The sequence below is a fragment of the Barrientosiimonas endolithica genome (assembly GCF_030296655.1).
GTDB lineage: Bacteria > Actinomycetota > Actinomycetes > Actinomycetales > Dermatophilaceae > Barrientosiimonas > Barrientosiimonas humi.
Window position 1 is genome coordinate 1185135 of record NZ_AP027735.1, and the last position, 56765, is coordinate 1241899.

Annotated in this window: 51 protein-coding genes and 9 pseudogenes (2 of these 60 cut by a window edge); 45 read left to right on the plus strand and 15 right to left on the minus strand. The window is 71.6% G+C overall.

Annotated elements, in window-relative coordinates; translation table 11 throughout:
• Positions 1 to 991, plus strand: partial view of an RNA polymerase sigma factor gene (locus QUE40_RS06030; protein ID WP_289232592.1) — the 3' portion only. The gene continues 380 nt to the left of window position 1, outside the view; 991 of the gene's 1371 nt are visible here — the last part of the coding sequence; its start codon lies beyond the left edge, outside the window; the stop codon is at positions 989 to 991.
• 315 nt (positions 992 to 1306) lie between these two features.
• Here the strand turns inward: QUE40_RS06030 and QUE40_RS06035 are convergent, their stop codons facing one another.
• The 5 genes and pseudogenes from QUE40_RS06035 to QUE40_RS06050 all read right to left on the minus strand — a co-directional run bounded on the left by QUE40_RS06035 (position 1307) and on the right by QUE40_RS06050 (position 5936).
• Positions 1307 to 2740: a transglutaminase-like domain-containing protein gene (locus tag QUE40_RS06035; protein ID WP_289232593.1), complete on the minus strand. Its 1434-nt coding sequence runs from the start codon at positions 2738 to 2740 to the stop codon at positions 1307 to 1309.
• Positions 2737 to 3677 (minus strand): annotated as a pseudogene (locus QUE40_RS18940) (TgpA N-terminal domain-containing protein). Before QUE40_RS18940 ends, QUE40_RS06035 begins: the two are co-directional and overlap by 4 nt.
• Before the next feature lie 505 nt (positions 3678 to 4182).
• Positions 4183 to 4470 (minus strand): annotated as a pseudogene (locus tag QUE40_RS18945) (DUF58 domain-containing protein); the annotation flags it as partial.
• A 95-nt stretch (positions 4471 to 4565) separates the two neighbouring features.
• Positions 4566 to 4937, minus strand: coding sequence for a hypothetical protein (locus tag QUE40_RS06045; protein ID WP_289232595.1), 372 nt, complete (start codon positions 4935 to 4937; stop codon positions 4566 to 4568).
• 3 nt (positions 4938 to 4940) lie between these two features.
• Entirely contained in the window at positions 4941 to 5936 is a 996-nt protein-coding gene (locus QUE40_RS06050) for an AAA family ATPase (protein WP_142004852.1), read from the minus strand.
• A 422-nt stretch (positions 5937 to 6358) separates the two neighbouring features.
• Between QUE40_RS06050 and mraZ the strand changes: the two genes are divergently transcribed.
• Positions 6359 to 6790, plus strand: coding sequence for a division/cell wall cluster transcriptional repressor MraZ (gene mraZ / locus QUE40_RS06055; RefSeq protein ID WP_142004854.1), 432 nt, complete (start codon positions 6359 to 6361; stop codon positions 6788 to 6790).
• 183 nt (positions 6791 to 6973) lie between these two features.
• Here mraZ and QUE40_RS06060 read toward each other — a convergent pair whose 3' ends face one another.
• Complete coding sequence (locus QUE40_RS06060) at positions 6974 to 7147, minus strand: hypothetical protein (protein ID WP_289233143.1); 174 nt, start codon at positions 7145 to 7147, stop codon at positions 6974 to 6976.
• Here QUE40_RS06060 and rsmH point away from each other — a divergent pair.
• The 9 genes and pseudogenes from rsmH to QUE40_RS18955 form a co-directional block, all read left to right on the plus strand.
• Positions 7070 to 7995: pseudogene (gene rsmH / locus QUE40_RS06065) on the plus strand (16S rRNA (cytosine(1402)-N(4))-methyltransferase RsmH). The gene QUE40_RS06060 and the pseudogene rsmH sit on opposite strands and share 78 nt — an antisense overlap.
• On the plus strand, positions 7992 to 8672 hold the full coding sequence (ftsL, locus tag QUE40_RS06070) for a cell division protein FtsL (protein ID WP_289232596.1): 681 nt from the start codon (positions 7992 to 7994) through the stop codon (positions 8670 to 8672). The pseudogene rsmH and the gene ftsL overlap by 4 nt, the downstream one beginning before the upstream one ends.
• 450 nt (positions 8673 to 9122) lie before the next feature.
• Positions 9123 to 10871 carry a peptidoglycan D,D-transpeptidase FtsI family protein gene (locus tag QUE40_RS06075; protein WP_289232597.1) on the plus strand — a complete coding sequence of 583 codons (1749 nt, stop codon included), beginning with the start codon at positions 9123 to 9125 and terminating at the stop codon, positions 10869 to 10871.
• A gap of 73 nt (positions 10872 to 10944) precedes the next feature.
• A pseudogene (locus tag QUE40_RS06080) lies at positions 10945 to 12341 on the plus strand (UDP-N-acetylmuramoyl-tripeptide--D-alanyl-D-alanine ligase).
• Positions 12338 to 13447 (plus strand): phospho-N-acetylmuramoyl-pentapeptide-transferase, encoded by a 1110-nt coding sequence (mraY, locus tag QUE40_RS06085; protein WP_289232598.1) that lies wholly within the window; start codon positions 12338 to 12340, stop codon positions 13445 to 13447. Before QUE40_RS06080 ends, mraY begins: the two are co-directional and overlap by 4 nt.
• Before the next feature lie 5 nt (positions 13448 to 13452).
• Positions 13453 to 14943, plus strand: coding sequence for a UDP-N-acetylmuramoyl-L-alanine--D-glutamate ligase (gene murD, locus QUE40_RS06090; protein ID WP_289233029.1), 1491 nt, complete (start codon positions 13453 to 13455; stop codon positions 14941 to 14943).
• Complete coding sequence (ftsW, locus tag QUE40_RS06095; RefSeq protein WP_142004863.1) at positions 14940 to 16211, plus strand: putative lipid II flippase FtsW; 1272 nt, start codon at positions 14940 to 14942, stop codon at positions 16209 to 16211. The genes murD and ftsW overlap by 4 nt, the downstream gene beginning before the upstream one ends.
• Positions 16212 to 16287: 76 nt before the next feature.
• Positions 16288 to 17274 carry a UDP-N-acetylglucosamine--N-acetylmuramyl-(pentapeptide) pyrophosphoryl-undecaprenol N-acetylglucosamine transferase gene (locus QUE40_RS06100; protein WP_350227135.1) on the plus strand — a complete coding sequence of 329 codons (987 nt, stop codon included), beginning with the start codon at positions 16288 to 16290 and terminating at the stop codon, positions 17272 to 17274.
• A 135-nt stretch (positions 17275 to 17409) separates the two neighbouring features.
• A pseudogene (locus QUE40_RS18955) lies at positions 17410 to 17619 on the plus strand (Mur ligase domain-containing protein); the annotation flags it as partial.
• Here the strand turns inward: QUE40_RS18955 and QUE40_RS18960 are convergent.
• Positions 17526 to 17792 carry a hypothetical protein gene (locus QUE40_RS18960; RefSeq protein ID WP_350227087.1) on the minus strand — a complete coding sequence of 89 codons (267 nt, stop codon included), beginning with the start codon at positions 17790 to 17792 and terminating at the stop codon, positions 17526 to 17528. The pseudogene QUE40_RS18955 and the gene QUE40_RS18960 overlap by 94 nt on opposite strands.
• Between QUE40_RS18960 and QUE40_RS18965 the strand changes: the two genes are divergently transcribed.
• The 16 genes and pseudogenes from QUE40_RS18965 to QUE40_RS06175 all read left to right on the plus strand — a co-directional run bounded on the left by QUE40_RS18965 (position 17754) and on the right by QUE40_RS06175 (position 33397).
• On the plus strand, positions 17754 to 18185 hold the full coding sequence (locus QUE40_RS18965) for a Mur ligase family protein (protein WP_350227136.1): 432 nt from the start codon (positions 17754 to 17756) through the stop codon (positions 18183 to 18185). The two genes, QUE40_RS18960 and QUE40_RS18965, sit on opposite strands and share 39 nt — an antisense overlap.
• Before the next feature lie 156 nt (positions 18186 to 18341).
• Entirely contained in the window at positions 18342 to 18752 is a 411-nt protein-coding gene (locus QUE40_RS18970; protein ID WP_350227088.1) for a glutamate ligase domain-containing protein, read from the plus strand.
• Entirely contained in the window at positions 18749 to 19474 is a 726-nt protein-coding gene (locus QUE40_RS06110; protein WP_289232599.1) for a cell division protein FtsQ/DivIB, read from the plus strand. Before QUE40_RS18970 ends, QUE40_RS06110 begins: the two co-directional genes overlap by 4 nt.
• A 246-nt stretch (positions 19475 to 19720) precedes the next feature.
• Positions 19721 to 20410, plus strand: coding sequence for a hypothetical protein (locus tag QUE40_RS06115; RefSeq protein WP_142004869.1), 690 nt, complete (start codon positions 19721 to 19723; stop codon positions 20408 to 20410).
• Positions 20411 to 20634: 224 nt separating this feature from the next.
• Positions 20635 to 22002, plus strand: coding sequence for a cell division protein FtsZ (ftsZ, locus tag QUE40_RS06120; protein WP_142004871.1), 1368 nt, complete (start codon positions 20635 to 20637; stop codon positions 22000 to 22002).
• A 4-nt stretch (positions 22003 to 22006) separates the two neighbouring features.
• Entirely contained in the window at positions 22007 to 22750 is a 744-nt protein-coding gene (gene pgeF, locus QUE40_RS06125) for a peptidoglycan editing factor PgeF (protein WP_289232600.1), read from the plus strand.
• A pseudogene (locus QUE40_RS06130) lies at positions 22747 to 23453 on the plus strand (YggS family pyridoxal phosphate-dependent enzyme). Before pgeF ends, QUE40_RS06130 begins: the two are co-directional and overlap by 4 nt.
• A 71-nt stretch (positions 23454 to 23524) precedes the next feature.
• Positions 23525 to 24079, plus strand: a complete 555-nt coding sequence (locus QUE40_RS06135; RefSeq protein ID WP_142004877.1) for a cell division protein SepF — start codon at positions 23525 to 23527, stop codon at positions 24077 to 24079.
• Between the two features lie 54 nt (positions 24080 to 24133).
• Positions 24134 to 24412, plus strand: coding sequence for a YggT family protein (locus tag QUE40_RS06140; protein ID WP_142004878.1), 279 nt, complete (start codon positions 24134 to 24136; stop codon positions 24410 to 24412).
• Between the two features lie 87 nt (positions 24413 to 24499).
• Positions 24500 to 25684 (plus strand): DivIVA domain-containing protein, encoded by a 1185-nt coding sequence (locus QUE40_RS06145; RefSeq protein WP_142004880.1) that lies wholly within the window; start codon positions 24500 to 24502, stop codon positions 25682 to 25684.
• A 207-nt stretch (positions 25685 to 25891) separates the two neighbouring features.
• Positions 25892 to 26878 (plus strand): TraR/DksA family transcriptional regulator, encoded by a 987-nt coding sequence (locus tag QUE40_RS06150; protein WP_289232601.1) that lies wholly within the window; start codon positions 25892 to 25894, stop codon positions 26876 to 26878.
• A 119-nt stretch (positions 26879 to 26997) separates the two neighbouring features.
• Positions 26998 to 27543: a signal peptidase II gene (gene lspA / locus QUE40_RS06155; protein WP_289232602.1), complete on the plus strand. Its 546-nt coding sequence runs from the start codon at positions 26998 to 27000 to the stop codon at positions 27541 to 27543.
• Between the two features lies 1 nt (position 27544).
• Complete coding sequence (locus QUE40_RS06160) at positions 27545 to 28480, plus strand: RluA family pseudouridine synthase (RefSeq protein ID WP_289232603.1); 936 nt, start codon at positions 27545 to 27547, stop codon at positions 28478 to 28480.
• 126 nt (positions 28481 to 28606) lie between these two features.
• Entirely contained in the window at positions 28607 to 29254 is a 648-nt protein-coding gene (locus tag QUE40_RS06165; protein WP_142004885.1) for a DUF8548 family protein, read from the plus strand.
• A gap of 175 nt (positions 29255 to 29429) precedes the next feature.
• The gene (gene dnaE, locus QUE40_RS06170; protein WP_289232604.1) at positions 29430 to 32993 is read left to right on the plus strand and encodes a DNA polymerase III subunit alpha; all 3564 of its coding nucleotides are present in this window, start codon (positions 29430 to 29432) and stop codon (positions 32991 to 32993) included.
• Positions 32994 to 33202: 209 nt separating this feature from the next.
• Positions 33203 to 33397: a hypothetical protein gene (locus QUE40_RS06175; RefSeq protein ID WP_289232605.1), complete on the plus strand. Its 195-nt coding sequence runs from the start codon at positions 33203 to 33205 to the stop codon at positions 33395 to 33397.
• Positions 33398 to 33401: 4 nt separating this feature from the next.
• Here QUE40_RS06175 and QUE40_RS06180 read toward each other — a convergent pair whose 3' ends face one another.
• A complete protein-coding gene (locus tag QUE40_RS06180; protein WP_289232606.1) occupies positions 33402 to 34355 on the minus strand; it encodes a hypothetical protein in 954 nt (317 codons plus the stop codon).
• 228 nt (positions 34356 to 34583) lie between these two features.
• Here QUE40_RS06180 and QUE40_RS06185 point away from each other — a divergent pair, with 228 nt between their 5' ends.
• From QUE40_RS06185 to QUE40_RS18980, 6 genes and pseudogenes are all read left to right on the plus strand, one after another.
• Positions 34584 to 35126, plus strand: coding sequence for a peptidoglycan-binding domain-containing protein (locus QUE40_RS06185; RefSeq protein ID WP_142004891.1), 543 nt, complete (start codon positions 34584 to 34586; stop codon positions 35124 to 35126).
• A 52-nt stretch (positions 35127 to 35178) separates the two neighbouring features.
• Positions 35179 to 36462, plus strand: a complete 1284-nt coding sequence (locus tag QUE40_RS06190) for an ABC transporter substrate-binding protein (protein ID WP_289232607.1) — start codon at positions 35179 to 35181, stop codon at positions 36460 to 36462.
• A gap of 37 nt (positions 36463 to 36499) precedes the next feature.
• The gene (locus tag QUE40_RS06195) at positions 36500 to 37429 is read left to right on the plus strand and encodes a carbohydrate ABC transporter permease (protein ID WP_289232608.1); all 930 of its coding nucleotides are present in this window, start codon (positions 36500 to 36502) and stop codon (positions 37427 to 37429) included.
• A 1-nt stretch (position 37430) separates the two neighbouring features.
• Positions 37431 to 38288, plus strand: coding sequence for a carbohydrate ABC transporter permease (locus QUE40_RS06200; RefSeq protein ID WP_289232609.1), 858 nt, complete (start codon positions 37431 to 37433; stop codon positions 38286 to 38288).
• Between the two features lie 97 nt (positions 38289 to 38385).
• Positions 38386 to 39515, plus strand: a pseudogene (locus QUE40_RS18975) (S9 family peptidase); the annotation flags it as partial.
• Between the two features lie 39 nt (positions 39516 to 39554).
• Positions 39555 to 40418, plus strand: coding sequence for a prolyl oligopeptidase family serine peptidase (locus QUE40_RS18980; protein ID WP_350227137.1), 864 nt, complete (start codon positions 39555 to 39557; stop codon positions 40416 to 40418).
• A 3-nt stretch (positions 40419 to 40421) separates the two neighbouring features.
• On the opposite strand, the gene QUE40_RS06210 is transcribed toward QUE40_RS18980, so the two are convergent.
• From QUE40_RS06210 to QUE40_RS06225, 4 genes are all read right to left on the minus strand, one after another.
• The gene (locus QUE40_RS06210) at positions 40422 to 41261 is read right to left on the minus strand and encodes a universal stress protein (RefSeq protein ID WP_289232610.1); all 840 of its coding nucleotides are present in this window, start codon (positions 41259 to 41261) and stop codon (positions 40422 to 40424) included.
• Between the two features lie 154 nt (positions 41262 to 41415).
• On the minus strand, positions 41416 to 41832 hold the full coding sequence (locus QUE40_RS06215) for an SRPBCC family protein (protein WP_289232611.1): 417 nt from the start codon (positions 41830 to 41832) through the stop codon (positions 41416 to 41418).
• Positions 41833 to 42037: 205 nt separating this feature from the next.
• Complete coding sequence (locus tag QUE40_RS06220; RefSeq protein ID WP_142004900.1) at positions 42038 to 42292, minus strand: DUF4031 domain-containing protein; 255 nt, start codon at positions 42290 to 42292, stop codon at positions 42038 to 42040.
• The gene (locus QUE40_RS06225) at positions 42289 to 43131 is read right to left on the minus strand and encodes a TetR-type transcription factor C-terminal domain-containing protein (protein ID WP_289232612.1); all 843 of its coding nucleotides are present in this window, start codon (positions 43129 to 43131) and stop codon (positions 42289 to 42291) included. Before QUE40_RS06225 ends, QUE40_RS06220 begins: the two co-directional genes overlap by 4 nt.
• 161 nt (positions 43132 to 43292) lie before the next feature.
• On the opposite strand from QUE40_RS06225, the gene QUE40_RS06230 reads away from it, so the two are divergent.
• The 6 genes and pseudogenes from QUE40_RS06230 (at position 43293) to QUE40_RS06255 (ending at position 49517) form a co-directional block, all read left to right on the plus strand.
• Positions 43293 to 44321 carry a phosphotransferase family protein gene (locus QUE40_RS06230; RefSeq protein ID WP_289232613.1) on the plus strand — a complete coding sequence of 343 codons (1029 nt, stop codon included), beginning with the start codon at positions 43293 to 43295 and terminating at the stop codon, positions 44319 to 44321.
• A gap of 20 nt (positions 44322 to 44341) precedes the next feature.
• Positions 44342 to 45579 (plus strand): annotated as a pseudogene (locus QUE40_RS06235) (acyl-CoA dehydrogenase family protein).
• Between the two features lie 129 nt (positions 45580 to 45708).
• A complete protein-coding gene (locus tag QUE40_RS06240) occupies positions 45709 to 46689 on the plus strand; it encodes an NYN domain-containing protein (RefSeq protein ID WP_289232614.1) in 981 nt (326 codons plus the stop codon).
• Positions 46690 to 46834: 145 nt separating this feature from the next.
• Entirely contained in the window at positions 46835 to 47419 is a 585-nt protein-coding gene (locus QUE40_RS06245; RefSeq protein WP_433997045.1) for a lysoplasmalogenase family protein, read from the plus strand.
• 166 nt (positions 47420 to 47585) lie between these two features.
• The gene (locus QUE40_RS06250; protein WP_289232616.1) at positions 47586 to 48962 is read left to right on the plus strand and encodes a M28 family peptidase; all 1377 of its coding nucleotides are present in this window, start codon (positions 47586 to 47588) and stop codon (positions 48960 to 48962) included.
• A 207-nt stretch (positions 48963 to 49169) separates the two neighbouring features.
• Entirely contained in the window at positions 49170 to 49517 is a 348-nt protein-coding gene (locus QUE40_RS06255; protein ID WP_142004918.1) for a YciI family protein, read from the plus strand.
• 23 nt (positions 49518 to 49540) lie between these two features.
• On the opposite strand, the gene QUE40_RS06260 is transcribed toward QUE40_RS06255, so the two are convergent.
• Complete coding sequence (locus QUE40_RS06260; protein WP_289232617.1) at positions 49541 to 51301, minus strand: GmrSD restriction endonuclease domain-containing protein; 1761 nt, start codon at positions 51299 to 51301, stop codon at positions 49541 to 49543.
• A 301-nt stretch (positions 51302 to 51602) separates the two neighbouring features.
• Here QUE40_RS06260 and QUE40_RS06265 point away from each other — a divergent pair, with 301 nt between their 5' ends.
• From QUE40_RS06265 to QUE40_RS06280, 4 genes are read left to right on the plus strand one after another with little or no spacing between them, the layout of a single operon-like run.
• Entirely contained in the window at positions 51603 to 52058 is a 456-nt protein-coding gene (locus tag QUE40_RS06265) for an alpha/beta fold hydrolase (protein WP_433997046.1), read from the plus strand.
• The gene (locus QUE40_RS06270; RefSeq protein ID WP_289232618.1) at positions 52055 to 52279 is read left to right on the plus strand and encodes an alpha/beta fold hydrolase; all 225 of its coding nucleotides are present in this window, start codon (positions 52055 to 52057) and stop codon (positions 52277 to 52279) included. The genes QUE40_RS06265 and QUE40_RS06270 overlap by 4 nt, the downstream gene beginning before the upstream one ends.
• 20 nt (positions 52280 to 52299) lie before the next feature.
• Positions 52300 to 52788 (plus strand): nucleoside deaminase, encoded by a 489-nt coding sequence (locus QUE40_RS06275; RefSeq protein WP_289232619.1) that lies wholly within the window; start codon positions 52300 to 52302, stop codon positions 52786 to 52788.
• Positions 52778 to 53458 (plus strand): uracil-DNA glycosylase, encoded by a 681-nt coding sequence (locus QUE40_RS06280; RefSeq protein WP_289232620.1) that lies wholly within the window; start codon positions 52778 to 52780, stop codon positions 53456 to 53458. The genes QUE40_RS06275 and QUE40_RS06280 overlap by 11 nt, the downstream gene beginning before the upstream one ends.
• Before the next feature lie 9 nt (positions 53459 to 53467).
• Here QUE40_RS06280 and QUE40_RS06285 read toward each other — a convergent pair whose 3' ends face one another.
• Together QUE40_RS06285 and QUE40_RS06290 are read right to left on the minus strand one after the other, a co-directional pair.
• Positions 53468 to 53719 (minus strand): MazG-like family protein, encoded by a 252-nt coding sequence (locus tag QUE40_RS06285; RefSeq protein WP_289232621.1) that lies wholly within the window; start codon positions 53717 to 53719, stop codon positions 53468 to 53470.
• Positions 53720 to 53811: 92 nt separating this feature from the next.
• Entirely contained in the window at positions 53812 to 55620 is a 1809-nt protein-coding gene (locus tag QUE40_RS06290) for a DUF2075 domain-containing protein (RefSeq protein ID WP_289232622.1), read from the minus strand.
• A gap of 293 nt (positions 55621 to 55913) precedes the next feature.
• On the opposite strand from QUE40_RS06290, the gene QUE40_RS06295 reads away from it, so the two are divergent.
• Both QUE40_RS06295 and QUE40_RS06300 read left to right on the plus strand, forming a co-directional pair.
• The gene (locus QUE40_RS06295) at positions 55914 to 56378 is read left to right on the plus strand and encodes a DUF8453 domain-containing protein (RefSeq protein ID WP_289232623.1); all 465 of its coding nucleotides are present in this window, start codon (positions 55914 to 55916) and stop codon (positions 56376 to 56378) included.
• A 75-nt stretch (positions 56379 to 56453) separates the two neighbouring features.
• A pseudogene (locus tag QUE40_RS06300) lies at positions 56454 to 56765 on the plus strand (phosphocholine-specific phospholipase C) (its annotated part continues 1503 nt past the right edge of the window); the annotation flags it as partial.

The following is a 56765-nucleotide window of genomic DNA, read 5'->3' on the forward strand; positions in this document are numbered from 1 at the left end:
CAGCACCGACGAGGCTGGCGGCTTCGTCATCCGCCAGGACGACGACGACGACGCCCCCGCCCAGCAGGTCGTCACCGCCGGTGCCACCACCGACCCGGTCAAGGACTACCTCAAGCAGATCGGCAAGGTCGCCCTGCTCAACGCCGAGCAGGAGGTCGACCTCGCCAAGCGCATCGAGGCCGGTCTGTTCGCCGAGGAGAAGCTCAACTCCGGCGAGAAGATCGAGATGAAGCTCAAGCGCGAGCTGTGGTGGATCGCCCAGGACGGCAAGAAGGCCAAGAACCACCTGCTCGAGGCCAACCTGCGTCTGGTCGTCTCGCTGGCCAAGCGCTACACCGGCCGCGGCATGCTCTTCCTCGACCTGATCCAGGAGGGCAACCTCGGTCTGATCCGCGCGGTCGAGAAGTTCGACTACACCAAGGGCTACAAGTTCTCGACCTACGCCACCTGGTGGATCCGGCAGGCGATCACCCGCGCGATGGCCGACCAGGCCCGGACCATCCGCATCCCGGTGCACATGGTCGAGGTCATCAACAAGCTCGCCCGCGTGCAGCGGCAGATGCTGCAGGACCTCGGCCGCGAGCCCACGCCCGAGGAGCTCGCCAAGGAGCTGGACATGACGCCCGAGAAGGTCGTCGAGGTCCAGAAGTACGGCCGCGAGCCCATCTCCCTGCACACCCCGCTCGGCGAGGACGGCGACAGCGAGTTCGGTGACCTCATCGAGGACTCCGAGGCCGTCGTCCCGGCCGACGCCGTGAGCTTCACGCTGCTGCAGGAGCAGCTGCACTCGGTGCTGGACACCCTGTCCGAGCGCGAGGCCGGCGTCGTCTCGATGCGGTTCGGCCTCACCGACGGCCAGCCGAAGACGCTCGACGAGATCGGCAAGGTCTACGGCGTGACCCGCGAGCGGATCCGCCAGATCGAGTCCAAGACGATGAGCAAGCTGCGCCACCCGAGCCGCTCCCAGGTGCTGCGCGACTACCTCGACTGAGCGCTCCCGCGGCGTCTCGCCGCCCGAGCCCGAGCCCGGCCCGGACCCGTGATGGGTCCGGGCCGGGCTCGTCTCGTCTCGGCTGGTCCGCGCGGGCGTACGGGCGTGCGGGGCCGGTCACGCTTCGGCGGTGGACCGCGAGGGCGTGCGGTGGGGCGCACGGTTCGGCGGTGGACCGCGAGGGCGTGCGGGTGGCTCACGTCTTGGCGGTGGACCGCTGGAGGGTGCGGTGGGGCGCACGGTTCGGCGGTGGACCGCGAGGGCGTGCGGGCGGTTCACGTCTTGGCGGTGGACCGCGAGGGCGTACGGGCGGCGCTACCCCTGCGGCGCTACCTCCTGCGGCGCTACCTCCTGCGGCGCTGGGCGAGCCGGTCGTAGCCGCGGCGGGCCGCGCGGCCGGGGGCACCCGCCACCCGACGTACGCCCTCGGCCAGGGCCCGCCGGCCCGTCGCCGGGAACGCCACGGCCGAGACCCGGGTGGGCAGCGAGGACTGCTCGCGCACCTCGCGCACGATCCGGTCGGCGTCCTGCTGCAGGGTCGGCGGCTCGCCGGCGGGGGGCATAACGGGCGCGCTCGAGCGTCTGCACCGCGCGGTGCAGCGCCTCCTTGCCCTCGGCCTCCAGCGGCGCGCGCTGACGGTAGTGCTTCTCCAGCTGGCGCGGGCTGCGCTCGCCGGGGGAGTCGATGCCGAGGTCGTGCAGCCGCGACTCCAGCGCGCTCCACTCGGCCTCGACGTGGTCGCGCGGCTCGGCCGCGGCGCGCAGGTCCTGGTCGCGCCGCCAGCGCGCGGCGAGCGGCAGCACCATCGCGCCGGCGCCGCCGAGGATGACGGCGAGCAGCAGCCAGCGCAGCCACACCGGGAACCAGTCGCGGCCCTCGCCGGCGGCCTGCGGCGCGGCCGACGGCGACGCGGTGGGCGCGGCGCTGGTCTGCGGGGCGGCGCTGCTCTCGCTCGGCTGGGCGGTGGTGCGGGTCGCGCGGGTGGCGGCCTCGTCGGCCTGCGGCAGCGTGTACGCCGGCACCTCGCCCGAGCGCACGCCGGGGGTCGGCTCGAACCGGGTCCAGCCCATGCCGGGGAAGTACAGCTCGGGCCAGGAGTGCGCGTCGGCCGCGCGCACCTGCAGGTTGCCGTTCTCGGCCGGGGAGCCCGGCAGGAAGCCGACCGCCATCCGCGCCGGGATCCCCTCGGCGCGGGCCATCATGATCATCGCGGTGGAGAACTGGGTGCAGTACCCGCGGCGGGTGACCAGGAAGTTGCTCAGCGGGTCGTAGGGCTGACCGTCGGGGCCGTTCTGCGTGGGCGCCAGCTGCAGCGAGTAGGTGAACCGGGACGGGTCGCGCAGCCAGTCCTGCATCGCGACGGCCTTGCCGAACGTGTCGTTGTCGTCGACGCCCTCGAGCGCCGCGGCGTTGGCCGCGGTGATCTGAGCCGTCGCCCGCGGGTCGGTGCGCAGGGTGAGCGGGTCGACCTGGGAGATCACCGGACCGTCGCCGGGGCGGGCGTCGTCGGCGAGCACCTTGTAGGTGGTGCTGTACGCCGACGTGCGCTCGCGCACCCGCGGCTGGACCCCGGCGGGGTCGTAGTACCACGGGCTGCCCTGCATGTTGGCCTGCTCGACCGGCCACGGGGAGGCGATGTAGGGCTGCGTCAGGCCGTTGCCGACCACGTTGATCCGCTCGAGCCGGCGCGGGGTCTCGGAGTCCATGCCGATCGGGTCGGGCATCCGGGCGTTGTCCCGCCCGGTCACCGTGCGCGGGGGTCCTCGCGCACCCACTGGCCACCGGCGTACGACGAGAGCGTGAGCACCTTCAGCGGCGGCGGGTTGGAGTCGGTGGTGGCGTAGGTGAGGATCGGCGTCTGGTTGTCGCTGTTGAGGTCGGTCGACAGGTCCAGGGTGTCGGTGAAGCCGACCGAGGCGACGTCGCTGGACCCGGTGCGCTGGGCCAGCCCGTCGGCGAGGTAGCGCGGCGGAAGGTGCGGGATCACGGCCGGCAGGGCGAGGGCGATGACGAGCGTCACCAGGCCCATCCAGCGCGCGGTGGCCGAGAAGGCGCCGAGGCCGAGCCGGTCCTCCTGCCGCTCGGGGGTGCGCGCGAACGCCTCGGTGGAGGACCAGGTGCTCACCTGGTTCATGCCCTGCTGCAGCAGCAGCACGAGCCAGACGACCGCGAGCGCCAGGAAGTAGACCGGGTTGAGCGCCTCGCCGGAGTTGGACGTGGAGAACAGGAAGATGCCGAGCAGCGGCAGCCCGCGGCCGCGGGCATGCGTAGCCCGGCGGCGAGCACGTCGACGACGACGCCGACCAGAGGCAGGGTCAGGCTCAGCACGAACAGCACGCCCGGCGACAGCGGCGCGGGCGCGGAGTACGTCGTGAGCGTCTCGCGCGCGTCGAGCAGCAGGTCGTTGACCGCGAACGGCAGCTCGTCCCAGGCGGTCGGGACGAGCGTGTCGCCGACGTGGAGGGCCAGCACCGCGAGCACGACGGTGACGACCTGCACGGTCGCGGTGGCCCAGGTGCGCCAGCCGGCGTAGCGCCCGGCCATGCCGATCGCGGCCTGCAGGAGCAGCAGCAGCAGGACCGGCCGCACCCAGCTGCCGTCGTCGAGCAGGGTGGTGAGCGGCCAGCTGGCCACGAGCGTGCCGAGCGCGGCGAGGAGTCCGGGCACGACCCGGGCGCGGGTCATCACGTGAGCACCCCGGCCGGCCGGAGGCGGTGAGCAGCTGCCACGCCTCGGGGATGCTGGTCTGCCCGCCGACCGGCACCGCCCGCCAGCCGGCGCGGTGCAGCAGCGCCTGGTGACCGAGGGTGACCTCGCCGACCTCGGCCGCGCCCTGCTGGAACGCGTCGGGGTCGATGACCATCGCCTGCGCGCCGGTGCCGGGGCGGCGCAGCGCCGCGAGGGTCGGCATCGACAGGTCGTCGACCGAGGTCACGACGGCGACGAGCCCGCCGGTGCGCTCGGTCAGGTCCTGCGCGGCCTGCACGAGGCGCTCGTGCTCCTCGTCGCTGCCGCGCTCGGCGACGGCGAGCTGCTCGAGGACGCTGGCGGGGTCGAGGTCGGTGTCGAGCTCCCCGGCGGCGAGCGTCTCGCGGGTCGCGAGGTGCAGTGTGTAGCCGAACCGGCCCAGGTGAGTGGCCACGGAAGCAACAGCGCTCACGGCCCACTCGAAGGTTCCCGAGTAGCTGCCGGGGGAGTGCCCGCTCTCGCGCGAGTCCAGCAGCAGCACCGCCGAGCGGCGGGCCGGGCGGTCCTCCTGGCGCACCATCAGCTCGCCGCGGTGCGCGGTCGCCGGCCAGTGCACCTTGCGCAGGTCGTCGCCGTCGCGGTAGGCGCGGATGCTGACGTCGTCCTCGCCGTGCAGGGCGACCATCTGCGGCGTCTCGCCCTCGATGCCCATGCCCGACCCGGCCGGCTGCCCGGCGCCCAGCGGCACCACGCGCGGCAGCACGACCACCTCGCTCTCGGAGCGGACCATCAGGTCGACGTGGGTCAGGCCGAACGGGTCCTGCTGCTGCAGCGCGATCGGCCCGAGGCGGTGCCGCCCGCGCACCTGGCTGCGGATGGCGTACGTCAGGCGCCGGCGGGCGCCCGGCTCGAGCCGGGGAGCAGGAAGCGGGGTCGGTCGCCGAGGACGAAGTCGACCTGCTCCTCGGCGGTGTAGAGGGTGGTGCTGCGCGACCCGAGGTTGACGAAGTCGACGGCCACGTCGGCGCGCTCGTCGGGCTGCAGCCGGGTCGGCACCACGTGCCGCTCGACCGACAGCTGCGGTGGGCGGCGACGGGCGATCAGGCGGGCGACCAGCGGCAGCGCCATGAGCAGCACGCCGATGCGGGTGAGGTCAGGGAAGCCCAGCAGCACACCGGCGAGGACCAGCACGACGCCGCAGGCGAGCAGTGCGCGCCCGCGCCCGGTGAGGGTGCGGAATCTCTTGGCTCCGGCCACGGCTCACCGCGCCGCGGAGGGGACCGGGACCCGGCGCATCAGGTCGTGCAGCACGTCGGTGGTCGTGCGGTGCGCGACCTGGGTCTCGGCGCTGGGCAGCAACCGGTGCGCCAGCACCGCCGGCACCAGCGCCACGACGTCCTCGGGGATGACGTGGTCGCGGCCCTCGAGGGCGGCGTGCGCCCGGGAGGCCCGCAGCAGCTGCAGCGCCGCGCGCGGCGAGGCGCCGAGCCGCAGCATCGAGGTGGTGCGGGTGGCCGCGGCGATGTCGACGATGTACTGCCGCAACCCCGGGCTCGCGTGCAGCGACTGCACGTGGTCGGCGAGCCGCTGCACGGTGGCGCCGTCGGTGACCGGGCGCAGCGTGTCCAGCGGCGAGGTGGCGCCGTGGGTGTCGAGCATCGCCAGCTCGGCCGGGCCGGTGGGGTAGCCCATGGAGATGCGGGCCATGAACCGGTCGCGCTGCGCCTCGGGCAGCGGGAAGGTGCCTTCCATCTCGATGGGGTTCTGGGTGGCCATCACCATGAACGGCCGGCGCAGCGTGTAGGTCGTGCCGTCGACGGTGACCTGGCCCTCCTCCATGCACTCCAGCAGCGCCGACTGGGTCTTGGGCGAGGCGCGGTTGATCTCGTCGCCGACCACGATGTTGGCGAAGATCGCGCCGGGCCGGAACTCGAAGGTGCGGGTGTCCTGGTTGAACACGCTCACGCCGGTGATGTCGCTCGGCAGCAGGTCGGGCGTGAACTGGATGCGGCGCATGGGGCTGTCGATCGAGCGGGCCAGCGCCTTGGCGAGCATGGTCTTGCCGACGCCCGGGATGTCCTCGATGAGCAGGTGCCCCTCGGCGAGCAGCACGGTCACGGCGGTGCGCACGACGTCGCTCTTGCCCTCGATGACCGAGGACACCGCCTGGTGGATGTCGCCCGCGACCTTGCGCAGCTCCCCGAGGGCGGATTCGGACGGAGGGGTGGCCACGTTCGTCGGGGCGCCTTGATGCATGAGCACGATCCTGCCCGATGCGCCTGTGTGCTGCATCAACAAGGCCTCTTCTCGTGGCGCGCGCGGGGTGATGCTCGTCTCGGGCGGGGGCCGGAGCCGGTGCGGCACGCCCCTTCGCCCCACCCTGCGCCACCCGGTTCCCCACTTCCCTCCACCGAGCCGGTGGTGACGGGCTCTGGCGGGGTCGGCGAGGGCGTACGGCGGGGTCGGGGGCGGCCTGGCCGGCGCTACGGCGAAGGATCCTCCCCACTGCGCTCCACCGCGCACCCACAGGCCGCTGACCTGCACAGACGCCGCGGATCGGCAGCGAAAAAGTCCGCCGAAACCGCCCCGCGGAGGCGTGTCGTGGGGTGAAGTGGAGTATGGTGGGGGACATCGGTTGGTGGTGGTGCTGACCCTGGTCTCCCGGGAGGTGGTCGTCGATGTTCCTCGGCACCCACCACCCGCGGCTGGACGACAAGGGGCGCCTCTTCCTCCCGGCGAAGTTCCGCAAGGACCTGGCCGGCGGCCTGGTCGTCACCCGTGGTCAGGAGCGCTGCCTCTACGTGTTCTCCATGGCCGAGTTCGAGCGGATCACCGGCGAGATGAACAAGTCCCCGGTCACCGCCCGCGGGGTGCGCGACTTCCAGCGCGTGTTCCTCTCGGCCGCCTCCGACGAGATCCCCGACAAGCAGGGCCGGGTCACCATCCCCGCCGTCCTGCGGGAGTACGCCGGGCTCGACCGCGAGTGCACGGTCATCGGCGCCGGGTCCCGCGTCGAGGTCTGGGCGACCGCCGCGTGGGAGGCCTACCTGGCCGACACCGAGGAGGCCTTCTCCGAGCAGTCCGAGGAAGTGATCCCCGGGCTGCTGTGAGCCGCTGACCGATCCCGACCAGCCGACCCACCGACCACCACCCGACCGACCCGAGCACCCCGCTCGACCGTGAGGTCTCCACCCGCTCCACCCGCGACCGGCGTCACTTCCCCGGCGCCGGAGGGGCCGGAGCGGAGGGAGACCTGACGGCCGAGCCGGCCGACCACCACCGGCCACCACCCATCACCAGGCACCACCGACGTACGACCGAGGAGAGGAGGAGCGCATGTCCGACGCGGAGCGCACGGCAGCACGGCACACCCCGTGCTGCGCGAGCGCATCGTCGAGCTGCTGGCTCCCGCCCTCGAGGCGCCGGGCGCGGTGCTGGTCGACGCCACGCTCGGGATGGGCGGGCACGCCGAGGCGCTGCTCGCCGCCTGCCCGGCGGCCCGGGTCATCGGCATCGACCGCGACCCGCAGGCGCTGAGCCTCGCGGGGAGCGGCTGGCGCCGTTCGGCGACCGGTTCACCGGCGTGCGGGCCGTCTACGACGAGATCGGTGAGGTGCTCGCCGACGAGGGCGTGTCCACCGTGGCGGCCGTGCTGTTCGACCTCGGGGTGTCCTCGCTGCAGCTGGACGAGGCCGACCGCGGCTTCGCCTACGCCCAGGACGCCCCGCTCGACATGCGGATGAGCCAGGACGCCGGCCGCACCGCCGCCGACGTGCTCAACACCTACGACGAGCGCGAGCTGGAGCGGGTGCTGCGGGAGTACGGCGAGGAGCGGTTCGCCCGCCGCATCGCCCGCGAGGTCGTGGCTCGCCGCGAGCAGCTGCCGTTCGAGCGTTCCGCCGACCTGGTCGAGCTGCTGCGCCGGGCGATCCCCGCCGCGTCGCAGCGCACCGGCGGCCACCCCGGCAAGCGCACCTTCCAGGCGCTGCGCATCGAGGTCAACGGCGAGCTCGACGCCTGGCGCGCGGCGCTGCCCGCGGCGATCGCGGCGCTCGGGGTCGGTGGCCGGATCGCGGTGCTGTCCTACCACTCGCTCGAGGACCGCATCACCAAGCAGGCGCTCGCCGCCGGGGCGCGCTCGACCACGCCGCCCGACCTGCCGGTCGAGCTGCCCGAGCACGCGCCCTACCTGCGGCTGCTGACCCGCGGCGCCGAGACCGCAGACCCGACCGAGACCGAGACCAACCCGCGCGCGACGCCTGCCCGGCTGCGCGCGGCCGAACGCATCCGAGCCACGGAGGAGCCCCGGCCATGAGCAACGCCACTGCCACCGCTCGCACCGCCCCCGTCCGTCTGCCGCAGCAGCGCACGACCCAGCCGCGGCTGCGCGTGGTCACCGGCGAGGAGGTGCGCCGCAGCAGCACCGGGTTCTCCATCCTGTGCGCGATGCTGCTCGGCGCCGGTCTGCTCGCGCTGCTGCTGCTGAACACCGCGCGCGCCGAGCAATCGTTCGCGCTCGGGGCCCTGCAGCAGAGCTCGACGACCCTCACCGACAACGAGGAGCAGCTGCGCAGCGACATCTCCAGCGTGAGCGCGCCGCAGCAGGTCGCCCTCAAGGCGCAGGAGATGGGCATGGTGCCCGCGGGGCAGGTCGCCTACGTCCGCGCGTCCGACCGCAAGGTGCTCGGCGTGGCGAGCCCGGCGGCGGCCGGGACCCCGTTTACGGTGGGCACGCTGCCGGACACTCCCGCGAGCGGGGTGGCCGACCGGGCTGTCGCAGCGGCGACCTCGGGGGTGCTGGTCTACACGCCGCCGAAGCCGAAGCCGAGCGATTCCGCGGCCCCGTCGAGCACGTCCGCTCCGTCAGCGTCCGACAACGACGACAAGGCCGCCCCGAGCAAGGACGACGCGCGATCCGACCAGTCGAAGCCCCGCACCGAGCCGAAGGCGAAGCCGTCGTCGGCGGCACCCTCGGCCACCCCGCGCGACTGACCCGCGGCGAGGCCAGCTCGTGACCCAGCGACGCGGCACCCCGCCCGGAGACCGCGGCCGCCAGGCCCGCCTCGCGCGGGCGCACCCCGTTCCGCGACGGGTCGTCCCGCCGCGGGCGCCGGCCGGCCCACCCGCCAGCCGCGCCCGTCCGGCAGCGCCCCCTCCGGCCGTACGTCCGCAGCGGCTCGCCCGGCCGGTGGCCGGGGCGCGAGCGGCGGCTCGGCGACCGGCAGGCCGGCGACGAGCAAGGGCTCGGCCGGCCGCGCACGTACGACCCGCGACCCGCGCGGCGCCACCCAGGGCCGGCCGCCGCGCCAGGCCGGCCGACCGGCCGGCCCCGGCACGGCGAGCTCGGCTCCGTCGCGCCCCGCGAAGGCCCGCCCCGCGAAGGCTCGCAAGGGCGGCTCCGGCGGCGGCAAGCCGCCGCGCAGCAAGCCGCTCTCGCTCGGCGTGGGTCACCCGCGCCGGCGCGCGCGGTTCCTGATGATCGCGATCTGCTGCGTGTTCAGCCTGTTCGCGGTGCAGCTGCTGCGCATCCAGGGCGTGGAGTCCAGCGCGGTCTCGGCCGCGGCGCTCGGCAGCCGCACCCAGAAGGTCACCATCCCGGCGCAGCGCGGCGACATCGTCGACACCGACGGCGTCGTGCTGGCCGACTCGGTCGACCGCCGCAACGTCACCGGCGACCCGCTCGCGATGGCGGAGTACCACAAGACCGTCAACGGCAAGCGCACCCAGGTCGGGCTGTCCGGTGCGGCCGCCGACCTCGCGCCGCTGCTCGGGGTCAAGGCCGCCGACCTGCTCGACGTGCTCAACAAGGCCGCGGCCAAGGACTCCCGCTTCACCTACCTCGCCAAGGACATCGCGCCCACGCAGTGGCGCTCCATCGAGAGCCTCGGCATCCCGGGCGTCTTCAGCGAGCGCACCGTGCGGCGGGAGTACCCCCAGGGCACCAGCACCGCGCCGCTCGTCGGCTGGGTCAACAGCGACGGCAAGCCGGGCGGCGGCATCGAGCAGCTGTTCAACTCCGCCCTCGACGGCAAGCCCGGGCTGCACGTCTACGAGCGGGCCCGCGACGGCAGCCCCATCGCCTCGGGCGAGGGCACCGACGAGCCGGCGGTGCCGGGGCAGTCGGTGAAGCTGACGATCGACAACGACCTGCAGTGGTACGCCCAGAACATCCTGGCCCAGCGCGTCCAGGAGACCGACGGACTCTCCGGCGACGTCGTCGTGCTCGACGTCAAGACCGGCAAGGTGCGCGCGGCCGCGTCCTACCCCAGCTTCGACCCGAGCAACATGCGCAGCGCCGACGGCTACCTGCAGCTGCGCCCGTTCACCGAGGTCTACGAGCCGGGCTCGACCAGCAAGGTCATCACCATGGCCGCCGCGCTCGAGCAGGGCGTGGTCACGCCGACGACGCCGGTCACCGTGCCGCCGACGCTGGAGCGCGCCGGTCGTCCGTTCCGCGACTCCTCGCCGCACGGCACCCTCAACCTGACCACCGCCGGCGTGCTGGCGCAGTCGTCCAACATCGGCACCGTGCTGATCGGCGAGAAGTTCTCGCCCGAGGTCTTCCGGCAGTACGCCAGCAAGTTCGGCCTCGGCCAGACCACCGGCGTCGGCTTCCCCGGCGAGTCGCGCGGCATCATGGCGCCGGCCTCGCAGTGGAAGGGCGACCAGCGCTACACCGTCCTGTTCGGTCAGGGCCTCGCCGGTACCGCCATCCAGCAGGCCTCGGTGTTCCAGACGATCGCCAACGGCGGCGTCCGCCAGCCGGTCCAGCTGCTCGAGGGCATCGACGACGGTGACGGCGGCTGGGAGAAGCCGGCCGACGACCGCACGCCGCAGCGGGTCATCCAGACCGACACCGCGAGCCAGCTGACCCGGATGATGCAGAGCGTGGTCGGCGAGGGCGGCACCGCCACGCAGGCCGCGGTCCCGGGCTACCAGGTGGCCGGCAAGACCAGCACCGCGCAGCGCTACGACTCCGAGCTCGGCCGCTACGACGGCACCACCGCCTCGTTCATCGGGTACGCCCCCGCCAACGACCCGCGGTACGTCGTGGCCGTCACCGTCCAGCGCCCGCGCAAGGGCACCTACGGTGGGGCGGTGGCCGGACCGGTGTTCTCCAAGGTGATGTCGTTCGCGCTGCAGCAGGCCCGCATCCCCCGACCACCGGCGGCCCCGGGCCCTACCCGATGACCGCGCCCACCGCGCCGTCGTCGTCGCCCTCGTCCTCGCCGTCCCCGTCGTCCAGCGCCTCGCGGGAGAAGCAGTGATCCCCCTCCAGCTCTCCGAGGTCGCTCGGATCACCGGCGGGGAGCTGCGCGGCCCCGACGTGCTGGTCGACGGCCCGGTGGTCACCGACTCGCGCGAGGCCGCGCCCGGCGCGCTCTACGTCGCCCGGGTCGGCGAGCACGCCGACGGCCACGACTACGTCCCGGGCGCGGTCGCGGCCGGCGCGGTCGCGGTGCTCGGCACCCGCCAGGTCGGCGAGACCCCCACGGTCGTCGTGGCCGACGTGCAGGAGGCGTTCGCGGCGTTGGCCCGCGGGGTCGTCGACCGGGCGCCGGGCCTGACGATCGTCGGCATCACCGGCAGCTCGGGCAAGACCTCGACCAAGGACCTGCTCGCTGCCGTGCTGCGCCCGGCGGGGGAGACCGTGGCACCGGTGGGCTCCTACAACTCCGAGGTCGGCGTGCCGCTGACCGTCTCGCGGGTCACCCGCGACACCCGCTACCTCGTCGCCGAGATGGGCGCCGACGGCGTCGGCCACATCGCCTATCTCGCGCGCATCGCGCCGCCGCGCATCGGGCTGGTGCTCAACGTCGGCCAGGCCCACCTGGGCTCGTTCGGCTCGGTCGAGGCGATCGCCGCGACCAAGGGCGAGCTCGTCGAGGCGCTGCCCGAGGACGGTCTGGCCGTGCTCAACGCCGACGACCCGCTGGTCGCGGCGATGGCGAGCCGCTCGCGCGCCCGGGTGCAGACCGTCGGTCTGTCGGAGGGGCCGACCTGCGCGCGACCGACGTCGAGCTCGACGAGCTCGGCCGGGCGCGGTTCACCATGCACACCCCGGCCGGCGCGCGCCAGGTCCAGCTGCGCGGGCTGCTCGGGGCCCACCAGGTCGGCAACGCCCTGTCGGTCACCGCCGCGGCGCTCGAGCTGGGCCTCACCCTCGACCAGACGGTGAGGGCTCTGGAGGAGGCGCGGCCGGCCAGCCGGTGGCGGATGGAGCTGTTCGAGCTCGACGGCATCACGCTGGTCAACGACGCCTACAACGCCAACCCCGACTCGATGCGCGCGGCGCTGCGGGCGCTGCAGCAGATGGGGTCCGGCGGCCGTCGCACGGTGGCCGTGCTCGGCGCGATGCGCGAGCTCGGCCCGACCTCCGAGGCGGAGCACGAGGGGATCGGGCGTGCGGCAGCCGCTGCGGACGTACGGCGGGTCGTGGTGGTCGGCGACGGCGCCGAGGGCATCGCGCGTGGCGCGCTGGCCGCCGGCGCCGATCCCGGTACGGTCTCGACGGTCCCCGACGTGGACGCGGCGCACGCGCTGCTCACGCAGGAGCTTTCCGACGGCGACGTGGTGCTGCTGAAGTCCTCGCGCGACTCGGGCCTAAGGTTCCTGGGGGATCGGATCGTGGAAGAAGCCGGGAAGGAGGTCGGTCGGTGAGAGCAGTGCTGATTGCCGCGAGCGTGTCGCTCGCGATCTCGCTGCTGGGCACCCCGGCGTTCATCAAGTTCCTGGTCCGCAAGGAGTACGGCCAGTTCGTCCGCGACGACGGCCCCACGACCCACCACACCAAGCGCGGTACGCCCACCATGGGTGGCGCGGTGATCATCGCCGCCGCGCTCGTCGCCTACTTCCTGGCGCACCTGCTCACCTGGCGCGCGCCCACCGCGAGCGGCCTGCTGGTCATCTTCTTGATGACCGGCCTCGGCGCGGTCGGGTTCGCCGACGACTTCATCAAGATCCGCAAGGCCCGCTCGCTGGGCCTGCGCTCCTGGGAGAAGCTGATCGGCCAGACGGCCGTCGGCGTGATCTTCGCGGTGCTCGCGCTGAACTTCCCCGACAGCGCCGACCGCACCCCGGCGAGCACCAAGATCTCGTTCGTGCGCGACACCCTGTTCGTGCGCCCCGACGGCACCCCGGTGAGCATCGACCTCGGCTTCGCCGGCACCGCGCTCGGGATGATCCTGTTCCTGGTCTGGGCCAACCTGCTCATCGCCGGCACCAGCAACGGCGTCAACCTCACCGACGGCCTCGACGGCCTCGCCACCGGGGCCTGCGTGATGGTGTTCGGCGCCTACGTGCTGATCAGCATCTGGCAGTTCAACCAGAGCTGCGCGCAGATCCCGAGCAACAAGTGCTACGAGGTGCGCGACCCGCACGACCTGGCCGTCGTGGCCGCCGCGGTCATGGGCGCCTCGTTCGGCTTCCTGTGGTGGAACGCCTCGCCCGCCAAGATCTTCATGGGCGACACCGGCTCGCTCGCCCTCGGTGGTGCGCTGGCCGGCCTGGCCATCACCACCCGCACCGAGCTGCTCGTGGTCATCCTGGGCGGCCTGTTCGTGCTCGAGACCCTGTCGGTGATCCTGCAGGTCGGCTCGTTCAAGCTGCGCCGCAAACGCATCTTCCGCATCGCCCCCATCCATCACCACTTCGAGATGCTCGGCTGGAACGAGGTCACGGTCGTGGTGCGGTTCTGGATCATCTGCGGCCTGTGCGTCGCGCTCGGCCTCGGCATCTTCTACGCCGAGTGGGTGGTCGGGGCGTGACGAGCGTGCCGTCCGACCCGTCGTACGAACCGCTCGGGGGCGGCCGCGACCTCACCCACCGCGACGCGGACTGGTCGGGTCTGCAGGTCGCCGTCGTCGGCCTGGGCGTCAGCGGCTTCGCCGCCGCCGACGCGCTGCTCGAGCGGGGCGCTCACGTGCGCGTGCTGAGCGAGGGCACCTCGCCGGCGATGGCCGAGCGCGCCCAGGTTCTGCAGATGCTCGGCGCCGAGGTCGTGCACGGCGCCGCGTTGCCGCCGGCGCCCGAGCCCGGCACCCAGCTGGTCGTCACGTCCCCGGGGGTGCCGCCGACCAACACGTTCCTGCAGGGAGCGGCCGCCGCGGGCATACCGGTCTGGGGCGAGGTCGAGCTCGCCTGGCGGATGCGTCCGCGCGAGGGCGCCGCGCCGTGGCTCACCGTCACCGGCACCAACGGCAAGACCACCTGCGTGACGATGCTCGAGTCGATCCTGCGCGCGGCGGGGCTGCGCGCCACCGCCGCCGGCAACGTCGGGCTGCCGATCCTCGAGGCCGTGCTGCACCCCGAGCCGTACGACGTGCTCGCCGTCGAGCTGTCGACCTTCCAGCTGCACTGGTCGCGCAGCATCTCGGCGCACGCCTCGTGCTGCCTCAACGTGGCTCCCGACCACCTCGACTGGCACGGCTCCTACGAGGAGTACCGCCGGATGAAGGGCCGGGTCTACGAGCACACCCAGGTCGCCTGCGTCTACAACGTGCAGGACCCGCAGACCGAGCAGCTGGTGCTCGACGCCGACGTGGTCGAGGGGGCTCGCGCGATCGGGTTCACCCTCGGCGTGCCGGCGCGCTCGATGGTCGGCGTGGTGGAGGACGTCCTCGCCGACCGGGCGTTCGTCGCCGAGCGCGCCACCTCGGCCGCCGAGCTGTGCCAGCTCAGCGACCTGGCGCCCGACCCGTCCGCGGACCCGCCGCCCCACCTGGTCGCCGACGCCCTCGCGGCGGCGGCCCTGGCCCGGTCGGTCGACGTGCCGCCGGCCGCGGTGCGCGACGGGCTGCGCGCCTTCACCCCGCAGCCGCACCGCACCCAGCCCGTCGGCGAGGTCGACGGCGTGCGCTTCGTCGACGACTCCAAGGCCACCAACCCGCCCGCCGCCGCGGCCTCGCTCGCGGCCTACCCGCACGTCGTGTGGATCGCCGGCGGCCAGCTCAAGGGCGCCGCGGTCGACGACCTGGTGCGCGCCAACGCCGACCGGCTGCGCGGAGTCGTGCTGCTCGGCGTCGACCGGGCGGTCATCGCCGACGCGCTTTCCCGACACGCGCCGCAGGTTCCCGTCGAGGTGCTCGACAGCACCGACACTGGCGTCATGTCCGAGGCGGTGCAGGCGGCGCGCGCGATGGCGCACCCGGGTGACGTGGTCCTGCTCGCGCCCGCGGCGGCGTCCAAGGACATGTGGAGCGGCTACGACGTGCGCGGCGACGACTTCGCTGCGGCGGTGCGCGCGCTGGGCGAGGGCCGATGAGCGCCACCAGCGCGCCCGAGCGCGAGCGACCGGCCAGCACCCTCTCCCAGCTGCGCAACGCGCCGTCCGTCCGGTCCTGGCGCCGGCGGCTGGAGTCCCCGGTCGCCCCTTACTACCTGATCCTCGGTGCCACCACGCTGCTGGTGGGGCTGGGTCTGGTCATGGTGCTGTCGGCCTCGAGCGTCACCTCCTTCCAGGACAGCGGCTCCTCGTTCACGATCGCGCGCCAGCAGGCGATCTACGCCGCGCTCGGCGTGGTCGCGTTCGCGGTGGCCAGCCGGTTCTCGGTGACCTGGCTCAAGCGCATGGCGCTGCCGGCCTTCGTGCTCGCGCTCGTGCTGCAGCTGGCCGTCTTCAGCCCCATCGGCAAGGAGGTCAAGGGCAACCGCAACTGGATCGGCTTCGGCAGCTTCACCCTGCAGCCCTCCGAGCTCGGCAAGCTGGCGCTCGTGCTCGCCGGTGCGCTGGTGCTGGCGCGCAAGCGCAAGCACATCGGTCGGTTCGCCCACGCGATGCTGCCGTTCGCGCCGCTCGCCGGGGCGCTGATCCTGCTCGTGCTCGTCGGCCGCGACCTCGGCACCGTGCTCGTGCTGCTGCTCATCGCCTCGACCATGCTGTTCGTCGCCGGCGTGCGCATGCGGTTGTTCGTCGCCGGAGCGATCGCCGCGACCGCCGGAGTCGTGTTCATGGTCCAGGGCAGCGACAACCGGATGTCGCGCATCGGCAGCTGGCTCGGCGCGTGCAACGACGAGGCCGCGCTGAGCGGCGCCTGCTACCAGCGGGTGCACGCCACCTACGCGCTGGCCGACGGGGGTTGGTGGGGCGTCGGGCTCGGCGCCAGCCGCGAGAAGTGGTCCTGGCTGCCCGAGGCGCACAACGACTTCATCTTCGCGATCATCGGCGAGGAGCTGGGCCTGCCCGGCACCCTCGTCGTGATCGGGCTCTACCTCGCGATCGCGTTCGCGGCCTACCGGATCATCGCGGGCACCGACGACTTCTTCGTGCGGGTCGCCTCCGCCGGGATCCTGGTGTGGATCGTCGGCCAGGCGTTCATCAACATCGGCTCGGTCACCGGCCTGCTGCCGGTCATCGGGGTGCCGCTGCCGCTGGTGTCGGCCGGCGGCTCGGCGCTGGTCACCACCCTCGCCGCCCTCGGCGTGCTCGTCGCGTTCGCACGCAACGACCCGCAGTGCCGCGAGGCGCTGGCCGCCCGCCCGAGTCTCGTACGCCGGTCGCTGGCCGTGCTGCCCTCGCGGGGTCAGCGATGAGCCCGCTGCGCTCGGTCGTACTGGCCGGGGAGGCACCGCCGGCCACGTCTCCCCGCTGCTGGCCACGGCCGCCGCCCTGCAGGAGCGTCACCCCGACGTGCGCATCACCTGTCTCGGCACGGCCGGCGGACTGGAGGAGCGGCTGGTGCCCGCCGCGGGCCTCGACCTGAGGTTGATCCCGAGGGTCCCGTTCCCGCGCCGGCCCGACCTCGCGGCCGTGCGGTTCCCGGTGGCGTTCCCGCGCGCCGTGCGCCAGGCGCGCGCCGTGCTCGACGACGTCGCCGCCGACGTCGTGGTCGGCTTCGGTGGGTTCGTGTGCCCTCCGGCCTACGTCGCCGCGCGCGGCAGGCGAGCGATCGTCGTGCACGAGGGCAACTCCGTCGTCGGCATGGCCACCAAGCTCGGCGCCCGGATGACCGACCACGTGGCCCGCACCTTCGCCAACACCCCGCTGCCGCAGGCCGAGCTCATCGGCATGCCGCTGCGCCGGGTGATCACCCGGCTCGACCGCGCGGCGGCCCGGCCCGACGCGCTGCGTCAGCTGGGCCTCGCCGACGGCTTCCCCACGGTGCTGGTCACCGGCGGCTCGCTGGGCGCGCAGCAGATCAACGAGGCCTTCGCCGGCAGCGTCGACGCGCTGCGCGACGCGGGCGTCCAAGTGCTGCACGTCACCGGTGCCGGGAAGGGCTTCGCCGTGAGCGACGGCGCCGAGGGGCAGCCGCCGTACGTCGTGCAGGAGTACGCCGACCGGATGGACCTCGCCTACGCCGCGGCCGACCTCGTGGTCACCCGGTCCGGCGCGAACATGGTCTCCGAGACCTCCGCCGTCGGGCTGCCGGCGGTCTTCGTGCCGCTGCCGATCGGCAACGGCGAGCAGCGGCGCAACGCCGAGGCCGTCGTCGAGGCCGGAGGCGCCGTGCTGGTCGACAACGCCCAGGTCACGCCCGAGTGGGTGCGCCGCGAGCTCGTCCCGCTGGCGCTCGATCCGCAGCGGCTGCAGGCGATGAGCGCCGCGGCCGCCGGCCAGGGCACCGCGACGCGGACGAGCGGCTGGTCGACATGATCGAGCGGGCCGTCGCGCAGCCGGAGGGCGCAGGTCGTGGCTGACGGGACGAACCCCCGCTTCGACTTCTCCGCTCCGCTGCCCGACATCGCCTCGGTCGGCGCGGTCCACATGATCGCCGTCGGCGGGTCCGGCATGTCCGGCATCGCCCGGCTCCTGCTGGCCCGCGGCGTCGCGCTGTCGGGGTCGGACAACAACGACGTGCCCGTGCTTGAGGTGCTGCGCTCCGCCGGGGCCCGCATCGAGGTGGGCTACTCCCCGGCCAACGTCGCCGACGTGCCGGACGACGCCGTGGTCGTGATCTCCTCGGCCATCCACGACGACAACCCCGAGCTGGTCGAGGTACGCCGCCGCGGCCTGCCCGTGCTGCACCGCTCGCAGGCGCTGGCCATGCTCATGGCCGACCGGTCGGGGCTGGCCGTGGCCGGCGCCAACGGCAAGACGACCACCAGCGCCATGGCCACCGTGGCGCTGCGCGCCTGCGGCGCCGACCCCTCGTTCGCGATCGGCGCCGACATCGCCGGCATCGGGGCCAACGCGGGTCCGGGGTCGGGGAGGCGTTCGTCGTCGAGGCCGACGAGAGCGACGGGTCGTTCGTCGTCTACCGCCCCGACGTCGCGATCGTCACCAACGTGCGCGACGACCACCTGGACTTCTACGGCACCTCGCAGCGGCTGCACCAGGCGTACCTGGAGTTCGCCGGGACCATCGCCCCGGGCGGGCTGCTGGTGGCCTGCGCCGACGACGCCGGGAGCGCCGCCCTGGCCGAGCGCCACGCCGCATCCGGTGGGCGGGTGCTCACCTACGGCCGCAGCGAGACCGCCGACCTCGTCGTGGGTGAGGAGTGGGCCGAGGGCTTCCAGCAGCGCGCGACGCTGCGGCTCCAGGGGTCGACCTCGACCTCACGTTGAACGTTCCCGGCGCGCACAACGTGCTCAACGCGGCCGGCGTCACCCTCGCGCTCACCGCCGGGCTGGGCCTCGACCCGCAGCAGGTCGTCGCGGGCCTGGGCGCCTTCCGTGGCACCTCGCGCCGGTTCGAGCCGCGCGGCGAGGCGGGGAGTGCGGGTGGTCGACGACTACGCCCACAACCCCGGCAAGCTCGAGGCCGCGGTGCGCACGGGGCTGGCCCTGCGCGAGGGCGGCCGGCTGGTCGTGGTCTTCCAGCCGCACCTGTACTCCCGCACCCAGCACGCCGCCGACGGCCTGGCCGCGGCGCTGCGGCTGGCCGACCACGCCGTGGTGCTCGACGTCTACGGCGCCCGCGAGCAACCGGTCGAAGGTGTCACCGGGCGCCTGGTGAGCGACCTGGTGCCCGGGGCCGACTTCGCCCCCGACCACGACGCCGCGCTCGAGCTGGCGCTGCGCGCCGTGCACCCCGGTGACCTGCTGCTCACGGTCGGTGCAGGAGACGTCACCTCGCTCGGCCCGCGGCTGCTCGAGGCCCTCGCGACGGGCGGGTCCGGAGAGGCGTCGTGAGCGCCCCGCACGCGCGCTTCGCGGCCCGCGCCGCCTCGCTGCGCGACGAGACGCGGCGACGGCGGCTGCTGCTCGCCGGCGTGGCCGTGCTCGTCGTCGCGCTGGTCTGGCTCGTCGTCTTCAGCCCCGTGCTCACGGTCCGCACCGTGCAGGTGACGGGCGCGCCCGCCGCGCTCACCGACCGGGTGCGCGCGGTGGCCGACGACGTGGTCGGCACGCCGGTGGTGCGCGCCGACACCTCGGCCGTGCAGCGACGGGTGGCCAAGATCGACGGGGTGCGCGCGGTGCGCGTCGACCGCAGCTTCCCGCGCGGCCTGCGCGTCACGGTCACGCCCCGCACGGCGGTGCTGGTGATCGAGCAGGCCGGGACCCGGCGGCTGGTCGACACCGAGGGGGTCGCCTACGCCCGCGGCGCCAAGGCCCCGCGCGGTCTGCCCGTGGTCAAGGTGGCGGGTCAGGAGCCGCCGGGCCGCCCCGAGCTGTCCTCGCTCGCGACCGTGCTCTCGGCGCTGCCGGCGCAGGAGCGGGCCCGGGTCTCCGGCCTGCAGCTGTCCTCGGCCGGGCAGGTGTCCTTCAGGCTCGGCGACCTGGCGGTCAGCTGGGGCGACGCCACGGGCTCCTCGGCGAAGGCGCGCGACCTCGCGGCGCTGCGGCCGACGATCGAGGACGACGGGGCGACGGCGATTGACCTCAGCGCCCCCGGGCGCCCGGTCCTGAGCTGAGCCGCCCCCGGCTTCCCCGTGTGCGGCGGCGCCGCGTCCGGTGGGTGAACGCTGACCGTCCGCTGAGACGGATGCGGGTGAAATCGACCACCCCGGCGGGCGGATCGCGCTAGCGTGACATCGCGCATAGCACATGTGTGTGAACCGTGAACGATCCGCCCCCTCAAGCCGCGCGCAGCACGCAACACGGTGTGGCCCCGCACGCCGAGCTCCTCGCGGTCGAACGACCCCTCGAAGGAGCTGGCCATGCCCGCACCCCTGATCACGCCCCGCGCCACCACCACCGACCCCGCCCCGGTCGCAGCCCCGCCACCCAGCCCCGGCGCGCCGTCCCGGCGGACGCTGGCCAAGGGCGCGGCCTGGGCCGTCCCCGCGGTCGCGCTCGGCGCCATGGCGCCGGTCATGGCCGCGTCCGCGCCGCCGCAGTGCCCGACCTGCCTGGTCGCCGGTGCCGGCGGGGCCTTCACGGCGCAGGGGGCCGCCGCCCTCGGTCTCGCGAGCGTGTCGGGCACAGCCGTGTTCAACATCGACTCGACGGCGTGCCGACTCGACCTGTTCGAACCGGCCTACGCCGTGCTCGGGGTCGGCGGGACCGTGTCGTGGTCGGACGGTCGCACGACGAGTCTCACCGTCGCCACGCTGGTGGGCGCAGGGACGTTCGGTCGGATCAGCGCCGTCAACGCGACCTTCACCACGGTCAGCCGGCCGATCCCCAACGGCACGCCGCCCGCCCTGCGACCCACGCGGGTGTGCTTCGACTTCACCGCGATCTTCGTCGCACTCATCCCGCCGGGGCTGGAGCTGGAGTGTCCCTACACGATCTGCTACGACGTCACGAACGTCACCACCACCGGCGCGGTCGCGCTCGGCAGCGGCACGGTGAACTGGACCGGAACCCTCGGCCGGGGGTCGCTCACGACGCGCACCACGCCCTGACGCGACGGCGCCCGAACCGCACTCAACCTCTACTTCACTGTTCGACTCGTGCGAAGGGAGCGACCCCTGCCGTAGCATGCGCGGGAGCTTCCGGGCCGGCACCTCGCGTGTCGCACCCGACCGCTCGGTCCAGGTGGCCTCCATGATGGGATCGAGCGTCGGGTGCAACCTGCGCCCTGAGCTGAAGGTCGAACGCCCATCCCGTCGTGAAAGGCCCCATCCTCGTGACCACTCCCCAGAACTACCTGGCCGTCATCAAGGTCGTCGGCATCGGCGGCGGTGGCGTCAACGCCATCAACCGGATGATCGAGGTGGGCCTCAAGGGCGTGGAGTTCATCGCCATCAACACCGACGCGCAGGCGCTGCTGATGAGCGACGCCGACGTCAAGCTCGACGTCGGCCGTGAGCTCACCCGCGGTCTGGGCGCCGGCGCCGATCCCGAGGTCGGCAAGAAGGCTGCCGAGGACCACGCCGAGGAGATCGAGGAGGTGCTCAAGGGCGCCGACATGGTCTTCGTGACCGCCGGCGAGGGCGGTGGCACCGGAACCGGTGGCGCTCCGGTCGTCGCCAAGATCGCCAAGGGCCTCGGCGCCCTGACCATCGGTGTCGTCACCCGTCCGTTCACCTTCGAGGGCCGCCGCCGCGCCAACCAGGCCGAGCTCGGCATCAACGCGCTGCGCGAAGAGGTCGACACCCTCATCGTCATCCCCAACGACCGGCTGCTGTCGATCAGCGACCGCAACGTCTCGATGATGGACGCCTTCCTCAGCGCCGACCAGGTGCTGCTGTCCGGTGTCCAGGGCATCACCGACCTGATCACGACCCCGGGTCTGATCAACCTCGACTTCGCCGACGTGAAGTCGGTCATGCAGGGCGCCGGCTCGGCGCTCATGGGCATCGGCTCGGCCCGCGGCGACGACCGCGCGGTGCAGGCGGCCGAGCTCGCGATCTCCAGCCCGCTGCTGGAGGCCAGCATCGACGGTGCCCACGGGGTGCTGCTGTCGGTGCAGGGTGGCTCCGACCTCGGTCTGTTCGAGATCAACGAGGCCGCCCGCCTGGTGCAGGAGGCCGCCCACCCCGAGGCCAACATCATCTTCGGTGCGGTCATCGACGACGCCCTCGGCGACGAGGTGCGGGTCACCGTCATCGCGGCCGGCTTCGACGGGGGCTCGCCGCAGCGTCGCCCCGACGAGCGCGCGCTCGGTCAGATCCAGGGCGGCCCGCAGGCCCAGCAGCCCGCGCAGGGCGGCGGCGCCCAGCAGCAGTCCGGCCCGCAGGGTGCGAGCCCGGCCGGTGCCGGCCAGCAGGCCGGTGGCCAGGGTCAGCAGCCCCCGCGCCAGGCTCCGGCCGCCGGAGGCGACCGCAACCAGGCCCCGACGCAGGGCGTGCCCACCCAGGCGCCGTCCCAGACCCAGCCCGCCCCCTCCGGCCAGGGCGGCCAGGGTGCGCAGCAGGCGGGGCAGCAGGGCGGCGACCAGCGTCAGCCCGGCGGCACCCCCGGCCAGGTCCAGCAGGGGCAGAGCGCCCGCCCGCCGCGTGAGGTCACCTTCGACGACAAGGACGACCTCGACGTCCCCGACTTCCTGAAGTGAGCCGATGATCGGCTGGCAGGACCGGCTCACCGGTCCCGCGGGCCGGGTCGTCGACCGTTACTTCACCGACGCCCGCGGGGGCGTCAGCCGCCCGCCGTACGCCGGACTCAACCTGGGTGCGCACGTCGGCGACGACCCCGCGGCCGTCGCGGACAACCGCACCCGGCTGGCCGACGAGGTCGGCGTGCCGACCGAGCGGCTCGTCTGGATGAACCAGGTGCACGGCGCCGAGGTCTGGGTCGCCGAGCAGCAGGGGCAGACCCCGCCCGAGGGTGACGGGGTGCTCACCACGACCGCCGACCTCGCGCTGGCCGTGCTCGTCGCCGACTGCACCCCGGTGCTGCTCGCCGACGTCGACGCCGGTGTCGTCGGGGCCGTCCACGCCGGGCGCCCCGGCATGGTCGCCGGCGTGGTGCCGGCCGCGGTGCGGCGGATGCGCGACCTCGGCGCCGAGCGGATCGTCGCGGCGGTCGGCCCGTCGGTGTGCGGTCGCTGCTACGAGGTGCCCGCCGAGATGCGTGACGCCGCAACGGATCTCGCGCCCGGCTCGCGCGCCGTCAGCTGGACCGGCACCCCGGCCATCGACGTCGCCGCCGGCGTGGTCGAGCAGCTGACCGCCGACGGGGTCGAGGTCTCCTGGGTCGCGGGTTGCACCCGCGAGAGCGACCATCTCTACTCCTACCGCCGCGACCAGCGCACCGGCCGGTTCGCCGGCGTGGTCGTGCTGCGCGGCGAGGGCGCGACGTGACCGAGCGTCGCGACGAGCTGGCCGTCAACCTGCAGCGGGTGCGTGAGCGCATCGACGCGGCTTGTGCCGACGCCGGGCGTTCGCCCGAGGAGCTCACCCTCGTCGTCGTCACGAAGTTCTTCCCGGCCTCCGACGTCGCGCTGCTTGCCGACCTCGGCGTGACCGACGTGGCCGAGAACCGGCACCAGGAGGCCGGTGAGAAGGTCGCGAGCCTCGACCCCGACGTACGCCGTCGGCTGGCTGTGCATTTCGTCGGCCAGCTGCAGAGCAACAAGGCCGCTGCCGTGACGCGCTACGCCGACGTCGTGCAGAGCGTCGACCGGGCCAAGATCGCCCGCGCCCTCGACCGCGCGGCGGACGAGCGCGACCACCCGCTGGAGGTCACCGTGCAGGTCGACCTGTCCGGCGACGACGCGGGGCGCGGGGAGTGCGCCCGGCCGACCTGCCCGCCCTGGTCGAGGAGGTCGCCGGGCTGGAGCACCTGCGACTGCGCGGGCTCATGGCGGTGGCGCCGCTGGGTGCCGACCCGGCGCCGGCGTTCGCCACCCTCGCCGAGCTCGTCGAGAGCACCCGTCGCGACCACCCCGACGCGACCTGGATGTCGGCCGGGATGAGCGGCGACCTGGAGCAGGCGATCGCCGCGGGCGCGACACACCTGCGTGTCGGCAGCGCAATCCTCGGTTCGCGACCGGCTCAGCGGTAGCGTCGGCGGCGGTTCGCAAACGACGTTGCTGACGGCTCTCCGGGCGTCAGGGAAGACCCTCCAAGGAGCGGATGATGAGCGCCCTGCGCAAGACGATGGAATACCTCGGACTGGCCGAGGTCGACCCTGCTCACCCCGACAACCGTGCGCGCCGCGCCGACGACGGCTCGGTCTACGACGACGCGTACGCCGCTGACGGTTACGGCTACGACTACGACCCGGCCGACGACGAGGTCTACGACGACAACCCGGCCCCGGAGCAGTCGGCCGAGGTCACCCCGCTGCCGCGCCGGGCCCCCGCGCCGCACCCGGTCCGTGAGATGCACCACTCGGAGGTGGCGGGGATGAACCGCATCGTGCCGATCCACCCGCGCACCTACAACGAGGCCAAGGCCATCGGCGAGAGCTTCCGCGACGGTGTCCCGGTCATCATGAACCTCAGCGACATGGACGACGGCGACGCCAAGCGTCTGGTCGACTTCGCCGCCGGCCTGGTCTTCGGTCTGCACGGCACCATCGAGCGCGTCACCAGCAAGGTGTTCCTGCTGTCCCCGGCCACCATCGAGGTCGCCACGCAGACCGGTCAGCCCTCCAAGAACGCCCGCGTCCTGTTCAACCAGAGCTGATCTCGCGCGGGCCCTGCCCGCTCCTTCCGCAGCCACGTCGCGCAGACTGTCGCCATGGACGCCATCCGGGCAGTGCTCATCCTGCTCCTGTATGTCTTCTTGATCCTGCTGCTGGCCCGGCTGGTGATCGACTGGGTCCAGGTGCTGGCCCGCGACTGGCGTCCGCGCGGCCCGGTGCTGGTCATCGCCGAGGTCGTCTACACCGTCACCGACCCGCCCCTGCGAGCCCTGCGGCGGGTCATCCCACCCCTGCGTCTGGGGCAGATCAGCCTCGACCTGGCCTTCCTCGTCCTGATGCTGGCTGTCACTTTGTCGCTCAGTCTTCTAAGGTGACGGCGACAGTTTTTGATTCTGCGGTCGACCTCGAAGGCACTTGCGCCGGGCCGGTCGGCCCACTTGTGGTGACCGAGGTGAAGACACATGGCGCTGACGCCGGAAGACGTGGTGACGAAGGAGTTCGGCCGGCCGAAGAGCTTTGGTCGTAGTGGCTACGACGAGGGCCAGGTGGACGACTTCCTCGACGACATCGTCGTGGAGCTGCGTCGGCTGAACGCCGAGAACGAGAAGCTCTCCGGACAGCTCGAGGACTGCCGTCGCGGCAAGGGCCTCACGGGTCGGGAGACCACGGGCGAGCAGACCAAGGAGCAGCCCAAGACGGGTGCGGCCGCGGTCCCCGGTCTCACTCCCGTGCCGGCCGGCGGCTCCGCCGCCGCCAAGGCCGACGACGGCGAGCTGAAGGCGAGCCAGCAGAAGCTGGCCACGCTGAAGGCCGAGCTGGCCCGCACGGAGGAGGCGACCCGCGTCGCCAAGGACTCCCAGCGCCAGGCCGAGGAGAAGCTCGCGGCGATCAAGGCCGAGATCGACAAGGCCCAGGCCGCCCAGCGCGAGGCCAACGCGGCCGAGCGCGAGGCACAGACCCGCCTCGCCGACGCGCGCAGCAAGGCCGAGGCCGCCGAGAAGGCGCAGCCGGCCGCCGCGCCGCAGCAGCCCGCGACCGCCCCGGCCCCGGTGGCCGGCCAGGCGGCTTCGGTCGCCGGTCAGTCGCCCGCGGCCGGACAGGCCGAGGGCGTGGGCAGCGGGGCGACCGCCGCCGCGGCGGGTGCCGCGGGCGGTGCCGGCGCCGCGGGCGTCATCGCGCTGGCCCAGAAGCTGCACGACGAGCACGTCGCCGACGGTCAGAAGACCAAGGACCGTCTCGTCGGCGAGGGCGAGTCCTACCGCGACCGCGTGGTGGGCGAGGCCAACACCAAGCGCGACGAGCTCATCAAGGCGGGCCAGACCAAGCACGACGAGCTGGTCAAGGCCGGTCAGACCAAGCACGACGAGCTCGTGCGCACCGGTCAGCAGCAGCACGACAAGCTGGTCAAGGACGGCACCGACAAGTCGCAGACGATGCTGCGCGACGCCGAGAGCCAGAAGACGACCATCCTCGGGCAGCTCAACACCGAGCGCGACCGCCTCACCGGTGACATCGAGGGGCTGCGCGGCTTCGAGCGCGACTACCGCGGCAAGCTCAAGGCGTTCCTCGACGACCAGCGCAAGTTCCTGGACACCACCATCGACGGTGGCGACCCCAAGTCCACGGCCGGCTCCTCCGCGAGCTAGGTCGACCGACCCGTCGCCTACGACGCCCCGGCCCCTGCGGGCCGGGGCGTCGTGGGTTGTGCCGGCGAGGGCGTACGTCATCCACCCCGGTGAGGGGAATCGGCGCGTGTGCGTTGTTCCGGGTGCGGGCGTCCCTTATCCTCGCCCGGAACGCCCGGCTCCTGCGTCGACGTGGGGCAGTGGCTCCATCGGTGTGGAGAGGGACTCATGGCTGGCACGGACAAGCATGATGCGGGCACGTCGAGCACGTCGGGGGTCACCGGCCGCGTGGGCCGCGCCCTGCGCAGCGTGGTGAGTGCGGGACGGCGCTCGGGCGGCGAGGGTGGGTCCGGCAGCGCCAAGCCCGCGGCCAAGAAGGCCCCCGCGAAGAAGGCGAGCGCCAAGAAGGCGAGCACGACGAAGGCACCCGCGAAGAAGGCGCCGGCGGCGAAGGCCACCGCGAAGAAGACCGCGACGAAGAAGACCGCGACGACGAAGACGGCGACGAAGAAGACCGCGACCGGCACCAAGGCTCCGGCGAAGACGGCTCCTGCGACCACGAAGTCCGCGGCCGCGAAGAAGACCACCTCGACGAAGACGGCCGCCAAGAAGACGAGCGCCAAGAAGACGGCCGGCGGCGCGAGCGCGCCCGCCACGAAGGCTCCGGCGAAGAAGCAGGCCACCAAGGCGACCACCAAGGCCGCGCCCGCCAAGAAGAGCACCACCAAGGCTGCGCCGGCCAAGAAGGCGACGACCAAGGCTGCGCCGGCCAAGAAGAGCGCGCCGGCGAAGAAGACCACCGGCGCGACGTCCGCTGCCCCCGGTCAGCTGCGGGTGCGCCAGGACGAGTCGCCGTGGACGAAGAAGGAGCTCGATGCCGTACGCGCCGAGCTGCTGGCGGAGCAGGAGCGGCTCACCACCGAGCTGTCCGGGATCGAGCAGGACATCCAGCAGCTGATGCGCGACAGCGGCGACGGGTCCGGTGACGACCAGGTCGACGCGGGCGCCAAGACCTCCGAGCGCGAGCAGGAGTTCACCGTCGCGCAGAACTCGCGGGCGATGCTGGCCCAGACGGAGAAGGCGCTGCGGGCCATCGACGACGGCACCTACGGCATCTGCGAGAATTGCGGCAACGCGATCGGGAAGCTGCGCATGCAGGCCCAGCCGCGTGCCACCCTCTGTGTGACATGCAAGCAGAAGCAGGAGCGTCACTGAACGCCGCAGCCGCACCGTCCGCCGGTCGCGACGAGACCTCGTCCGACTCGGGAGCCGACGCGACCCCGCCCAGCCCGACGACCGACGAGACCGCTGAGCAGCCGAGCCGCTCGAACCGGTTGATCGCGGTCCTGATCGGCATCGCGGTCGTGACGTACGCCATCGACCAGCTGAGCAAGGCGTGGGTCGTCGCCAACCTGCAGATGGGGGAGCCGCACCCGATCGTGGGGGAGTTCTTCCAGCTGCGGCGGGCTGCGAACCCGGGCGCGGCGTTCTCGATCGCCACCAACGCCACCTGGCTGCTGACGATCATCGCCATCGTCGTGATCGGGTGCACCATCTGGGCCGCCCGCAAGCTGCGCAGCCGGGGCTGGGCGGCAGCGCTCGGCCTGCTGATCGGCGGCGCGCTGGGCAACCTCACCGACCGCTTCTTCCGGGCGCCCGGCGGCGGCAAGGGGCACGTCATCGACATGTTCCAGCTGCCCAACTGGCCGATCTTCAACGTGGCCGACGTCTGGATCGTCAGCGCCGCTGTGCTGATCTGCCTGCTGGCCTTCCGGGGCATCGGCATCGACGGCACCCGGGTCAGCGACGACAAGGACAAGGACACGGACGAGCACGCGACCAGGTCTGAGCCCGCCCGCACCGACGACGCGGAGCGCTGAGGTGGCCGACGTCCGGGCGCTGCCGGTGCCCGACGGGCTCGAGGGCGAGCGGGTCGACGCGGCCGTGGCGCGCCTGCTGGGGCTCTCGCGCACCCGCGCCGCCGAGCTGGCCGCCGACGGCGTGATCACCGTCGACCACAAGGTCGTCGGCAAGTCCGACCGGGTCGGCGCCGGCCAGTGGCTGGAGGTCGAGCTGCCCGAGCGGCTCGGTCCGCGCCAGCCCGAGGTCAAGCCGGTCGCCGTGCCGGGGCTGAAGATCGTCCACGAGGACTCCGAGATCATCGTGGTCGACAAGCCGCTCGGCGTCGCCGCGCACCCGAGCGTGGGCTGGGACGGGCCCGACGTGGTGAGCGGGCTGGCCGCCGCGGGCAAGCGGATCTCGACCTCGGGCGCCGCGGAGCGGCAGGGGATCGTGCAGCGGCTCGACGTCGGCACGAGCGGACTGATGGTCGTCGCGAAGTCTGAGCGGGCGTACACCGTGCTGAAGCAGGCGTTCCGCGACCGCACGGTCGAGAAGACCTACCACGCGCTCGTGCAGGGCCTGCCCGACCCGGTGATCGGCACGATCGACGCGCCCATCGGTCGCCACCCCGGGCACGACTACAAGTTCGCCGTGATGAAGAGCGGGCGGCCGAGCGTCACGCACTACGAGCTGCTCGAGGCGTTCCGCCGCGCCTCGCTGCTCACCATCCACCTCGAGACCGGCCGCACCCACCAGATCCGGGTGCACATGGCCGCGCTGCACCACCCGTGCGTCGGCGACCCGCTGTACGGCGCCGACCCGACGCTGGCCAAGAAGCTCGGCCTGGACCGGCAGTGGCTGCACGCCAAGGAGCTGTCGTTCGTGCACCCGGGATCGGGCGAGTGGGTGACCTACACCAGCGACTACCCCGACGACCTGCAGGCGGCGCTGGACCGGATCCGCGAGCTCGACTGAGCGGCGCCGTGGCGAGGGGGTGGGCGTGCAGGACTCGCCCAAGCCGTACGTCGTCTGGTGGGTTGGTCCGCTCGGACAAGTACCGAATCGCCGACGTTCGTAGGGGCCGCCTGCTTCACTTCGGGCATGGAGACTGATGCGGCTGCCAGACGTCTGGCAGATCGGATGGAGCGCGACGGGATTCAGCTGGTCGAGTGGCGAGGCGGGTACCCCGACGAGATCGAGGCGGCGCTGATCAACGCCGTCCTCTCTATTCGGGCGAGGTACGGGACGGTGACGAACGGGGTCAGGGGTGCAGTCGGCCGATACCGGGATCATGAGCAGCGTCGGTTGGACGACCTCACGGTCCTGGCGAAGCGCAAGCCAGAGCTGCTGGCCCGCCAGCTCGACAATCACGCGCGGGCGTCCGGGCGACTCAAGGCCGACCTCATCGTTGACGCAGCGAGGCGCCTGGTGGATGCAGGGGTGACGCGCGCTGGCGACCTCGACCCGGTCGGGGACCGTCATCGGCGGGCGTACACCGGAGTGCGGGGGCTGGGTGCAGTCACGTGGGTGTACTTCGCGATGATGCTGGGGCATGACGGGGTGAAGGCCGACACGTGGATCCAGAAGTACGTGACCCACGCCGTCGGCGCGCCGCTCGATCCGGCGCGCGCCGAAGCAGTTGTCGCGGCGGTAGCGGCGCAGCAGCAGGTGGAGGTGCGGCAGGTGGACCAGGCGATCTGGCGGTTCGCCCGCAGCCGCGAAGGGGCAGCCAGCCTGTCCGACTCCTGACTGCGCAACCGCGGGAGTGCGCTGAGAGTGCACGTCTTGCCCATGTCTTACGTCGTCGGTGGGCGAGTCGCGCACACTCACCGTCCGCGGGTGAGGTGACGGGCCGGCGGGAGCTGGCCGCGGGCAGCGCGGCTGCGGCGGGGCCTGTCGGTGTCCGGACGTAGACTCTGCGGCGATGACCGGGAACAGCTTCGTCCACCTGCACAACCACACCGAGTACTCCATGCTGGACGGTGCGGCCCGCATCGACGACATGTTCCAGGTGGCCCAGGAGATGGGCATGCCGGCGATCGCGACGACCGACCACGGCTACCTGTTCGGGGCGTACGAGTTCTGGTCGAAGTCCCGCAAGTACGACGTGAAGCCGATCATCGGCCTCGAGGCCTACGTCACGCCGGGCACGCACCGCACCGACAAGACCCGCGTGAAGTTCGGCGGCGACCGCACCAACCCGCGCGACGACGTGTCCGGTGGCGGTGCGTACACCCACATGACGCTGCTGGCGCGCAACAACGCCGGCATGCACAACCTGTTCAAGATGGGCTCGCTGGCCTCGCTGGACCAGGTCTACGCGAAGTGGCCGCGGCTGGACCGGGAGCTGCTGAACCAGTACGGCGACGGCCTGATCGCGACGACCGGGTGCCCGTCGGGAGAGGTGCAGACGCGGCTGCGCCTGGGACAGTACGACCTCGCCCGCGACGCGGCGGCGGAGTTCCGCGACATCTTCGGCGCGGAGAACTACTACCTCGAGCTGATGGACCACGGGGTCGAGGTCGAGCGCCGGGTGCGCGATGACCTGCTGCGCCTGGCCAAGGACCTGTCGCTGCCGCTGCTCGCGACCAACGACCTGCACTACGCCCGCAAGGAAGACGCCAAGGCGCACGGCGCGCTGCTGTGCGTGCAGTCCGGCTCGACCCTGCTCGACCCCGACCGGTTCGCGTTCGACGGCGACGGCTACTACCTGAAGTCCGCGGCCGAGATGCGCGAGGTGTGGCGCGACCTGCCCGAGGCGTGCGACAACACGCTGCTGGTGGCCGAGCGCTGCGAGGTGTCGTTCACCGAGGGCGAGGGCCGGTTCATGCCGCGCTTCCCGGTGCCGGAGGGCGAGGACGAGACGTCCTGGTTCATCAAGGAGGTCAACTCCGGTCTGCGCGGGCGGTTCCCGGCAGGGGTGCCCGACTACGCCCAGAAGCAGGCCGACTACGAGATCGACGTCATCGTCGGCAAGGGATACCCGGGGTACTTCCTGGTCGTCGCCGACTTCATCAACTGGGCCAAGGAGAACGGCATCCGCGTCGGGCCCGGGCGAGGCTCCGGCGCGGGGTCCATGTGCGCGTACGCCATGGGCATCACCGACCTCGACCCGCACCCGCACGGCCTGATCTTCGAGCGGTTCCTCAACCCCGAGCGCAAGTCGATGCCCGACTTCGACGTCGACTTCGACGAGCGTCGCCGCGGCGAGGTGATCAAGTACGTCACCGAGAAGTACGGCGACGAGCGCGTCGCGCAGATCGTCACCTACGGCACGATCAAGGCCAAGCAGGCGGTCAAGGACGCCTCCCGCGTGATGGGCCACCCGTTCTCGGTGGGGGAGTCGCTCACCAAGGCGATGCCCGCCGACGTGATGGGCAAGGGCGTGCCGCTGTCGGGGATCTACGACCCCGAGCACCCGCGCTACGCCGAGGGCAACGAGTTCCGCGCGCTGGTCGAGACCGAGAACCACTTCGGCGAGATCGTCGAGACCGCCAAGGGCCTCGAGGGCCTGAAGCGCCAGTGGGGCGTGCACGCCGCCGGCGTGATCATGTCGTCCGAGCCGCTGATCGACGTCATCCCGATCATGCGCCGGCTGCAGGACGGTCAGGTCATCACCCAGTTCGACTACCCCAGCTGCGAGACGCTCGGGCTGGTCAAGATGGACTTCCTGGGTCTGCGCAACCTGACGATCCTCGACGACGCGATCAAGAACGTGAAGGACAACCGCGGCGAGGACATCGACCTGGATGCCCTGTCCAAGACGCTCGACGACAAGGCGACCTACCAGCTGCTCGGCCGCGGCGACACCCTCGGCGTCTTCCAGCTCGACGGCGGCGGCATGCGCACCCTGCTGCGGCTGATGCAGCCGGACAACTTCGAGGACATCTCCGCGGCGCTCGCGCTCTACCGCCCCGGCCCGATGGGCGTGAACGCGCACACCAACTTCGCGCTGCGCAAGAACGGCAAGCAGGAGCTCACCCCGCTCGACCCGCAGCTGAAGGGCAAGCTGCAGGCCGAGATGATCACCGCGCTCGAGCCGATCCTCGGCACGACCTACGGCCTGGTGATCTACCAGGAGCAGGTCATGGAGATCGCCCAGCAGCTCGCCGGCTACACCCTCGGCAACGCCGACCTGCTGCGCCGCGCGATGGGCAAGAAGAAGAAGGAGGTGCTCGACGCCGAGTACGTCCCCTTCTCCGAAGGCATGAAGGCCAAGGGCTTCAACGAGGCCTCGATCGCCGCGCTGTGGGCGGTGCTGGTGCCCTTCTCCGACTACGCCTTCAACAAGGCGCACACCGCGGCGTACGGGCTGGTGTCGTACTGGACCGGATACCTCAAGGCCAACTACCCCGCCGAGTACATGGCCGCGCTGCTGACCAGCGTGCGCGACGACAAGGACAAGTCGGCCATCTATCTCGGCGAGTGCCGCCGGATGGGCATCAAGGTGCTGCCGCCCGACGTCAACGAGTCGGTCGCCGACTTCGCCGCGGTCGGCGAGGACATCCGGTTCGGTCTGGCCGCGATCCGCAACGTCGGCCGCAACGTCGTCGACGGCATCGTGCAGGCCCGCGAGAGCAAGGGCCGGTTCGAGTCGTTCGAGGACTTCCTGCGCAAGAGCCCCGCGGTCGTCTGCAACAAGCGCACCGTCGAATCCCTCGTGAAGGCAGGCGCGTTCGACGACCTCAAGCACACCCGGCAGGGTCTGGTCCACGTGCACGAGCAGTACGTCGACGCCCTGGTCGACGAGAAGCGCGCCGAGGCCGTCGGCCAGGACAGCCTGTTCGGCGGGTTCGGCGACGAGCCCGGCATCGAGCTCGCGGCGCTGCCGCCCGTGCCCGACATGGAGTGGGACAAGCACACGCTGCTCGCGTTCGAGCGGGAGATGCTCGGGCTCTACGTCAGCGACCACCCGCTGCTCGGCCTCGAGCACGTGCTGACCAAGCACGCCGACACCTCGATCTCACGGCTGATCGGTGAGGACGGTCCGCCCGACGGCACCACCGTGACGATCGCCGGGCTGATCACCGGGCTGCAGGTCAAGCGCACCAAGAAGGGCGACCTGTGGGCCATCGCGACGGTCGAGGATCTCGACGGGTCGGTGGAGTGCCTGTTCTTCCCCTCGACCTACATGACCGTCTCGACGATGCTCAGTCAGGACGTCGTGTGCGTGGTCAAGGGGCGGGTCAACAAGCGTGACGAGCAGGTGGCGCTGAACGCCATGGAGCTCACGCTGCCCGAGCTCGGCGACGGGCCGCAGGGGCCGGTGGTGCTCTCGCTGCAGGCGGTCCGCGCCACCAACGGTCTGGCCGAGCGGCTCAAGGGCGTGCTGCACGAGCACCCCGGCGTCACCGAGGTGCACCTGAAGCTGACCCAGCCCGGGCGGTCGGTCACCGTGCGGCTCGGCGACGAGCACCGGGTCTCGGTGAGCCCGTCGCTCTACGGCGACCTGAAGGCCCTCCTCGGCCCCGCCTGCCTCGCCCGCTGACGCTCACGCCGGTCGAGTGGGCCAACACGCCGGTCGAGTAGGCCAACACGCCGGTCGAGCGGGCCAACACGCCGGTCGAGCGGGCCAACACGCCGGTCGAGTAGGCCAACACGCCGGTCGAGCGGGCCAACACGCCGGTCGAGTAGGCCCGCGAGGGACGAGCGGGACGTATCGAGACCCGCCAGCGGAGGGCATGAGGGGTCGGCGCCATGGGACTCTTCGGTTCGGCCAGCGACAAGACGCCCCTGGAACTGCCCGACGCTCTGGCGCAGCGGGTGGATGACCTGCTGGCCCGCGACGACTACTTCGCCGCCATCAGGCAGGTGCGCCGGGAGACCGGGGCCGGCCTCGTGGTCGGCACCCGGGCCGTCGACCATCGCCAGGAGCTGCGCGACTCGGCGTGAAGGGTCAGGCGTCGGCCCAGCGCAGCACCCGGAGCGCGCGCAGGGTGTTCCACCGGCTCGGACGGCCGACCCCGTCGTCCAGCGCGAACCACTGCATCCCCGCATGCAGGTTCTCCAGCAGCCAGGTGCCGTCCGCGGCCTGCTTGCTGCGGATCAGGTCCAGCGCCTCGGCGAGCCGCGGGTCCGGGGCCGCACCGGTGTCCCTGAAGTGGTCGAGCGCGCGCAGCACGTCGTAGTGCCAGTGCGGCGGGAAGGCCGGCAGCAGGAAGTCGGAGTCGACCACCTCGCCGGTGCTGAGCCGGCGCAGGAGACCGCGTTCGAGCAGGTACTCCTCACCCGCCTGCCGGGCCGCGGTGACGTCGATCGAGCCGCCGGCGCGGGCGTACTCCCACAGGCCCTCCAGCACGCAGATCGTGGTGTGGAACGAGGAGCGGGCCGAGCCGTTCTCGGCCTCGCAGTTCCAGCCGCCGTCGGGCAGGCGCTCGCGGAGCAGGCGGGTCACGATGCCGTCGACCGGCTGGCCGAAGGAGGCACCGATCGCCACCGTGCCTCCGTTGATGCACGGCTCGACCTCGCCGTCGAAGAAGCGGGAGCCGTCGTACTCCCAGCGGGCCTTGTCGGCGGCGGCCTGCACGGCGGTGCGCACGCGCGGGTCGGCCGGGTCGGCGCCGAACGCCAGCAGCAGGCGCAGCGTCGGCAGCGTGGCGACCCAGGGTTGGGCGTCGCGGTCGCCGACGACGGAAGCAGGCGGCGTCCAGCCGTTGCCCGGGAAGCACGCGCCACCGGCCCACTGGCCGTCCTCTTGCAGGTCGAGAAGCCTTGCTCCCCAACCGGTTTCGGTGATCCTGGCTCGCTCGGCGGCGACGTCGGCGTGGCTGGCGTCGGTCAGGTCGCGCAGCACCTGCCAGCGGATCGCCGGGTCCCCGTCGAGCAGCCACTCGGTCACGTCCGTCGCCATGTCGGTCTCCTTCGCCTGGGTGGGAGCGACGCTAGAGCCGGTTGCGGACGGTTGGCGTCAGGTTGGGGGTCTCGATACGCCGCTCGTGCCTCGCGGCTACTCGACCGGCTTGGGGGTGGGGGCTACTCGACCGGCTTGGGAGGGGCGGGGAACGTGAGGTGGGGGTGGGCCCGTCACAGGTCTGGACAACCAAGCCCGTGGGGGTGCGGGCGAACCGGAGGAGGGGCCATGACGGTCATCGAGCAGGAGCGGGTCGACCACGAGGGCGAGACCCAGGTGCGGATCGACTGCCCGCAGCGCATCGACCTGCGGCGGCTCACCAAGCCGAAGGGCCGGATGGCCTCGGTCGTGCGGGTCATGCCGGGTGACGGCGACAACCGGCTGCCGCTGCCGGCGGTGTCGATCGCGCAGCTGCTGCTGCGGCCGTACTACGCGACCATCCGGGTCGACGGCGCGTTCGGCGCGCAGACCCGGGCCGCGGTGATGGCCTTCCAGGTGCGCACGCACCGGCGCGTCACCGGGATGCTCGGTCAGGACGACTGGGCGATCCTGTGCGACCGCAGCACGGTGACCATCGGCAGCCGCGGCAACGCCGTGCGAGCGGTGCAGCTGCTGCTCAACCACCGTCTCCCGATCGGGCGCCAGCTCGTCGTCGACGGTGTCTTCGGCACCGGCACGAGCATGACCGTCAAGGACGTCCAGCGCGCCGCGGGGCTGCAGCCCACCGGCCTGGTCGACCGGGCGACGTACGCGGCGTTGCTGCACGCGTGACCTTCCGGGCCGGGTCTAGTCTGCGAACAAGTCCCGTCGCAGGAGGTCCGCCATGTCCGGAGCATCGTTCCGCCCGTCCCGCCGTCACGCGCTCGCCCTCTCCGGCTCGGCCCTGACGGCCGCGGCCCTGGCCGCCTGCGGGGGCAACACCGGCCGGCCGGAGTCGGGCGGCAGCAGCAGCGGCGGCAAGCCGACCATCGCGCAGTGGTACCACCAGTACGGCGAGGACGGCACCGAGCAGGCGGTCAAGAAGTACGCCTCGGAGTATCCCGACGCGTCGGTCAACGTCACCTGGATCCCCGGCGACTACGACAAGAAGGCCGCCTCCTCGCTGCTCACCTCGAGCGGGCCCGACGTCTTCGAGTACGGCAACGGCCCGACCATCGACATGATCACCGGCAAGCAGGTGGTCGACCTGAGCGACCTGCTCGGCCCGGCCAGGTCCGACTTCACCCCGTCGCTGCTGCAACGCATGACCTACCAGGGCAAGCTCTACGGCATCCCGCAGGTCGTCGACATGCAGCTGTTCGTCTATCGCAAGAGCATGCTCAGCAAGGCGGGTGTCACGCCGCCGCGCACGTTCGACGAGCTGCTCGCCGCCGCCGACAAGCTCACCCAGGGCAAGGTCAAGGGGCTGTTCCTCGGCAACGACGGCGGCGCCGGCGTGATGGGCGGGCCGGTGCTGTGGTCCAGCGGCACCGACTACCTCACCCAGGACGACAAGCCGGCGTTCAACACCCCCGCGGTGGCGCAGGCGCTCGGCAAGCTCGCGACACTGTTCAAGAGCGGCAACCTGCTGCTCGGCGCGCCCAGCGACTGGTCGGAGCCCGCGGCCATCACCCAGGGCCTGACCGCCATGCAGTGGACCGGCCTGTGGACCCTGCCGATGATCCAGGAGGCGCTCGGTGACGACTTCGGCGTCTTCCCGTTCCCGGCGATCGGGTCCGGCGGCAAGCCATCGGTGCCGGTCGGTGCCTACTCCGCCTGCGTGAGCGCGAAGGCCAAGAACGTCACGGCGGCGAAGCAGTTCGTGAAGTGGCTGTGGGTCGACCAGACCGACAAGCAGCTGGACTGGGCGCAGTCGTACGGCTTCCACGTGCCGGCCCGCAAGAGCCTGATCGCCAAGGCCGAGAAGCTCAAGACCGGCCCGGCGAAGCAGGCGGCCGACATGGTCACGCAGTACGGCCACCCGCAGACGCCGCTGCTGTGGACCCCGGCGTCGGCCTCGGCGTTCGGTGACGCGGTCGACAAGATCATCCGGTCGGGCGCCGACCCGAAGAGCTCGCTCGCGGCCGTGCAGCGCACGGTCACCAACGAGCTCAAGCGCTTCGCCTGACCCGGACATGGCGAGCCCCGCCGAGGTGCGCCCGGCTGTGCGCACGCCTGCGCCCGCGCGCAGCAAGCGCCGCTGGACCGACAGCCCGCACCTGTGGTTCTGGATCTTCGTCGGGCCGTTCCTGGTCGGGCTGACCGTCTTCGTGCTCGTCCCGATCGTGTGGAGCGTCTGGCTGAGCTTCTACGAGGCCCGAAACACCGTCACCCCAACGGAATTCGTGGGTCTGCGCAACTACACGAACATGCTGTCCGACCCGGCGTTCCGGTCGAGCCTCGGCACGTTCGTGGTGTTCGCGCTGTTCATCGTCCCGACGACGTTCGTCATCTCGCTCGGGCTCGCGGTGCTCGTCAACGGGGCGACCCGGGGGCGCAGCTTCTTCCGGTCGGTGTTCTTCCTGCCCACGGCGTGCTCGTACGTCGTCGCGGCCATGATCTGGCGCGGCTCGCTGTTCTCCGGGGTCAGCTCGGGCGCGATCAACACCGTGCTCGGCACCGTGGGGATCGCGCCGGTCGCGTGGCTGTCGGTGGTCGACCCGCCGTGGTACTGGCTGGTCATCACGACCGCCCGGCTGTGGCTGCAGGTCGGCTTCTTCATGGTGCTCTTCCTCGCTGCGCTGCAACGGATCCCGCGCACGATGTACGAGGCGGCCGCCCTCGACGGTGCGGTCGGCTGGAAGGCGTTCCGTTACATCACCGTGCCGCAGCTCAAGGCCACCTCGACCGCGGTGCTGCTGCTCCTGCTGGTCAACGCCTTCCAGGCGTTCGACGAGTTCTACAACCTGATGTCCAGCACCGGCGGCTACCCGCCGTACGCCCGCCCGCCGCTCGTCTACCTGTACTACACCGCCCTCGGGGACGTGCAGGACTTCGGCAACGGCAGCGCCGGCGCGGTGATCCTCACGCTGATGATCGCCCTGTTCGCCCTCGCGCAGGGGCGGCTGACCGGCATCGGGCGGAGGGAGGACTGAGATGGCCGCGCCCACCGTCGTCGGCGAGAAGCGAGGCGGCACAGCGTCTTTCGTGCGTTACGCCCTGCTCGTCGTGCTGGCGCTGATCTTCCTCGTGCCGTTCTACCTGCTGCTGCGCAACGCGCTGTCGACCGAGCAACAGATCACCAGCGTCGACGGGTGGACCTGGTTCCCGGGCTCGCCGCAGTGGGGCAACCTGCCGGAGGTCTTCAGCAGCCGGTCGGTGCCGCTCGCGCGCAGCATGGTCAACTCGCTGCTCATCGCCGTCACCCAGACGGTGGGGGTGCTGGTGATCTCGGCGATGGCCGGCTACGGCCTGGCCCGGTCGCAGGTGCGCTACGCCAACGCCGTCTTCTACGTCGTGCTCGCGACCCTGCTGATCCCGGCGGCGGTGACCTTCGTGCCGATGTTCGTCATGGTGAGCACGCTCGGCTGGGTCTCGACGCTGCGCGGCCTGATCGTGCCGGGGCTGTTCCAGGCCCTCGCGACCTTCCTGTTCCGGCAGTACTTCCTCGGCTTCCCCAAGACCCTCGAGGAGGCGGCGCAGATCGACGGGGCCGGCCCCTGGCGTACGTTCTGGCGGATCGTCGTCCCGAACTCCTGGGGGTTCGTCGCGGCCGTCGCGACGATCACGTTCATCGGGAGCTGGAACGCGTTCCTGTGGCCGCTGGTCATCGGGCAGGACCAGTCGTCGTGGACGGTGCAGATCGCGCTGTCGACGTATGTCACCGCGCAGTCGGTCAACCTGCACGGCATGTTCATGGCGGCGATCGTGTCGATGCTGCCGCTGCTGCTGATGTTCCTGTTCCTGCAGCGGTGGATCGTGGCCGGTGTCGAGCAGACCGGGATCAACGAATAGCCTCGACCGGGTGAGTCAGCCCACACCCGCAGCCCTGCCCGAGCCGCCGCGCGCCGAGCGCCGCCCGCACGAGCGGACGCACCACGGCGACACGTTCGTGGACGACTACCACTGGCTCAGCGTCGCCGACGACCCGCAGGTGCTGGAGCACCTGCGCGCCGAGAACGCCTACACCGAGGCGCGCACCGCGCACCTCGCCGGGCTCACCGAGACGCTCTTCCAGGAGATGCGGGCGCGGATCCGCGAGACCGACATGAGCGTGCCGGTGCGCAAGGACGGCTGGTGGTACTTCTCGCGCACGCAGGAGGGCAAGCAGTACGAGACCCACGCGCGGGCGGCGTACGTCGCCGGGGAGCCGCGGCCGGTCCCGGAGCCCGGGGTGGAGCTGCCCGGCGAGCAGGTGCTGCTCGACGGCAACGTCGAGGCCGGCCAGCGCGACTTCTTCGAGCTCGGCGGGCTCGAGCCGGACCCGGCGGGGAGCGCGTCGCGTTCCTGTTCGACGAGCGCGGCGACGAGCTCTACGCCCTCGTCGTGCGCGACATCGCCTCCGGCGAGGTGCTCGACGACGCGGTGACCGGCGCGGGCACGGGTCTGGTGTGGAGCCTCGACGGGCGCTACGTCTTCTACACCCGGCGCGACGACGCGTGGCGCAGCTTCCAGGTGTGGCGGCACGAGGTCGGCCGGCCGACCGGTGAGGACGTGCTGGTCTTCCAGGAGGACGACGCGCTGTTCTCCATCGGCATCGACGCCTCGCGCGACGACCGCTGGCTGGAGATCTGGAGCGAGTCGCGCACGACCACCGAGGTGGCGCTGCTCGACCTCGCCGACCCGACCGGCGCGCCGCGCGTCGTGGAGCCGCGCACCCCCGGCCTGGACTACGGCATCGAGGTCGACGGCGACCGGATCCTGGTGGTGCACAACGCTTCTCGCGTCGACTTCGACCTGGCGTGGGCGCCGCTCGCGACGCCGGGACGGGAGAGCTGGCGGCCGGTGCTGTCCGGCGAGGACGGCGACCGCATCCTCGGCGTGAGCGCGTTCGAGACGTTCACCGCGGTGACGATGCGGCACGGCGGGCTGGCGACCGTGCGCCTCCTCGACCGCACCGACGACGGCTACGGCGAGCCGCGCGACGTGCCCGTCGACTCCGAGGTCTACACGCTCGCGGTCGGCTCCAACCCGGAGTACGCCAGCGAGGGCCTGCAGGTCGTGCTCGTGTCCTACCTGACGCCGCGGGCGGTCTACGACCTCGACCCGGCGACGGGAGAGATGACCCTGCTGCAGCAGCGCGAGGTGCCGGGCTACGACCCGTCGCGCTACCGCGAGGAGCGGCTGTGGGTCGAGGCCCGTGACGGCGCGAAGGTGCCGGTGTCGCTCGTGCGGCGCGCGGACGTACGGCCCGACGGGGGCAACCCCGTGCTGGTGTCGGGCTACGGCGCCTACGAGATCTCCAACGACCCGTACTTCTCGGCGGCGCGGCTGTCGCTGCTGGACCGGGGCGTCGTCTATGCGGTGGCGCACGTGCGCGGCGGCGGCGAGCTGGGGCGCGCGTGGTACGACCAGGGCAAGCTGCTGGCGAAGCCCAACACCTTCACCGACTTCGTCGACGTGACGCGTGCGCTCGTCGAGCAGAAGTGGGCGGCGCCCGATCGCGTTGCGGCAGAAGGTGGTTCGGCGGGCGGCCTGCTGATGGGTGCGGCCGTCAACGAGGCGCCGGAGCTCTATCGCGTGGTGCACGCGGCGGTGCCGTTCGTCGACGCGCTGACGACGATCCTCAACCCCGACCTGCCGCTGACCGTGGGGGAGTGGGAGGAGTGGGGCAACCCGCTGGAGGACCCCGAGGTCTATGCGGTGATGAAGGCGTACACGCCGTACGAGAACGTGCGCGCCGTCGACTACCCGACGATCCTCGCGACGACCAGCCTGCACGACACGCGCGTGTTCGTCGCCGAGCCGGCCAAGTGGGTGCAGGCGCTGCGCGACACGGTGACCAGCGACTTCGCCGAGCGGCCGGTGCTGTTCAAGGTCGAGATGGGCGGCGGGCACGGCGGCCACAGCGGCCGTTACGACTCCTGGCGGCAGCACGCGTTCGAGAACGCGGTGATCCTCGACGCGCTGGGTGCCGCCGAGTAGTCGTCAGCGGGTCACGACCACCGTGGCGTCGCAGCGCCACAGCACCCCGCCCGCGACGCGGCCGAGCGTCAGGTCGGCGAAGCCCCCGCCACCGCGTGCGCCGAGGACGACCAGGTCGTGCTCGGCCGCCTGCGCCAGCAGCGTGCGGGTGACACCACCGGCGAGCACCTCGCCCCGGATCTTCACGTCGGGGAACTCGCGGGCCACGTCGGCGACGGTCGAGTCGAGCGCCCCGGCGGCCTGCGACCGGTCGCGGCCGGAGCCGCTGGGGTCGCGCTGCCAGACGTGCACGGCCAGCACGTCGGACCCGGTGGCGTCGGCGTCGGCCGCGGCCCAGCGCAGAGCGCCCAGGTCGTCGAACCGGTCGATGCCGACCAGCACGCTGCCGCGCGGGGTGTCGCGCTCCGGGCGCACGACGGCGACCGGGCAGGCCGCGTGGATGGCGACCTGGTGGGCGGTCGACCCGAGCGACCAGCGCAGCATCGAGTCGCCGTGGCTGCCGAGGACGACCAGGTGCGAGACGCGCGAGGCCGTGACCAGGGCGGCCGCGGGGAACCGGTTGGTCGACGAGACGCTGACGTAGAGGTCGGGATGCTCGGCCAGCACCTTGGCGCGCGCCTGCTCCAGCCGCTGCCGGTGCAGCTGGTTCATCGGCCGGCTGTCCTGGTGGTCGTGGTCCCAGCCGTCCTTGCTCTCGGGACTGCGGGCCGCGACCAGGTGCAGCGGCGCCTCCCAGGCCGTGGCGCGGCCGACGGCCCAGGCCAGCGCCTGGCGCGAGTCGGGGAGGGATCGAGGCCGACGACGACGCCGTCGGGCCGGATGGTGCTTTCCATGCCAGACCACCACCTTGCGCGGGTCACCTGGCGGCGGGGGACGCGCGACGTGGCGTGTCGGCCGTCGTCACGGGCGAAGGTCGCCCGTGCTCCTCACTGTAGGACGGCGTACGGCGGGAGTCAGCCCTGCTCGACGGTGCGCTTGATCTTGGCGAGCGTGGTGTTCATGTCGCGGGTGAGCGTGGCGTCGAAGTTGTCGTCGCCGCCGAAGAAGCGGTCGATGAGCGTGTGGCTGAGCTTGGTGGTGCCGCCGGGGCCTCGCGGCGCTCGATCACGCGGGTGCGGGTGCCGCCCTCGAGCGGCTGCAGCTCATAGCTCCAGACCGCGTGGTTCTCGCGCACCTTGAACGCCAGCTTGCGGCCGGGCTCGAACGTGGTCACCTTGGCGGTGGTCGGCCAGACGCGCCAGCCCGCCTGGTTGATGTTGATGGTGGTGGTGCCCTCGCGCACCGGGCCACCGCGGATGATCATCTTCTTGGTCTGCGGGCTCCACGAGCTCATCCGCTTCAGGTCGGACACGACGGCCCACACCTGCTCGGGGGAGGCGTCGATCACGGTCTCGGCGTGCAGGTCGTTGCTCATGACGCCAACCTACTGGACGGTCACTTCGTGGTCCCCGGTCGTCGAGGCAGGACCCGGTCGTCGAGTGCCGGCGAGGCGCTAGCCGAGCCGGTGTATCGAGACGCCGGTCAGAAGGCCCGATTCCGGGGGTTGTGACGTGCGGCGGGGGCGGGCGCCGGTCAGAAGGCCCGATCCCGGGGGCTGTGACGTACGACCGTCGGCCGGCTCAGCGGGACCGGCGCAGGCCGCTGGCGATGAGCCGGCGGATCAGCTCGCGGCCCTCGACCGGCTGCGCGCCGCAGGCGATGGCGGTGTCGTAGAGGCGGACCGGGACGTCGTAGTGGTCCTCGTCGAACAGGTGGTCGGGCAGGCCGATGCAGGCGGCGACGGCGTGCAGCTCCTCGAGCGAGGTGTCGCTGACCAGGTGCGACCAGGTGGTGCCCCAGCCGGGCCAGATCGGGGAGTCGATGAGCACGCTCACGGGCGCCCCAGCTCGAGCAGTCGGAGCGCGAATCGTGAGTGCTGGCGGGCGATCTCGTCGGCAGACGACTCGCCGTCGGGGCGGAACCACTGGGCGATCGAGGTGCACATGGTCGAGATGCCCCGGGCTGCGGCCAGCGCCTCGCCGCGGTCGGCGTCGGGCGGCAGCGCGTCGAGCACCGCGTCGTCGAGGATCTCCTGCACGCGGCGGCGGAAGGCCACGATGCTGCGGTGCGCGGCGGGGTCGAGGCTGCGCATCTCGGACGCGCCGATGATGGCGATCTCGTGGCGGCGCGCGTGCCACAGGGCGGTCGCCTCGACGATCAGCGCGACGCGCTGCACGGGATCTTCGGCCTCGTCGCGAGCGGCCTCGACGCGCCACAGCAGGTCGTCCATGCCGAGCGTCATGAGCTCGCGCAGCAGGTCGTGCTTGCTGGCGTAGTGGTGGTAGATCCCGGCCGGGCTGATGCCCGCGGCCAGGGCGATGGAGCGCACCGTCGCCCCGTGGTAGCCGGTGGTGACGAAGGCACGCGCGGCGCCGGTGAGGGCGGGGGCGAGCGGCATCGCCTCGAACGTACGCCAGTCGCGGCTCCCGCGGCCCGGCGCGGCCGGGGCTGCCGGCTCGGCGTCGAGCAGCGCGGCGGGGTCGACCTGCAGGACGTCGGCCAGCGCGACCAGTCGCTCGACGGTGATGGAGGTGCGGCCGTGCTCGATCGCTGTGACGGTGGCGGGGCTGACGTGCACCGCGGTGGCCAGCTGGCGCACGGTCAGACCGCGCTGCTCGCGGAACGTGCGCACCCGGCCGCCGGCGCGCGTACGCACCGCTCGATCCGTCGTCATGCGTTCAGTATGCCTGAGCGGCTGGCGTAGACCATGTCAACTATTCTGAACGCCCGGTCGGGCAGAAGTGGTTGACGCCGCGGCTGCCAGCGCGTTCTCCTGGACGGAGCACCAGCCGCGCCGACCAATCGTTCGGTGCGCACCGACGGAGAGGTCGAGCGTTGAGTCAGCAGCTGCAAGGTCTGGACCTTCCCGCGGTCGGCGCCCGGCTGGCCGACGTGCTGGGCGACGAGCGCTGGCGCGAGCCGAGCGCGAGCCTGATCACCGGGGGCAAGTCGAACCTGACGTTCCGCATCACCAGCGACGCGGGGACGGTCATCCTGCGGCGACCGCCGACCGGGCGGATCCTGCCCAAGGCGCACGACATGGGGCGCGAGGCGAAGGTGCAGCGGGGGCTGGCCGACACCGACGTGCCGACCGCGCCGATCCTGCACGAGGAGACCACGAGCGAGCTGATCGGCGCCCCGTTCTACGTCATGGGCGACGTCCCGGGATACGTCATCCGCGACGAGACGCCGCAGGAGTTCGCGACCGACGAGGGGCGGCAGGCGCTGGCCTGGCGGCTGGCCGACACGCTCGCCGCGCTGCACAACGTCGACCTGCAGGCGGCGGGGCTGACCGACTACGGCCGGCCCGAGGGGTTCATGGCGCGCCAGGTCGCGCGCTGGACCAAGCAGTGGGAGCTGGCCAAGGACGGCGAGGTGCCCGCGGTCGACGAGCTCGCGCGCCGGCTGGCCGAGGGCGTGCCCACCGCGCAGGCCGACGGCATCGTGCACGGTGACTTCCGGCTCGACAACTGCATCGTCGCGCCGGAGCAGCCGCCGCGGGTGGCCGCCGTGCTCGACTGGGAGCTGTCGACGCTGGGCGACCCGCTCGCCGACCTCGGGATGACGCTCATGTACTGGTCCGACCCGGCCGACCCGGTCGCGCAGATGGTGCCGTCGGTGACGGGGGAGCCGGGCTACCCCGACCGGGCCGCCCTGGCCGAGCGCTACGCCGCGGGGACCGGCTTCGACCTGGAGCCGCTGCCGTACTACGAGGCGTTCGCTCGGTTGAAGTTCGCGGCCATCGCCCAGGGCGTCTCGATGCGGGCCAAGAGCGGCGTGATGGGCGACCAGGAGTTCGCCGACCACGGCGACGTCGTGCCCACGCTGGCCGAGCACGGCCTCGCCATCCTTGATCGCAAGTAGCCGAAACACCAGGAGACACAGTGGATTTCGAGCCCAGCCCGCGGGCGGCCGAGCTGACCGACAAGATGTGGGACTTCATGCGGGAGGAGGTGTTCCCCGCCGAGGCCGACTACCACGGCTATCTGGCCGAGCACGATCCGCACGACCACCCGCCGGTGCTGGAGAAGCTCAAGGCGTCGGCGCGCGAGCGAGGCCTGTGGAACCTGTTCCTGCCGGACGTGTCGGGCCTGACCAACCTGGAGTACGCCTCGATCGCGGAGATCACCGGGTGGTCGCCGTTCCTCGCGCCGGAGGCGATCAACTGCGCCGCGCCCGACACCGGGAACATGGAGGTGCTGCACATGTTCGGCACCGACGAGCAGAAGCAGCGCTACCTCGAGCCGCTGCTCGCGGGGAGATCCGGTCGGGCTTCGCCATGACCGAGCCGCTGGTCGCCTCGAGCGACGCGACCAACATCTCGACGCGCATCGAGCGCGACGGCGACGAGTACGTCATCAACGGGCGCAAGTGGTTCATCAGCGGCTCGGCGGACCAGCGCTGCAAGATCTTCATCGTCATGGGCAAGACCGACCCCGGCGCCGAGACGCACCGGCAGCAGTCGATGGTGCTCGTCGAGCGCGACACCCCCGGCATGACGATCGAACGGCACCTGCCGGTTATGGGATATCAGGACCAGCACGGGCACTCGGAGATCGTGTTCGACGACGTGCGGGTGCCGGCGACCAACCTGGTGCGCGGCGAGGGCGACGGGTTCATGATCGCCCAGGCGCGCCTCGGCCCTGGCCGCATCCACCACGCGATGCGCGCGATCGGCATGGCCGAGCGGGCGCTGGGGCTGATGGTGTCTCGGGCCCAGGAGCGCACGGCCTTCGGCGGCCCGCTGATCGAGCAGGGCGTCGTGCAGGAGCAGATCGCGAACAGTCGGCTCGAGATCGACCAGGCGCGGCTGCTGGTGCAGAAGACCGCGTGGCTGATCGACCAGGGCGGGGCGAAGGCCGCGCGCGGCGAGATCTCGCAGATCAAGGTCGCGGCGCCCGCGGCGCTCAGCGCCGTGGTGGACCGGGCGATCGACGTGTTCGGCGCGGCCGGCGTCACCGAGGACTTCCCGATCGCGCGCTTCGCCGCGATCGCGCGCACGCTGCGCATCGTCGACGGTCCCGACGCCGTCCACCGGCGCACGATCGCGCGGGTCGAGACCAGGCGCGAGCGGCCGTACGTCGAGAGCGCGGCGCCCACGTCGCCCGCACCGGCCGAGTAGCCCGAGCTCCATGCTGATCGAGTAGACCGAGCCGCTAGGCGAGGTCGTATCGAGATCCGGTTCGCGGGTCTCGATACGGCCCGCTCGTCCCTCGCGGGCCTGCTTGACCGGCTCGCGTACGGTGACGTCATGCCTGCACCTCGCGTCGCCGTCTACATCGATTTCGACAACGTCGTCATCTCCCGCTACGACCAGGTGCACGCCGGCAAGCGTGACCCGTGGCGGGCCGACAACGCCCGTGACCACGTGGCGGACTGGGGCAGCACCGACCCGGTCGACGTGCGGCTGGCCGAGGCGACCGTCGACATCGGTGCGGTGCTGGACTACGCGGCGTCCTACGGCACGGTCGCCCTGGCCCGGGCCTACGCCGACTGGTCGGTGCCGGCCAACGCGGCCTACCGCCGGCAGCTGGTCGACCGCGCGGTCGACCTGACCCAGCTGTTCCCGGTGTCCGGCACCAAGAACGGCGCCGACATCCGGCTGGCCATCGACGCGATGGAGGATCTCGGGCAGTACGCCGACATCACCCACGTCGTCATCGTCGGCGGCGACTCCGACTACATCGCCCTCGCGCAGCGCTGCAAGCAGTGGGGCCGGTTCGTCGTCGGCATCGGCGTGACCGGTTCGACCAGCCGCGCGCTGATCGCGGCGTGCGACGAGTTCAGCTCCTACGACGCGCTGCCCGGCGTCCCGCCGCTGGAGGACGACCAGCCGTCCTCGGAGCCGGACGCCGAGGAGGCGCAGCCGACTGCGGACGCGACCACGAAGGCCCCTGCGAAGAAGGCGACGGCCAAGAAGACGGCGAGCGGGCGCGCGTCCAAGACCGCGGCCAAGAAGACCGCAAAGGCGCCGGCCAAGAAATCGGGACAGCAGGAGGCGACGGACCTGCTGCTGCGCGCGCTGACCATCGCGGCCGACCGCGGCGACGAGGCCGAGTGGTTCTTCGGCGGCGGCATCAAGAGCCAGATGCAGCGGATGGACCCCGGCTTCAAGGAGAAGGCGCTGGGGTTCAAGAACTTCAGCGACTTCGTGCAGTCGCGCGACGACCTCGTCGAGGTGCAGCTGACCGACGACGCCGGGCACCTGCGGCTGCGGCTGAAGGAGTCGTGACGTGCGCGCTGCCGGGCATGGCCGGTCGCGCGTCGTCCGGGTGGATCGAGGGGAGCGAGCGGTGTACGCCGTTGCAGGAGTAGTCACTTCGCTCGCCGGAGCGCTCGGTCGGCGCCGCACCCACGCGGTGTCGAAGGCCGCGCTGATGCCGCTGCTGCAGGTCGGGCTGGTGCGTGACCGGCGGCTTTCCCCGCAGGGCCTCGGTGCGCTGCTCGGGGCGACCGGTGCGGCGTGGGTCGGTGACCTAGTGCTCATCGCGCCCGAGGGCGGGGAGAGTGGCGAGGCGTCGCGACGGCGGCTGCGCAAGGGCGCGGCGGCGTTCGCCGTGCAGCAGCTGATCTATGCGGGGATGCTCGTGCAGGCGGGTGCCCGGCCCCGGCCGCGGTCGACGGCGGTGGTCGCCGGCACCCTGCTGGGTCTGGCGGCGCTGGACACCGCGAAGGAGAGCAGGCCCGACCCGGTGGTGACGGCGTACGGCGTGCTGCTGGGCACCACCGGTGCGCTGGCGCTCGGGATGCCGAGGTCTGCAGGCGATCTCGCTATCGGCCGAATCCCTTGGGGCGGAGCGTCTTTCGTCGCCTCCGATGCGATGATCCTGCTCGGGGAGCAGGTGCTGACCGGCCGCGCCGCGCAGGCGGGTCACGGGTTCGTGCTGGTGACCTACGCCCTCGCGCAGCGGTGGTTGGTCGACGGCCTCGCCGCGACGGCGCGCTTGAAGCCGGTCGAGTAGCTGCGCTCAAGCCGGTCGAGTAGCGCGGAGCCTGCGGAGCGCGTATCGAGACCAGCGTTCGCCCACATTCAACAACCCTGCCCCGTACGGTGGTCGGACCGCGCGATGCAGGGGGCGCTTCGGCGCATCGCTCGGCGACAACGGAGTCGAGACCGAGGAGCCTGCCATGCCCAGCAACCTGACCCGCCGATCCCTGCTCTCCCTGGCCGGCGCCGGGGCCGCCAGCGCGATCACGATGCCCGCGTGGGCCACGAACGGCATGCGCCCGGCAGCCGTCAGCGCACCGACCCTGAGCAACTTCGACAAGCAGATCGTCAGCAAGATCAGCGCCTCGCGGACGCTCGCCAGCCTGCGTCACCTGAGCGAGACGATCGGGCAGCGCTACAGCGGGACGCCGGCCGAGAACGAGGCGGCGACGTTCCTGCAGAACACACTGCGGGCGTACGGCTATTCGGTTGAGCTGCAACCGTTCTCGGTGCCAGACCGGCGCCTCGGTGAGCTGTCGGGGAGCGGTCTCGACACCCGCTTGTGCTGGGGCGTGGGTGCCGCTGCGCGGGGAGCGATCCGCGGCACCGTGACCGGCCCGCTCGTGCTCGCGCCGAGCGCGCTGCCCACGGACCTGCCGGACTCGGTGGACGGCGCGATCGTCATGCGCGTGGTCGAGGGGACCGAGGACCTCACGACGCTCGCCGAGGCGGCCGCGGCCAAGGGTGCGGTGGCGTTCGTCGCGACGCGGACCGACGGCCAATACCCGCGCCAGGCCTCGGCTTTCGCGCCGACGCTGTCGCGCGACGTGAGCATCCCCGTGGTCGGGGTCGGGCAGGTGCAGAAGTACGCGCTGCTCGAGGCGATGCCGGCCGAGCTGACGCTGCAGATGTGGCTGCACACCAACGTGACGTCGTACAACGTGCTCGCGTCGGTCGCCGGCAAGCAGGGTGCGGGCAGCGCCGCGTCGCGCGACAACGTGATGGTGTGCGCGCACTACGACTCGGTGATCGGGGCCAAGGGCGCCAACGACGACGGGTCGGGCACGGTGCTGACGCTCGAGCTGGCCCGGATCATGCGCAACCTGCCGACGAGAGCCAACCTGCAGTTCGCGCTGTGGGGCTCGGAGGAGGTCGGCCTGGTGGGTGCGCGGCACTACGTATCGCAGCTCGACGCGGCCGAACGCTCCCGTGTGCGAGGGGTTTTCAACAACGACATGGTCGGGACGAGCTGGGACCCGGCGGAGCGGTACTGGGTGCTGTCGTACGACGGTCAGCCCAACGTCGTCAACGCGCAGGTGCTCGCCGCGGGGGAGCGGCTCGGCTATCGGTCGCAGATGAGCGACGTGACCCAGCGCGGGTCGAGCGACCACCAGGCGTTCCAGGAGCAGGGGATGCCGAGCGGCAACTTCTCCTGGCGCGGCGTCGAGTCGCCGGCGCTGCTGGAGCCGGAGTACCACTCCGCCGACGACACCATCGAGGAGAACATCTCGATGGAGCGCCTCACGGTGTCGATGGAGCTGATCGGCTGCGCTGCGTACGCCCTCGCCCGCCAGTAGCCCCGAAAGCTGGTCGAGTAGCCGCGAGGCGCTAGCCGAGCGGCGTATCGAGACCACCACCAGTGAGCCGGATCGGTGACCTACCGTGCGCCCAGCCGCTCGCTCGCTCACCGATGCGGGTCACCGATCCGTGACGGATCGCTGTCGATTCCCCACCACCTGGCGCGTCATGCAGTCATCACAGTCCCGAGACGAGGAGAGAACACCATGAGCCGCTACCTGATGCTGCTGCCCGCGCCCGAGGCCGAGTGGGCCAAGCTGCCGCCGGAGGAGCACGAGAAAGGGATGCGAGCGCACGAGCGATTCAACGCCGAGCTCGCCGAGGGCGGGCACAAGGTGATCGTCTCCAGCCCGTTGCACCCGTCGGCCGAAGCGGTGTCGATGAGGCCCGACGGCGCCGGCGGCACGGTCGTGACGGACGGTCCGTTCACCGAGTCGGTAGAGCAGGTGGTCGGGTTCTACCTCATCGAGAGCGACGACCGGGAGGGCCTGGAGGCATGCTGCCGCCAGCTGGCCAGCACGGGCGACCTGATCGAGCTGCGCGAGCTGGAGTAGGCCGAGCCCGCAGTGGCCTCGCGTCAGAGCGACTCGTAGTACTCCCGGATCGCCTGCGCCATGAGCCGCCGCCGAGCCGCAAGGAACTCCGGGTAGTGCCCAGCGACCACCTCAGGGAGGTTGTCCGGGACGGCGTTCTCGCGCAGGTTCGTCGCGAGGTCGTCCGCGTCAGTGATCTCTCCCAGGGTGAGGGTTCCGTTGGCGATCTGCTCGGAGAGCTTGGCCATGTACTCGGACGGCGGCATGTTGGAGATGGAGATGTTGATCGAGGTCTCGGTCAGCGCGAAGTTGGCGACCTGGTTGTAGTCGGCACGGTCGGGGAAGCCGTTCTTCTGCAGGTAGTCCTTGGGCACGATGTGGTGGATGTCGCCGGACTGCTGGTGCATCGCGGCGACGGTGATCGCCTTGGAGAGGAAGCCGCGCGCGCCGGACTTGGCTTGGGCGGCGAGGAAGGTCTGGAAGAACGGGCTCGCGGTGCTTGTCGTCTCGAGGGCGGCGGGAAGGCGTACGTCCCAGAAGCCGTCCGTCAGCTCGCCCTCCTCGAGCTGCTTCAGGTAGGCCGCGGCGCCGACGGCGTCGATGCGTCGCATGTCCTGCTCCCAGGTGGACTCGAAGCTTGCGGAGTGCCGGCCGGTGAGCATGGACAGGACGAACCATCGCCGCACGATCCGTTTGCGTTCGCCCTCGGACATCTCCGGTTCCTCGCGCAGGCGCAGGTAGAGCGCGTAGGCGAAGTTCAGCGCGTTGCGCGAACCGATCATCTTGGGCGTCAGGAACCCGGCGGACTTGATCGTCATGACGAAGTTCTCGTAGTGGTACTTCCGCACGATCTGCAGCAGCGCGGACTCGAGCCGGTCGTACGCGATCGGGATGCGGGCCTCGTCGACCTTGCGTGTCTCGGGGTCACGTCCGGACAGTTCGGACACGATGCTGGACGCCTTGCCCCGGTGGAACCCGACGAGTCCGGCGACCCGGATGACGTCGGTGTACTCCGGGTCGTAGAGGTCCTCGCTGTCGTCCTTGAGCCACGAGATCGCGGAAAGGTATGTCGTCTGCGCGAATTCGGTGTCGTTGGTCTCGATGTCGGCGAACACGTGGGGCGCGACGGTGAGGTTGCAGAAGTAGTCGATGAGCTTGCGCAGGTTGCGACCGCGGTCCCCGTAGGTCGCGATCTTGCTCATCGCGAAGTCGGCGCTGGAGAGCGGCACGCCCTTGGAGTTGATCCGGATGAAGATCTCCGAGACGGTCTCGACGTCGAGGTCGTCGTTGAGGGCGATGATCCCGATCTGGGCGTTCTTGACCTGCTCGAGGCCGGCGATAGCGGCTTCGACCGCTCCCTTGTCCGCTTCCGGGTTGGCGTCGAAGTAGGCGCTGTAGAAGCCGTATGACGAGGCCGCGTTGAACAGCTCGCTGATGTCGGAGATCCACTCCGGGCTCCGATCGAGCGCTGGGGTCAGGGTGGCGAACTCCTGGGTGACCGGGTTGAACGCAATCCGGATGCGCACCTGCCGGTAGCGCTTGTCGACGACGGGCAGGCCGGCGACCGCGGCGCGCAGCGCGGTGATGCGCTGCTGCCCGTCGATGAGGATCTGCTGGTGCGCAGCGACGGTTCCGCCCTTGAGATGCGCTCCGACGGACTGCCAGGTGATCAGGTAGCCGACCGGGTAGCCCTTGTAGAGGGAGTCCATCAGGTCACGGACCTTCACCGAGTCCCAGACGAACGGGCGCTGCAGCTCGGGGATTGCGATCTGCTCGCGGCGGACGTCCTCCAGAAGCTGCGTCACCGCTGACTGAGTCACCTTGTACTTGGACACGCCGACTCCTCCCTGGTTCGTGTTGGGCACGATAGCCAGCGGCGCAGCCGATCGGCGGCGAAGATGGCGGCATGGCCGATCACCGCACGATCACGCTGCGCGACGGGCGCACGCTCGCCTACTACGAGTTCGGCGACCCGGACGGGGTGCCGGCGATCTACTCGCCGGGCACGCCGGCCTCCGGTGAGACAGGCCTGGTGTACGACGACGCGGCCCGGGCGGGGGCGTACGGCTGGTCTGTGTGGACAAGCCGGGATACGGGCACTCGGACGTGGACCCGCGGCGGAGCCTGCCGCGCTATGCCGAAGACGTGCGCGAGCTCGCCGACGCACTCGGGCTCGAGCGGTTCGCCAACGTTGGGGAGTCCGGCGGTGGGCCGCACGCGCTGGTGCTGGCGTACGCGCTCGGCGACCGGCTCACGCTGAACCTGGTGCTCGCGGGGATGGGTCCGGCGCACGAGGCGTGGGTGCGTGACGGGATGAAGCCGATGAACCGCGTGATCTTCGGGGCGGCGCAGCGTGCACCGTGGCTGCTGCGCCCGATGATGGCGGCGATGGGGCGGGCGGTGCGTGATGACAAGCGGTACGCGAAGTTCGTCGAGCAGCAGCTGAAGGTCTCGCCGCCGCCCGACCGGGGGTGTTCGGCAGGTACGGAGATCTGTTGCGCCCCAGTGCGATTGGCGCTTTTCGGCAGGGAACGCGCGGTGCCGTGCAGGAGCTGCGGATGATCGCGAGCCCGTGGGGGTTCGAGCTGAGCGAGGTGCGGGCGCCGGTGCTGCTGTGGCACGGCACCGAGGACGTGAACGTGCCGATCGCGGTGGGGCGTCGCGTGGCGCAGCAGCTGCCGGACGCCCGGCTGCGGGTCTTCGAGGGCGCCGGGCACGCGGTGGGGATGGCCAACCAGGCTGAGGTGATGGAGGCGATCCGGGCGGCGGGGGAGCGGCCGTGACGTCCGGGCAGGATGGGCGCATGGACGTCACGTCGAGGGACCTGGAGCTTCTGGAGCGTGCGGTCGACCTGGCCGAGGCGGCGGTCGAGGCGGGTGACGAACCGTTCGGGTCGGTGCTCGTCGACGCTGACGGCACAGTGCGATTCGAGGACCACAACCACGTGTCGGGCGGCGACCACACGCAGCACCCCGAGCTGGCGATCGCGCTCTGGGCGGTGCGCGAGATGAGCCCCGACGAGCGGTCGGCGGCGACGGTCTACACCTCCGGTGAGCACTGCCCGATGTGCGCCGCCGCGCACGGCTGGGTCGGCCTGGGGCGCATCGTCTATGCCAGCTCGTCGGAGCAGCTGGGGGAGTGGATGCGTGAGATGGGCGCGGCGCCGGGTCCCGTCGCGTCGTTGCGCATCCAGCAGGTGGTGCCCGGGGCTGAGGTGGCCGGGCCGGTGCCTGAGCTGGCCGAGCGCGTACGTCGGTTGCACGAGCGGAAGGTAAAAGGTGATGGGGTCTGAGACGGAATCACTGCTGAAGGCGTGGCCGGTTCTGCGCGAGGAGGTGGAGCAGCCGTACTTCGCCGAACTCATGCGGTTCGTTCGTGGAGAGCGTGCGACGCACGGGGTGTACCCGCCGCCGAACCAGATGTTCGCGGCCTTCGAGCTCACGCCGTACGACAAGGTGAAGGTCGTGATCCTCGGACAGGATCCGTATCACCAGCCTGGCCAGGCAATGGGGCTGTCCTTCTCGGTGCCACGGGACGTGAAAGCGCCGCCATCGCTGAGCAATATCGGCAAGGCGATGGTTGCCGATGGCGTTGGGCAGGAGCCCCTGCCGCACGGAGACCTGACGCAGTGGGCAGAGCAGGGCGTGTTGCTTCTCAACACGGCCTTGTCGGTTCGTCAGGATCAGGCCAACTCGCATGCCAAAGAGTGGAAGCAGTTCACGGATGCCGCGATCTCCCGGCTCGACGAGCGGGACCGCCCGGTCGTCTTCGTGCTGTGGGGGCAGTCTGCGCAGAAGAAGCTCCCGCTGATTCACAAGCAGCGAGATCGGGTGGTCGATGCGCCTCACCCCGCGGCCAGGGGCCCACACCAGAGTGACTTCCGATCCCGGAAGACGTTCAGCCGGGTGAACGCGCTCCTCGAGCAGCATGGGGAAGTGCCTATCGACTGGGCGCTCGTCTGACGCGTGAGGTCAGCGCTTCTCTGCGCTGCCCCGTACCTCGTCCACCGGATAACGATCGGCGGCGCGCTGGAACTTGTCCGCCATGGCGGCATCGAGGTCCACATTGAGCACGTCCGCCAGCCGCAAGAGGTACGTGAGCGAGTCCGCGACCTCGTCTCGCACATCCTGGGCGCGTTTGGTGCCCATGACTTCGGTGGATTGTTCCGGGGTCAGCCATTGGAAGATCTCGACGAGCTCTGCGACCTCGACGCTCAGTGCCATCACAAGGTTCTTCGGAGTGTGGAACTGCTCCCAGTCCCGGTGCTCTGCGAAACGGCGGAGGCGGTCCTGCCACTCTCGAACGTGGAGCTCACTCATCGTCGCGTGCCGCCCGCGCGGGGAATCAGGGACTCCAGGTGCGCCTGAGTCTCGGCATCCGTGGAGAACACGACAACCGACTTCATGCCCCGGGTCAGCAGCACCTTGTAGACGTTTCGGACCAGTTTGTCGAAGACGTCGTCACCCACGGTCTTGCGGCTCTTGAAGTCCGGGTCCTTGTTGGCGTCGCGCACCGCGACCCAACGATCGTCTCGCCAGACCAGGTCTGGCCCGAAGATCACGCCGGCGTGGTCGTACTCGAACCCCTGGGCCGTGTAGACGCAGCCCACCTGCCCGAAGCCGTTCGGGTCGGTTGCCCAAAGGGCTGCTGGCGGGGCGCCACCGACCGCGCGCTCACCCTTGACGTTCCAGGGGCGTGCCCAGTCGCCGATCACCACATCTGGCACCAGGGCGCCGTCCTTGGGCGCATCGCTCCACGGCCATGCATAGCCGGCGGCGATGCGCGCCGTCTCTCCCTCCTCCGCTCGTCCTCTCAGCCAAGCCTCCATCTCAGCGGGGGAGCTGGCTGTGAGCAGCTCGAAACGCTCATCCCCTGGCCATTTGAACTCGCCGTCGGGCACCAGCCCCAGCGTCCGCTGCACCCACGAGACGAAGAGCTCGGACCCGCCGCTGCGGAACTGATCGTCGAGACTGATCCGGCGCACGTCGAGACCCTTCTCGCGAGCGAACCGATCGATCTCATCGGCCGTTCCTTGCTCTCCCGGCCGCACCACTTGGTGGTCATCCAGCAGGAACACGGGGACGCGAGCTGCCTCGAGGAGTTCTTCCACCTGCGGACGGGCGCGGAGTCGCTGAGCTTTGGGCGTGTAGCGCTGGACCGAGGTCTCGCGCATTCGGTGCGCCTCGTCCAGGATCAGGCAGTCCAGCCCGTTCTTCTCGGCGTCCATGAACTGGTTGAAGTACGTGAACATCTTCTGGACCTTCGGCGCTCTTGCGCCGGCGACGCGCCGAAGCGTGAGCGTGAACGACCGTGATCCGGTTGCGTGGAGAACCGAACGGCCTTGCCGCGCAAGCTCACCCATGAGCGACAACGCGATGACCGACTTGCCGCTGCCGGGGCCGCCCGAGATCACCACTGCGGTCTTGTGGTCAGCACTCCGGGCCTCGGACACGGCGTGAAGCACCTCCTCGTACGCCAGGCGCTGCTCGTCGAGCAGGACGAACATCTCCTGTCGCTGGACCTCATCCGCCGCAACCTTCAGGAGGTGGCGGCTGGGTGCGACTGCGCTCGAGAGCAGGGCGTCCGCGACGTCGTGACCTGGCAGCGGGGCGAGATGTGCCTGGAGGAACGTGATGAACTCGCCGCGCCTCTGTCCGGTGAAGACCCGGGACCGAGTGCCCGATGGAGCGGCGAGGATGTCGGCGACACCGGCGTCATCGGCGTTGTGCAGGTATGCCGCACCGACCAGGGAGTGATCGGTCTCGGCGAGGTGGGTTGTGAAATCGGCGAGATAGTCGCAGTACCCATCGACCTGCAGCCCGGGGTGGAGGTACTCCCTCGTGTGGTGCGGCGCGACCCGGAAGAGCGTCTCGGAGTCCTCTAGCCGCTTGGCCTGACTCCATTGCTTGAGCTCGATGATGACGTACGACGGCCGATTCGTGCGTGGGTGCCGTCCGGCCAAGATCACGTCGGCGCGCTTGCTGGTGAGCGGAAGCCGATACTCCAGCAGCATCTCGACCTGGCCGAGCCCCGCGCTGATCAGGTCCGCTCGCAGGGCTGGGATGGAGCGCTCCCAGGAGTGCTTCTCAGACGCCGAAGGTCTGTGTCCGACCTGGATGCCCATCTGCTCAGCAAGGAGTTCGGCGAGGGTCGCCTCGTTCGGTGACAGGGTCTCCGCGGACGCGCGGTGGAGGTGCAAGACAAGTCCCCAGGCAGCACGAAAGATCTCGTGCGGGTGGGGGCATGTCCGAGGAAGCCCGTCGGGCCGCAATGACGAACGACAGCGTAGGTCAGACGGGTTCGGTAGGTGTGGCGGACGCGCTGGGCTCGTCCGGCATAGCGACCGGGTGCAGGTCGGGCCCGAGAAAGTTCGGCGTAGATTCTCCGTAGCCGAGTCTCCGCGCGCTATCAAGAACCATGAGTCAGTGGCTGGGAATCGTCATCGCGGCGGCTGCGCTAGCGCTTTCGCTCTACACCCTGGTGACCCAGGAGCTGCGGGGCCGCAGAGCAGAGCGACGCGCCGACATGACGGTCTCGTTCCACTGGTTAACCTCGCGGGCCTACGTCGAGCTGGAGGGTCGAGAACCGGTCATGGCCGGCTACCACCTCGTGCTCTCGAACCGCGGACCTGCTGCGGCCACCGATGTCGATGTGACGCTGCGAGACGAGTCCGGACGGCAGTTGCGGCTCCTCGACGTCGAAAGGGGAGAACTCCCGCTGGCCGAGATGGCCGCAGGGGCGCGATACCCGATCCCATGGGCCTATGAACCGTTCCGTCAGCACTCCAGACGGTTCGAGGCGACGCTGACCTGGGCTGACGGCAATGGGAACCAGCAGCGGGTGGTGCCGTTGCGGCGAGGACAACTCCCACCGGCGCCTTAGTGCACGCATCGCGTTCGCTCCGAGGCCTTCCCCCGTTCACGCGCGTCCGCTCTCATCCCCCGGGTGAACGACAACATGCCCTCAGCCCCCACCCGCCGCCGGATCCTGCAGACGACCGGAGCGGCGGCTGGCCTGGCCGCCGTCGGCTCGCTCCTGCCCGCCTCCTTCCACCGCGCGATCGCCGCGCCCATGCGACCCGGTGGGCTCAAGGCGATCGAGCACGTGATTCTGCTGATGCAGGAGAACCGGAGCTTCGACCACTACTACGGAACCCTGCGCGGCGTCAGGGGATTCGGTGACCGCAACCCGTTGCGGCGCCGAGCCGGGGACTCGATCCTGCACCAGGCGAGCAAGGCAGGCGAGGACGTACTCCCGTTCTCCCTGCGC

Bases quoted from the DNA above. Each gene is read 5' to 3' on its own strand.
- QUE40_RS06050 (WP_142004852.1), bottom strand. From the start codon at position 5,936: ATGCATCAAGGCGCCCCGACGAACGTGGCCACCCCTCCGTCCGAATCC.
- mraZ (WP_142004854.1), top strand. From the start codon at position 6,359: ATGTTCCTCGGCACCCACCACCCGCGGCTGGACGACAAGGGGCGCCTC.
- ftsL (WP_289232596.1), top strand. From the start codon at position 7,992: ATGAGCAACGCCACTGCCACCGCTCGCACCGCCCCCGTCCGTCTGCCG.
- ftsW (WP_142004863.1), top strand. From the start codon at position 14,940: ATGAGCGCCACCAGCGCGCCCGAGCGCGAGCGACCGGCCAGCACCCTC.
- QUE40_RS18960 (WP_350227087.1), bottom strand. From the start codon at position 17,792: ATGTCGGCGCCGATCGCGAACGAGGGGTCGGCGCCGCAGGCGCGCAGC.
- QUE40_RS06115 (WP_142004869.1), top strand. From the start codon at position 19,721: ATGCCCGCACCCCTGATCACGCCCCGCGCCACCACCACCGACCCCGCC.
- pgeF (WP_289232600.1), top strand. From the start codon at position 22,007: ATGATCGGCTGGCAGGACCGGCTCACCGGTCCCGCGGGCCGGGTCGTC.
- QUE40_RS06135 (WP_142004877.1), top strand. From the start codon at position 23,525: ATGATGAGCGCCCTGCGCAAGACGATGGAATACCTCGGACTGGCCGAG.
- QUE40_RS06140 (WP_142004878.1), top strand. From the start codon at position 24,134: ATGGACGCCATCCGGGCAGTGCTCATCCTGCTCCTGTATGTCTTCTTG.
- QUE40_RS06145 (WP_142004880.1), top strand. From the start codon at position 24,500: ATGGCGCTGACGCCGGAAGACGTGGTGACGAAGGAGTTCGGCCGGCCG.
- QUE40_RS06150 (WP_289232601.1), top strand. From the start codon at position 25,892: ATGGCTGGCACGGACAAGCATGATGCGGGCACGTCGAGCACGTCGGGG.
- QUE40_RS06165 (WP_142004885.1), top strand. From the start codon at position 28,607: ATGGAGACTGATGCGGCTGCCAGACGTCTGGCAGATCGGATGGAGCGC.
- dnaE (WP_289232604.1), top strand. From the start codon at position 29,430: ATGACCGGGAACAGCTTCGTCCACCTGCACAACCACACCGAGTACTCC.
- QUE40_RS06175 (WP_289232605.1), top strand. From the start codon at position 33,203: ATGGGACTCTTCGGTTCGGCCAGCGACAAGACGCCCCTGGAACTGCCC.
- QUE40_RS06180 (WP_289232606.1), bottom strand. From the start codon at position 34,355: ATGGCGACGGACGTGACCGAGTGGCTGCTCGACGGGGACCCGGCGATC.
- QUE40_RS06185 (WP_142004891.1), top strand. From the start codon at position 34,584: ATGACGGTCATCGAGCAGGAGCGGGTCGACCACGAGGGCGAGACCCAG.
- QUE40_RS06190 (WP_289232607.1), top strand. From the start codon at position 35,179: ATGTCCGGAGCATCGTTCCGCCCGTCCCGCCGTCACGCGCTCGCCCTC.
- QUE40_RS06200 (WP_289232609.1), top strand. From the start codon at position 37,431: ATGGCCGCGCCCACCGTCGTCGGCGAGAAGCGAGGCGGCACAGCGTCT.
- QUE40_RS18980 (WP_350227137.1), top strand. From the start codon at position 39,555: ATGACCCTGCTGCAGCAGCGCGAGGTGCCGGGCTACGACCCGTCGCGC.
- QUE40_RS06215 (WP_289232611.1), bottom strand. From the start codon at position 41,832: ATGAGCAACGACCTGCACGCCGAGACCGTGATCGACGCCTCCCCCGAG.
- QUE40_RS06225 (WP_289232612.1), bottom strand. From the start codon at position 43,131: ATGACGACGGATCGAGCGGTGCGTACGCGCGCCGGCGGCCGGGTGCGC.
- QUE40_RS06240 (WP_289232614.1), top strand. From the start codon at position 45,709: ATGCCTGCACCTCGCGTCGCCGTCTACATCGATTTCGACAACGTCGTC.
- QUE40_RS06245 (WP_433997045.1), top strand. From the start codon at position 46,835: ATGCCGCTGCTGCAGGTCGGGCTGGTGCGTGACCGGCGGCTTTCCCCG.
- QUE40_RS06250 (WP_289232616.1), top strand. From the start codon at position 47,586: ATGCCCAGCAACCTGACCCGCCGATCCCTGCTCTCCCTGGCCGGCGCC.
- QUE40_RS06255 (WP_142004918.1), top strand. From the start codon at position 49,170: ATGAGCCGCTACCTGATGCTGCTGCCCGCGCCCGAGGCCGAGTGGGCC.
- QUE40_RS06270 (WP_289232618.1), top strand. From the start codon at position 52,055: ATGATCGCGAGCCCGTGGGGGTTCGAGCTGAGCGAGGTGCGGGCGCCG.
- QUE40_RS06275 (WP_289232619.1), top strand. From the start codon at position 52,300: ATGGACGTCACGTCGAGGGACCTGGAGCTTCTGGAGCGTGCGGTCGAC.
- QUE40_RS06280 (WP_289232620.1), top strand. From the start codon at position 52,778: ATGGGGTCTGAGACGGAATCACTGCTGAAGGCGTGGCCGGTTCTGCGC.
- QUE40_RS06285 (WP_289232621.1), bottom strand. From the start codon at position 53,719: ATGGCACTGAGCGTCGAGGTCGCAGAGCTCGTCGAGATCTTCCAATGG.
- QUE40_RS06290 (WP_289232622.1), bottom strand. From the start codon at position 55,620: ATGGGCATCCAGGTCGGACACAGACCTTCGGCGTCTGAGAAGCACTCC.
- QUE40_RS06295 (WP_289232623.1), top strand. From the start codon at position 55,914: ATGAGTCAGTGGCTGGGAATCGTCATCGCGGCGGCTGCGCTAGCGCTT.